This window comes from Arthrobacter flavus, from assembly GCF_039526005.1.
GTDB lineage: Bacteria > Actinomycetota > Actinomycetes > Actinomycetales > Micrococcaceae > Arthrobacter_D > Arthrobacter_D flavus.
Map to the genome: position 1 here is coordinate 272,509 of NZ_BAAAIJ010000047.1, position 57,671 is coordinate 330,179.

Here is a 57,671-nt window from a genome sequence, read left to right on the forward strand (position 1 = left end):
AACCGGCAGCCAGTCACCCTCGACCAGGTGTCCCCCAACATGGTGAACGCCCTCCTCGCCATTGAGGACGCCCGGTTCTACGACCACGGCGGCGTGGACCTGCAGGGCATCATGAGCGCCGTCGTCAGCAACGTCAGCAGCGACACCACCCGCGGCGCCTCCACCATCACCCAGCAGTACGTCAATAACGTGCTCATCGACGCGAGCCTGCAGAGCGGCGACGGATCGGTCACGTTCAGCGGCGGAAAAACCCTCGGCGACAAGCTCCGCGAGGCGAAACTCGCCATCGCCGTCGAGAAGGAACTCAGCAAGGACGAGATCCTTGAGGGCTACCTGAACATTGTGCCTTTTACCGGCACCACCTATGGCGTGCAGGCAGCGTCGAGGTACTTCTTCAACGTTGAGGCCGCTGATCTGAACATCCAGCAGGCGGCCCTCCTGGCAGGCGTGGTCAATGGGCCCACCTTCTACAGCCCGGAGCTTAACCCGGAGCGTTCCCTGGAGCGCCGCAACCTGGTGCTGGGCGCCATGCTGTCGAACAACCACATCACCCAGGAGGAGTACGACGCCGCCGTCGCCACCGATCTTGGCCTGGCCGTCACCCCAACGCTCAGCGGCTGCGTGGGCGCCGAGCAGGCACCATACTTCTGTGACTACGTCACCCATCTGATCCTGAACGATCCCGCCTACGGAGAAACTCTCGAGGCACGCCAGGACACCCTGTACCGCGCGGGCCTGACCATCACGACGACGCTCGATCCTGCTGCGCAGACTGCTGCCCAGACGGCCATCCAGGAAACTGCAGGCCGCGACTCGACCGATCCCTCGGTAGGACACTCGATGGTCAGCATCGAACCAGGCACCGGCAACATCCTGGTGATGGCTCAGAACACCAGGTACATGCCTGGCACCGAACCAGGCGATTCGGTATTGAACTTCAACGTGGACCTGTATGAGGGTGGCGACCCGGCCAAGCCCTTGGGCGGCGTTGGCGGGTTCCAGCCCGGATCGACCTTCAAGCCATTCGCAGTCGGAGGCTGGCTGGAAGACGGTCGCGCCCTGAACACAGTGGTCAACGGCAGCAAGAAGGCCTACCCCGTGGGGGACCGATGGGAGGCCAGCTGCCTCCAGAATGGTTACTGGGAGAACCCCGGGCCTGAGCCGTACGAGCCACAGAACTACGGCGACATCAACTACGGCAACTACTCGGTCCTTGACGGGCTGGCACAGTCGTACAACACCATCACCATGGAGACGGCCAATCAGATCGACCTCTGCTCACCCTTCCAGATCGCCGCAGACCTGGGTGTGCACGACGGTAAGAGCTCTGAGGGCGAGTACACGCCGCTGCAGGTCCTACCATCGGCTTTGATCGGTGGCGGCAGTGAGGTCTCCCCCATGTCCATGGCGACTGCCTACGCTGCGCTGGGAGCTGAGGGGCTGACCTGTGAACCACGGGCGCTGACCGAAGTGGTGGCTGTAGACGGCACCAGCTTCCCCGTTCCAGAGCAAACCTGCGAGCAGGCTATTCCCGAGGAACTGGCGCGTGGCATCAACTACGCCACCGAGGCAGTGATGGAACGTGGATCAGGTCAGCTTCTTGAGTACGGCGACGTCCCCATGGCTGGGAAAACCGGAACGAATGATGACCGGTCCCAGACCTGGTTCATGGGCTACAACTCAGGCATGGCTACCGCGAGCTGGCTCGGGAACTGGAAAGCTAACAGCGTCTCACTGTCTGACCTGCAGATTGGTGGACAGATCTACGAGGAAATTGACGGAGCTTTCGTGGCGGCTCCTTCCTGGGAGCGCTTCATGCAGCAGATCCCCGGTCTCTACCCAGCCGAAGAGTTCGTCGACCCCCCTCAGCGGATGCTCAACGCGCAGCGCCCCACCACCCAGACCCAGCCCGGCAACGGCAACCAGACCGGGAGGCCCGGGAACAACCAGGGCGATCCAGGGAACAGCGGCCCGCCCGCTGATGCCCCGCCGGGAGACAGCCCAGAGGACCCAGACAACAACGAAGACGAGGACTAACTTTTGGGTTCATCGAAGCTGCTCGACGCCACGACTATCGCGTTGGGAGGAACGGCAGCGCTCGCTGTCGCTGGCCTCGGCTATGCCTCGCTGGTGGAACGAAACCTGTTTCAGCTGCGCGAGGAGAGCCTGCCGATCCTTCCGCCGGGTAGCCGCCCGCTGAGAATCCTGCACCTCTCGGACATCCACATGGCGCCCCGGCAAGCCGCGAAGACCCAGTGGCTGCAGGGGCTGGCCCGCCTGGAACCAGATCTGGTGGTGAACACCGGCGACAACCTCAGCCACCCCAAGGGTGTCGAACCATTGCTGGAGGCCCTCGGCCCGTTGATGCAGATTCCCGGCGTGTTTGTCCCCGGGTCCAACGACTACTTTGCGCCAGTGTTGAACAACCCGCTGCGATATTTTTCTGGACCGTCAAAGCACCGCACCGGACGAGAGCCAAAGTCCCTGCCCTGGGCGGAGATGTTCAGGGGCTTCGGGAACGCGGGCTGGATTGACCTGTCCAACCGGTCCCAGTCGGTGGCCATGGGCAACCTCCGGCTCGACTTCACCGGGGTGGATGATCCCCACATCGACCGCGACAGCTACGCTGGCTACCCGGCGGGCAGCAGCACCTCCTCCGACGCACGACACCTGAAGATTGCCGTCGCTCATGCCCCCTACCAGCGGGTGCTGGACTACTTCACCGCCGGCGGCGCGGACCTGATGGTGGCCGGCCATACCCATGGCGGTCAGGTCTGCATTCCCGGCTACGGCGCCCTGGTCACCAACTGCGACCTCCCCACCTGGCGGGCCCGCGGCCTGACCGACTGGGAGCACGAGGGACGCAGCATACCGCTCAACGTGTCAGCGGGAATCGGGACGTCGCGGTTCGCGCCGGTCCGCTTCGCCTGCCGACCCGAGGCAGTGCTGCTCACTCTCACCGCGCGGTAGTCTGAGCCCGCTGACGCAGCGGCAACACTCTGACATAGGATAGTTGCTACGGGACACGAAATGTCCCTTCCGGGTAGATCCGCCTCCGAAGTGTCAGAGACAGAAGTATGCAGACTCAAACCACCCTGTGGGAATCGCTGAGCCGACTCTACCCACACATCAAGCCCATCCTGCCGCGGCTGATCCTGGGCCTCGTCTGCGCGCTCGGCGCGAGTCTCATGGCCCTGGCTATCCCCCAGGTCTTCCGCGTGCTGATCAACGATGCGCTCGCCGTCGGGGGCGCGACGTCGACCGTCTGGATTGCCGCTGGTGTGGTCCTGCTCCTCGGCGTCCTCGAAGCAACTTTCGTTGCATTGCGTCGTCAGTTCGTCATCGCTCCGGCGACGACCGTCGAAACCAATATGCGGACCTCGTTCTATCGCCATTTGCAGGATCTCACCGTCGCCTTCCACGACCGTTGGGGCAGCGGCCAGCTGCTTTCCCGCGCCATGACGGACCTGAACCTGATGCGCCGGTGGATGGCATTCGGTCTGATCATGCTGGTGGTGACGTCGCTGACCGTGGTCATCGGCGTCGTGATCATGTTTCTCACGTCCTGGGTGCTGGCCCTGATCTTCCTGGCAGCGGCGCTGCCCATCATGATCTACGGCTTCCGGTTCCGCACCTCCTACAGCAAGGTTTCGCGGAAGAGTCAGGACCAGGCGGGGGACCTCGCCACGACTGTCGAGGAATCCGTACACGGCATCCGGGTCCTGAAAGCGTTTGGCCGCAGCAGGGAGGCCCTCGAGGGATTCAACCTGCAGGCCGAGGAACTACGGCAAACCGAGATCTATAAGGCACGCTCGCTGGCCAACTTCTCGTTGATCGTCACCCTGCTGCCCGAGCTGGCGTTGGGTGCGTCACTGGTGGTTGGCGTGTTGTTCGCCGCCAACGGCGACCTGTCGATCGGCGCCCTGGTGGCCTTTTTCGCCACCGCCGCCGTGGTGGCTACCCCGGTCGAGTTCATCGGCCCGCTGCTCGCCATGACCTTCACCGCCAAAACGGCCATTGACCGCCACTACGAGGTCATGGAGTCCGTCAACACCATTACCGATCCCGAGGAGCCGGTCCGGCTGGCCGATCCGCGCGGCGACGTGACCTTCACCGATGTGCACTTCCGCTACCCCGACGCCGAGGAGGGCACCCCCGATGTGCTCAACGGCATCAACCTCACCCTGCGGGCCGGGGAGACGATGGCGCTGGTAGGCGTCACCGGGTGCGGCAAGAGCACCCTGCTGCAGCTGGTCCCCCGCCTCTATGAGGTGACCGGTGGATCCATCGCCATCGACGGCACGGATCTGCGGAGCATCTCTATCGCCGATCTGCGCACTCATGTGTCGGTCGCCTTCGAGGACACGACCCTGTTCTCCAACTCGGTCCGAGAGAATGTCCTGATGGGCGCGGAGCCCCGGGACGACAAACACGCCGACGAGATCCTTGAAGGGGCGCTTGAGGTCGCTCAGGCGCACTTCGCGTACTCGCTGCCTGACGGAGTCGATACCCTGATCGGGGAGGAGGGACTGAGCCTCTCCGGCGGCCAGCGGCAACGGATTGCCCTGGCCCGGTCCATTGCGTCGAAACCCCGGGTGCTGGTGCTCGACGACCCGCTCTCGGCCCTGGATGTCCGCACCGAGGAACTGGTGGAGGAAGGCTTGCGCAAGGTTCTCCTTCACACCACCACCCTGATTGTCGCCCACCGGCCGTCGACAGTTGCCCTTGCGGACCGGGTGGCCCTGCTGGAGGACGGCCGGGTGACCGACGTCGGTACCCATACCGAACTGCTGGCCAGGAACACGCATTACCGCTACGTGATCGCAAGCCTGCCAGACGGGCCGACCGATCTGGACGCGGAGCTCGAAGACCTGGAGAACGACGACGAGGGAGCGCTCACGTGAGCACATCACCACAGCCGAACAAGGGATCGCGCGCCTCCGGAGAGACGTCGTCGGGCGTGACCAACGAGGACGACGTCCTCCTGTCCAAGGCCCAGAACAAGTCGGTTCGATCACGCTCCTTCCGCCTGTTGGGCTCCCTGATCCGCCCCAACCGGCGCCAGTTCATCTGGACCATTTCCCTGGTGGTCGGGTCGCAGGCCGCCCGGGTGGCTGGCCCGGCCATCATCGCGTTCGGCATTGACAACGCCCTGCCATCACTGCTCGACGGCGACCCGACGTACCTCTGGCTCGCCGGCCTTACCTACCTGATTGCGGCGGTCCTGACTGCGTTTTTGACGGCCGGGTATGTCCGGGCGACGGCGCTGCTGAGCCAGGCCATGCTGCTGGATCTGCGGTTGCGCGTCTTCAGGCACACCCAGCGGCTCAGTCTTGAATTCCATGAGAAGTACACCTCGGGGCGCATCATCTCCCGGCAAACCTCGGACCTTGAGGCGTTGCGCGAACTTCTCGACTCGGGCGTTAGCTCCCTCGCCTCCGGCGTCATGTACATGCTGTTCACCGCGATCACCATCTTCGTCCTGGACTGGCGGACGGGTCTGCTGATTCTCGTCGCCGCCGTGCCGATGTTCTTCCTGGCGCGCTGGTACCAGAAGCACTCCCAGATCGCGTTCCGTGCCTCCCGGGTGGTGTCTGCTCGGCTGATCGTCCACTTCATCGAAACCATGACCGGGATCCGTGCTGTCAAGGCTTTCCGACGCGAGGAAGCCAACGCCGCGAAATACGACGAGCTGGCCGAGGACTACCGCAAGGTCACCGTCCGCTCCATCAACCTCAACGGCGTCTTCCAGCCGGGTCTGGTGCTGATCGGCAACGTCACGGTTGCGGTGGTCCTGCTGGTCGGCGGGTTCCGGGTCCTCGACGGGACTCTGGCGGTCGGCGCCCTGCTCGCCCTGCTGCTCTACAGCAAGCGGTTCTTCCAGCCCGTCGACCAGATGGCGATGTTCTACAACTCGTTCCAGTCCGCGTCAGCAGCGCTGGAGAAGGTGTCGGGGCTGCTCGAGGAGGTGCCGACGGTGCGCCCTCCGAAGCACCCCGTGCCGCTGAAACACCCTCGGGGAGCGATCGAGTTCGACGGCGTGGAGTTCAGGTACGGCGACGGCCCACTCATCCTGCCCACCATGGACCTGAAGATCCCAGCCGGGCAGACCATCGCCCTCGTCGGTCAGACCGGTGCCGGCAAGTCCACCCTGGCGAAAGTGATCGCCCGGTTCTACGACGTGTCCTCGGGCAGCATCACCCTGGACGGCGTCGACATCAGGGAGGTCGACCCCCGTGACCTGCGGCGCGCCGTCGTCATGGTGACGCAGGAAGCATTCCTGTTCAGCGGCAGCGTGGCTGACAACATTGCCCTGGGCAAGCCGGAGGCCAGCCGCGAAGAAATCGAGCAGGCTGCCAGGTCGGTGGGCGCCGACACGTTCATCAGGTCCCTGCCCGAGGGCTACGACACCGATGTCAACAAACGTGGCGGCCGGGTCTCCTCCGGGCAGCGACAGCTGATCAGCTTCGCCCGCGCATTCCTGGCGAACCCGGCGGTGCTGATCCTGGACGAGGCCACCTCATCCCTGGATATCCCCAGCGAGCGGCTGGTGCAGGAGGGCCTGCAGAAGCTGCTCGGCAACCGGACGGCGTTGATCATTGCGCACCGGCTGTCCACGGTCGCGATCGCCGACCGGGTGCTTGTGGTGCACGACGGCGAGGTGGTGGAGGATGGCACCCCGGCGGAGCTGATCGGCGGCGACGGGCGCTTCGCGACCCTGCATGCCGCCTGGCAGGAGACACTCGTCTAGTTTTGCATCCCCGTGTGCTCGGGTATCCTTGAGAAGTTGCTCAGGGGGCCGTTTCTAGCACTCGCCGAGCAGCATCGGGGTGTGGCGCAGCTTGGTAGCGCGCGTCGTTCGGGACGACGAGGTCGCAGGTTCAATTCCTGTCACCCCGACCAGCAGAAAAGGCCTCGCGGCACTGTAAGAAGGCAGACAAGTAGCCACCCGCGGGGCCTTTTTCGTGCCCGCCCGGCACGGTTTCCCACCCACCAGACATGAACAGGAGCAAGGCTAGGCGAAGGTGAGGCCTGTCAGCCGCTCGTAGGCCTCAATGTAACGTCCCCGGGTCTTCTCGATGATCTCGGCGGGGAGTTCCGGCGGGGTGGAGGCCCTATCCCACCCGGACGCATCCGAGGTGAGCCAATCCCGGACAAACTGCTTGTCGAAGGACGGCTGCGCCTGTCCGGGGGCGTACAGGGCGGCATCCCAGAAACGTGACGAGTCGGGCGTCAGGACCTCATCGCCGAGGGTAATCTGCCCGTCGGTAGACAGCCCGAACTCCACCTTCGTGTCCGCCAGGATGATCCCCCTAGACCGGGCAATTTCCTCCGCCCGACCATAGATGGCCAGGGTCAGCCGACGCAGTTCTTCCGCCACGGTCGCACCCACGGTGGCGATGACGTCGTCGTACGCGATGTTCTCATCGTGATCCCCCACCGCGGCCTTCGCCGACGGCGTGAACACCGCTGGCTCAAGCCGGGACCCGTCCACCAGACCGGGCGGCAGGGGAAGCGAGCAGACCGTTCCCGACGAGCGGTATTCCAGCAGCCCGGACCCGGTGAGATACCCGCGGGCGATGCACTCCACCGGGAACATCTCCAGCTTCCGGCAGATCATCGCCCGTCCGGCGACCACGTCTGGCACTTCGGTCGACAGCACATGGTTGGGCACCTCGGCCAGCTGCTCAAACCACCACAGACTCAGCTGGGTCAGGACCCGGCCCTTGTCCGGGATCTCGGAGGCCAGCACGAAGTCATAGGCACTGATCCGGTCACTCGCAACCACCAGCACCCGGTCCTCGGGTCCGGTCAGGGGCGAGTACAGGTCACGTACCTTTCCCGAATAGCGGTGCTTCCACCCGGGTACGTCAATGAACGACGGCGCAAACGTCACGCTCAGGCCCCCGCAGGGGTGGCCGCCGACGCGGCGGACAGCGGCGACAACGGGGAGGCGACAGCGGGCGCCACCACCTCGCCGTGCGCGGCCTTCAACGCAATGTCCCGCCGGAACTGCCCGCCCTTGAGGTTCAGCTCGGCAATCCCACGGTAGGCCCTGTCGCGGGCGTCCGTCAGGTCATCTCCGAGCCCGACGACGGCGAGTACCCGGCCACCAGCCGAGACCACCTTGCCGTGCTTCAGGGCGGTTCCGGCGTGCAGCACCTGGACGCCGTCGATCGCTTCGGCCCGCTTCAGACCGCGGACGCGGTCGCCCGTGCGTGGAGCATCCGGGTAGCGCTCCGAGGCGAGGACCACTGCCACTGCCGACTGAGGAGACCAATTGAGACTTTCGAGCTGGTCCAGTCCGCCCTTGGCGGCAGCCATGAGCACCCCGCCCAGCGGGGTCTTCAACCGGGCCAGCACGGCCTGTGTCTCGGGGTCACCAAACCGGGCATTGAATTCGATGACACGAAGGCCACGGGTGGTCAGGGCCAACCCAACGTAGAGCACACCGACGAACGGTGTGCCGCGATGGGCCATCTCGTCGATGGTGGGCTGCGCCACCCGGTCGATGACCTCGTCGACCAGTCCCGCCGGCGCCCAGTCCAGGGGCGAATACGCTCCCATGCCGCCGGTATTCGGTCCCTGGTCGCCGTCGTGAATGCGTTTGAAATCCTGGGCCGGGGCGAGCGGAAGCACGTTGCGGCCGTCGGAGAGTACGAAGAGGGACACCTCGGGTCCATCAAGGAATTCCTCGATGACCACCGTGCCGCCAGCATCGAAGCAGGCCTGGGCATGATCCAGCGCCTCGGTCCGGTCGGTAGTCACCACGACGCCCTTGCCAGCGGCCAGACCGTCATCCTTGACTACATAGGGTGCGCCGAAGATGTCAAGCGCCTCAGCGGCCTGCCCGGCGTCTGACGCAACCCGTGCCATGCCGGTGGGCACGTTGGCCGCGGCCATGATCTGTTTGGCGAAGGCTTTGGACGCCTCAAGCTGGGCGGCCTCCCGGGACGGACCGAAGACGGGGATACCCTGAGCCTGTAGCGCGTCAGCTACTCCAGCGGCCAGCGGCGCCTCCGGGCCGATCACCACAAGGTCCGAGTCCAGAGACCGGGCCAGGGCCGTCACGGCGCCTGGGTCAGCGGCGTCGACGTCATGGGTGGGGACGATACTGCCGATCCCCGCGTTGCCGGGGGCGGCATGCACCTCGTGGACGAACGGGTCGGATAGCAGTGCACGGACAAGGGCGTGTTCGCGGCCGCCGGGGCCTATCACTAGAACCTTCACAGTAGTTCAGCGTACTGTCTCGGCCGGATCCTCGCGAAGCTGTGACGGGGCAATCGGCCCTGTGACGACCCATACTCACGGCGCACCACTCCGAATAAGGTGCATGAAAGCTTTACGACGCCCCGGGCGCAAGGAATCCATGCTGGCAGCACTAGCCGGGATCGTCAGTGCTGGCCTGGTGCTGGGCGTGGCGGAACTGCTGGGTTCCTTCCTGACCGCCCGCGCCGCACCCCTGATCGCCCTCGGCTCCACCTTCATCGACTTCACTCCCGCGTGGTTGAAAGACTTCGCGATCGCCACCTTCGGCACCAATGACAAGGTGGCACTTTTCGTCGGCATGGGCGTCACCATCGTTCTCCTTGCCGCCGTCCTCGGTGTGGTCGCCTACCGGAAATGGGTGCTCGGTGTAGCCGGTGTGGTCCTGATGGGCGCCGTCATTGTCGCCGCTGTGGTGTCGCGAGCTGGCGCCACCCTGCTCGACGCTGTCCCCACGGTGGTTGGCACCGCCGTCGGTCTCCTGGCCTTGCGCTACCTGATCCGTGCGCTGCATCAGGCCCCCGGCCGCTCCGATGCCACCCAGGACGCGGCCAGCACCAATACCCCTGCCACCGGCACCAGCCGCCGCACCAACACCCCCGTCACCGGCACCAGCCGCCGCACCTTCTTCGCCGCCGCAGGCATCACCGCAGTCATCGCGGGTGCCGCGGCCGCCGGAGGGCGCGCCATTGCTGGCGCCCGCAACACGGTCACCATGGCCCGCGAGGCCCTCACGTTCCCCACCCCTGCCAGCGCCGCGCCGGCCATCCCCGCCGGTGTGGAGGCCGGAGTCGACGGCGTCGTCCCCTGGCTGACCCCAAACCAGGACTTCTACCGGATCGACACCGCCCTGAGCGTGCCGCAGGTCGACCTGGAAACCTGGGAGCTGCGCGTGCACGGGATGGTCGAAGAGGAATTCACCCTCACGTTCCAGGATTTGCTCGACGCCGACCTGATCGAACGCCACATCAGCCTCACCTGCGTGTCCAACCCGGTCGGCGGAAACCTGGCGGGCAACGCCAAGTGGCTCGGCTACCCGCTTCGCGACCTGCTGGCCCGCGCCAGGCCCACGGGCGGCGCCGACATGGTGCTGTCCACCAGCACCGACGGCTTCAGCGCCTCCACTCCCCTGCCGATCCTGCAGGATGACCGCGACGCGATACTCGCCATCTCGATGAACGGTGAGCCACTACCGCTGGAGCATGGCTTCCCCGTCCGAATGGTAGTGCCCGGCCTGTACGGCTATGTGTCGGCCACCAAGTGGGTAGTCGACCTTGAGGTCACCCGATTCGCCGACAAGACCGCCTACTGGACCGACCGCGGCTGGTCCGAACAGGGGCCCATCAAGACCATGGCCCGCGTCGAGGTCCCCCGCTCCTTCGCCCAGGTACCGGCCGGTACCTCGATGATCGGCGGCACGGCCTGGGCCCAGCACCGCGGCATCACCAAGGTGGAAGTCCAGATTGACGGCGGCGACTGGGAAGAAGCCACCCTCGCCGCTGAAGCCTCGGTGGACACCTGGCGGCAGTGGTCCCATGAGATCAGCGTCGAAGCGGGCTCCCACACCGTCCGCGCCCGCGCCTACGACCCCGACGGCGTTCAGACCGAGGAACGCGCCGACACGGTACCCGACGGCGCCTCAGGCTGGCAGTCAGTGCAGTTCACCGCCGAATAGTCAGCCACCAACCTTGTGCCCACCGGATGTCCGTTCCTCCGGTGGGCACAAGCTCCACCTCGACAGCCGATAAGCGATACTTGTCTCATGCCTCAGACTTTCTCCTCCGCCGATGCCGTCGAACTCGCAGTCCTGGAACGCAACGGCTTCATCGAGTCACGCCACCTGGGATCGGCAGTGATCCTGGCCGCTGACGGCACTGTGGTCACCGAGCTCGGTGACATCAACGCCCCCATTTTCCCCCGCTCCACACTGAAGCCCTTTCAGGCGCTTGCTGCGATGCAGTCAGGGGTGCCGCTGCGTGGCCCACAGGTGGCACTGGCTGCGGCCAGTCATGTGGGATCGCACGAGCACATGGACGTGGTCCGCACCATGCTCAGCGCGGCGGGAGTCTCGGAGGAGCACCTCCAGTGCCCGGCCGACTGGCCCCAGGACGAGGAAGCCCGCAACTGGCTGATCCGCACGGAAAAGGGCAAGCAGCGCATCGCGTTCAACTGCTCCGGTAAACACGCCGCTTTCCTGTGGGCCTGCACCGAGAACAACTGGGACCACTCCACCTACCTTGACCCGTCCCACCCGCTGCAGGAACGCGTCGCCGCGGTCATCGAGGAGTACACGGAGGAGAAGGTCTCCCACTGGGGTATCGACGGTTGCGGGGCGCCCCTCGCCGCCGTCTCACTGACGGGGCTCGCCCGCGGTATCGGCAAGTTCTCCAAGGCACCCTCGGACAAGAACGCTGACGCCCGCGCCGCCACCATTGCCACCGCAATGCTCGACTACCCCTGGGCCGTCCACGGCCGGGGCCGCGAAAACTCGGTGGTGATGGAGGATCTCGGCATCATCTCCAAGAACGGCGCCGAAGGCGTCCTCGTCATGGGCACCGACACCGGAGTCTCCCTCGCCCTGAAGGTACTCGACGGCAATATTCGCGCCACCACCCTGGTGGGCCTGACCCTCCTGGCTGCCACCGGCGCCGTCGACGCCGACAAGGTGAGCGCAGTCCTGTCCAAGGTGGTCCCCCCGGTGATGGGCGGCAGTGCAGCGGTCGGCAAGCTCCGGCTCGCCGCACCGGTCTTGGCTCTCCTGGACTAGGGCCCATGGCACGACGACGGATCCCCGCTCCGGCGGGCAAGCCAGCCCTCGACGCCGTTCGGTCCGGTTCGGCCACCCGCCCCGAGACGGCGACCGCCGTGCGGTACACACTCGAGGAACTGGCTGACCGGGCCCCGGGCAACAGCGTTGAGGTGCGGGTGCCGCCGTTTGGTGTGGCCCAGTGCATCGCCGGGCCTCGTCACACCCGGGGTACCCCGCCGAATGTAGTGGAGACCGACGCCGCCACCTGGCTGGCACTGGTGACCGGGAGCCTGGCCTGGGCTGATGCGGTCGGCGCCGGGAAGGTTGCCGCTTCGGGGCAACGGGCCGATCTAAGCGATTGGCTTCCCCTGTTCCCCACCGGCGCTCCTCCGGCGCCATGACAGCACACCATTCACTTCGCCGAGCCTCTTTCATCGCTGACGGTGTGCGGTCCTCGGTGGCGGCCGTCCGGCGGCAGCCACCCGCCGCGGTGGTCATCGCGGCGCTGATCACCACCGTTTACACGGTCTACTCAGTGGCGCAGTGGAACCGGCTGGCTACCCCATCCTGGGACCTCGGCATCTTCACCCAGCTGGCCAAGGCCTATGCCGGCTTTGACGCGCCAATCGTGTCAATCAAGGGCGACGGCTTCAATCTCCTGGGTGACCACTTCCATCCGCTGTTGATCATTCTCGGGCCCGCCTACGCGGCTTTTCCATCCGCACTGACCCTTCTTATCCTGCAGAACATTCTGATCGGACTCTCGGTCCTCGTGATCGCCCGGCTAGGTATCCGGCGGCTCGGCACGGTAGTGGGCAGCTGCCTCGGCCTGGCCTACGGCCTGTCGTGGGGTCTTCAGACAGCGGTGGCAGCACAGTTCCACGAGATTGCGCTCGCCATCCTGCTTCTTGCGCTGGCTCTTGAGTCGATCATCACCGGACGGCTGCGCACCGCCGTGGCCTGGGCTGGCCTGCTGGTTTTTGTTAAAGAGGACCTGGGACTGACGGTTGCCGCGATCGGGTTGGTCATCGCGTGGCGATATCGGGACCGGATCGGGCTGTGGCTGGCGGCATGGGGCGTCGGCTGGCTCCTGCTCTCCGTGGCGGTCATCCTGCCGCTGCTGAACACGGGAGGCCAGTACGACTATTCAGACCGGATCGACGTTCGCGGGATGATCGCTGACCCGATTGGCGCACTGGTCACCATTTTCTCTGCCGGGGCAAAATACGAAACGGTGTGGCTGCTGCTGCTGGCAGGCGGCTTCCTGTTCGTGAGGTCGCCGCTGGCGCTGATCATGGTACCCACCCTGGCCTGGCGTTTCGTCTCGGGAAACGATGTCTACTGGGGCCCTGAGTGGCATTACAGCGCCGTCCTGATGCCCATCCTGTTTGCCGCGCTGATCGACGCCATCGAAACCTCTCGCCGGTCGGGGCGGCGGTGGCTGCGCTCGGCTGACGCCGCCGTCGTCCCCGCGGTGACCGTCGTCGCCCTGTTCTTGCTGCCGACCCAGCCCCTGGGTGATCTGGCCGATCCGGAGACCTTCCGGCAGTCCGAACGGTGGGAGACAGCGCATCAGCTCATGGCCCAGATTCCCGACGGCGCGGCCGTGGAGACCGGTGTGGTGCTGATGCCGTACCTGGTCCCAGACACCGAGGTGTTCTGGCTGGGCAACGATAATCCCGCGCCGGAATACCTGATTGTCGACGACCAGGACTGGAGTTGGGGTCCCACTCACCCGGAGGACGGGGTGGCGCATGCTGAGGAAACCTATCCCGGGGAATCCTACGAACTCATCTTCCAGCAGAACGGGTACCAATTGGTCAGGCGGATCGGCTAAACGCCGGTAGCCTTAAAGCATGAGTTCAGAGCTACCCTCGCCTCGCGACGACAACGAACCTACGGTTACAGCCCACGCCGCAGCAGGATCCCCCGCTGCGCCCCCGGAGCAGGCACCCGCCCGCCGGGAAGTGACGGTGCGCCGCGCTCCACGCTTTGCGCCCTTCATGGGCCTTGGCGTACTGGTGGGTGTGGTGATCGCAGCGATCGTCGCCTATGCGGGCCCCGGCGACCCCACCCTGACCCGCGAATCCATCTTCGGATTCTTCATCATGGTGTTCGCAATCCCCGGCCTGTTGCTCGGCGCGCTGCTGGTGCTCGTGCTCGATCGGATCAGCATCCGACGCTCCAAGCGGGCAGTCGCCCAACGTACGTACGACGACGACCAGCACCCCGAGTAACAGGTGGAGCCGCCGACCGCAACGCGTGAGAGAATGATGCAATGGTTCGCGGTGACGGAAATCTTTCCCATGACCTTCTTCCAGGCGAGAAGGGGCCCCAGGATGCCTGCGGCGTATTCGGTGTCTGGGCTCCCGGCGAGGAGGTAGCCAAGCTCGCCTACTACGGCCTGTACGCCCTGCAGCACCGCGGCCAGGAGTCCGCGGGTATCGCCACCAGCAACGGTGAGCGGATCAGTGTCTATAAGGACATGGGCCTGGTCTCCCAGGTCTTCGACGAGACCACCCTCAACACCCTCGAAGGCCATATCGCTGTGGGCCACTGCCGGTATTCGACCACCGGCTCCTCCAACTGGGCCAACGCGCAGCCGACCCTCGGCGCCACCGCCGTCGGCACCGTTGCCCTCGCCCACAACGGCAACCTGACCAACTCAGCCGACCTTTACCAGATGGTCCTCGCGCGCCATGGCAAGCCCCGCAGCGGCGAAATGGCTCAGGGCAACACCTCTGACACGGCGCTGGTGACCACCCTCCTGGCTGGCGACGACGGCCGCTCCCTTGAGGAAACCGCCCTCGAACTGCTCCCCAAAATCAGCGGCGCGTTCTGCTTCGTCTTCATGGATGAAGGCACCCTCTACGCGGCCCGGGACCCCCACGGCGTCCGTCCCCTGGTCCTTGGTCGGCTGGAACGCGGTTGGGTGGTCGCCTCCGAGCAGGCCGCCCTTGCCACCGTGGGCGCCAGCTTCATCAGGGAAATCGAGCCCGGCGAATTCATCGCCATCGACGAGGACGGCGTCCGGACCCGCAAGTTCGCCGCGCCCACCAAGGCTGGCTGCGTCTTTGAGTACGTTTACCTGGCCCGGCCTGATGCTGCCATCGCTGGCCGCTCGGTGTACGAGGCCCGCGTGGAAATGGGTCGGCAGCTCGCCCGCGAGAACTCAGCCGAGGCCGACGTCGTCATCCCCGTCCCCGAATCGGGCACCCCTGCCGCGGTGGGGTTCGCCGAGCAGTCGGGTATTCCGTTCGCTCACGGGTTCGTGAAGAACTCCTACGTGGGCCGCACTTTCATCCAACCCAGCCAGACCCTCCGCCAGCTCGGCATCCGCCTGAAGCTCAACGCGCTGGAGTCAGTCATCCGGGGCAAGCGGATCATCGTGGTGGACGATTCCATTGTGCGCGGCAACACCCAGCGGGCAGTGGTCCGCATGCTCCGTGAAGCTGGCGCGGCGTCGGTGCACGTCAAAATTTCCTCCCCACCGGTCCGTTGGCCGTGCTTCTACGGCATCGACTTCGCGTCGCGGGCCGAGCTCATCGCCAATGGCGCAGCAGTGGAACAGATCAGCAACTCGATCGGCGCTGACAGCCTGGCCTACATTTCCGAAGACGGAATGATCGCCGCCACCGAGCAACCCCGCGAACGGCTGTGTACCGCCTGCTTCACCGGCGACTATCCAATCGCGCTCCCGGCTGAGGAACGCCGGGGCAAGAATCTCCTGGAACGGGTCGATCCCGCCGACGATCCTGGCTCCAACGGCTGCGATCCAGGGCCAGACAGTGAGCTCGAGGCAGTGTTGACCGACGAAGACAAGAAAGAACGGGTATGACCTCCAACTCCCCCATCACCTATGCCAGCGCCGGAGTTGACGTCGAAGCTGGCGACCGCGCCGTTGAACTGATGAAGGACGCCGTCCGGGCCACCCACGGGCCCCAGGTCATCGGAGGGGTGGGCGGATTCGCCGGACTCTACGACGTGTCCCGGCTCCTGACCTACCGCAAGCCCCTGCTGGCAACGTCGACCGACGGCGTCGGCACCAAGGTGGCCATCGCGCAGGCGATGGATATCCACGACACCATCGGGTTTGATCTGGTGGGCATGGTGGTCGACGACATTGTGGTGGTTGGCGCCGAGCCCCTCTTCATGACCGACTACATTGCGTGCGGCAAGGTGGTGCCCGAGCGCATCGCCGACATCGTCCGGGGGATCGCCGCCGCCTGCTCGGTGGCGGGCACCGCCCTGGTGGGTGGCGAGACCGCTGAACATCCCGGGCTGCTTGGAGAACATGAGTACGACGTCGCCGGCGCCGCGACCGGCGTGGTCGAGGCGGATTCGCTGCTCGGTCCAGACCGGGTGCGTGCTGGCGATGTCGTCATCGGGATGGCGTCCTCGGGCCTGCACTCCAACGGCTACTCGCTGGTCCGGCGGATCATCAACCAGGCTGGCTGGGCGCTGGACCGCCAGGTCAGCGAACTGGGGCGCACCCTCGGCGAAGAACTTCTGGAGCCCACCCGCGTCTACGCCGCGGATTGCCTGGACCTGGCGCGTTTCTTGCCCGTTGCCGACGCCGCCGGCGTGCACGGCTTCAGCCACGTCACCGGCGGCGGTCTGGCCGCCAACCTGGCCCGGGTACTGCCGCATGGCCTGGAGGCAACGGTGGACCGCTCCACCTGGGAACTGCCCGCCATCTTCAAGCTGGTCGCCGAACTCGGCGCCGTGCCATTGCCGGATCTCGAACGCACCTTGAACCTCGGTGTGGGAATGGTCGCGGTGGTGTCCGCGCCGGCAGCCGACGCAGCTATTGCCCGGTTGACCGAGCGCGGCGTCCCCGCCTGGGTGATGGGCCAGGTCGCAGCGGCCTCCAATGAGTCCACTGACGGACCGGATTATGTGCAGGGCGCCAAGGGCGTCGACGGTGGATCAGTGCGCCTGGTCAACCAGTACGCCTAGGCCGGGCCGGTTTCCTTTCCCGCGCAAAAAAGTGGGGTACCCGCAGAATCGCCGTTGCACGACGGCTATTTTGCGGGTACCCCACTTTTTTGTGCTGACTCAACCAGTGCGGCGGGATCCGCCGTCGTCCTCGTCGTCGTCCAGATCTGCATACTTGTCTTCGTAAGCCGAGTAGTCCGGTTCAACCGGCTCCATCGGATCCGTAGAACGTTTGGAGGCTCGCTCGCCTGGGCCTGTGAGCTCTCGCTGCAGTGCCGTGTAATCAGTCGCGGGGCTGAAATACTTCATGTCCCGAGCCTGCTTGGTAGCTTTTGCCTTTTGACGGCCGCGCCCCATGGCGTGACCCCCTTTTGCGTCGATCCGGAGGTGGTCACTGGGGCCCTATCGGCCCAAGGCTGCAGCGAGGCCCCGGAGTATTTGGTCAATTTGTCGTAACTATAGATTACATGCTTTCCCAGCCTCCGCGTGCGCACTCCCTGCCACCCAAAGATCGCCCATCTTCGTCAGTACACTTGGTTCCACCGGTTCCCGCCTACTGCGACCAAAACTTGGCTAAAGTCGTAGCAGAGGAGCCTGCAGTGAGGGCGGACGCACAAGAACGTAGAAGGCAGGGCGGAACATCATGAGCGATCAGGAGCGCACCCCGCGGGACTCCGAATCCGATCCGGCAAAGGACGGCACTGAGGAGCACCAATCCGAGCCAATCCACGTCGCTGAACCGCAGCTGGTCGATCCGGATACCGTGCAGCTCAGCGACGCCGAGGTGTCCCCCGAGACGGTCGAGCCGGAATTGTCAGTCTCCGCCGACGACGTTCAGCTGGTTGAGCCCTCTCTCAACCCGGCGCGGATCAGCGAAGACACCGCACGCGCTGCATCGCTGGAGGAGATCGCCGCCGAAGCCCGCCGGGTCGAGCAGGAGGCCCTTGATGCGGGCCTACTCGTCGCCGGCACAGTCCCCACGGCAGACCCGACCACGAAGGCCGCTCCCGCCGGGACAGCTCCCGCCGGCGGAGCGGCGGGCGACACTACCGCTGGGGACACGGATTCCGCAGACGTCAGCGCTGACGGCAGTACCGGCGGTCGTTCTGACGCCGCCGACGAGACACCTGACGCGGAACCAGGCGACGTACCCAGGGACACTGACGCGCCCGTGACCACCGAAGATTCCGAAGACGATCCAGGCGATGCAGACGATGCAGACGCCGTCGAGAATGCGGACGAAGTGGTTGCCCTAGAGAGCACGGACACCACCAGGGCACTGCCGAGCTTCGCCGCCGACGGAGACGCCCCGGAGTGGGCCCCCGCAGTCACTGATGCGCAGCGGTGGGACCGCCTCTTTGAAACCACCGGCCCCGAACCTCACGCCAGTGCAGCAACCGGAATTGACTCAGACGCTGAGCCAGGAGCGGACACCGAGATACCCAGCCCGGCCCCAGCGTCGGAAGCCGCGACCACCGACCCGGCAGACCTTCCCGCGGGAATGAGGGCAGCGCCGCGGACCAGCCCCGGCACTCCAGAAGGGCCGACCGGCCCGCAGGGCAGCTACCCCGAGCAGCCGTCCGAGCCCCCTGCTGAACCTACCGGAGGCCCCTATGGGCTGCCCCCGGCCGGCACACGGCGTCGCGACAGTCGCCAGGTGGCCAGCAGCGGCAAGGACAAGCGGGGGCTCCTGATCGGCGGTGTGCTCCTGGGGCTGCTGGCCCTGGGGCTCCTGATCTGGGGCCTGGTCTCGCTCATCACCGGCCTGACGGCGTCGCCGGAGCGAGAACCCCTGGGCAACGGCACGCCGGGCGCTGACGGGATCATCGCCGAGAACGTCATGCCGCTGGACCTCGAAGAGGGCCAGTGTCTACGGGACTTCGTGGACATCAACAGCGCCTCAACGGTGGTGACCTGCTCAACACCCCACAATGCGCAGCTCTTGGCCAGCGACCTCTACGCGGACGACGCCGAGTTCCCCGGCGACGAGGCGCTGGCTCTGCGCGCGCAGGAGGTATGCGACGGCGTCGACCTCGACGAGACCGCCGCAGCCCGCTACGAGAACCTCGAGCTCCTGCGCGTCACCCCACGCGAAGGTGCCTGGTCCGACGGGGACCGCCGGGTCGACTGCCTCGTGACCAGCGATGAGGGCAACGTCATTAGCGATACCCTGATCAACAACTAGCTCGTCTCAAACACCTCGGCAGCGACGCTGAGGCCATCAGCGTCAACCACCCGGTCCACCAGAACCGTATCCCCGTCGTTGATGGTTCCCGCCAGGATGCCTCGCGCCAGGCGGTCCCCTATTTCGCGCTGCACCAACCGGCGCAGTGGCCGGGCGCCATACGCAGGGTCAAACCCGGTGAGGGCCAGCCACTCTCGGGCTGCGTCGGTGACCGTCAGGTTCAGCCGTCGCTCGTGGAGCCGGGAGGCGAGCGACTGCACCTGCAGGTCGACGATCCGCGACAGCTCCTCGAGCGTGAGGGCGTCGAAGAGAACCACATCGTCCAGCCGGTTCAGGAACTCGGGTTTGAAACTTGCGTTCACCACCGACATCACCGCGTCGCGCTTCGCAGAGTCCGCCATCGACGGGTCCACCAGGAATTGGGAGCCCAGATTGGACGTCAGCACCAGGATAACGTTACGGAAATCAACGGTGCGGCCCTGCCCATCGGTGAGGCGGCCGTCGTCGAGCACCTGCAGCAGGATGTCGAAGACTTCCGGGTGCGCTTTTTCCACCTCGTCGAGCAACAGCACGCTGTAGGGGCGGCGGCGGACGGCTTCCGTGAGCTGACCGCCCTCCTCGTAACCCACATAGCCCGGAGGGGCTCCGACGAGTCGGGAGACCGAATGCTTTTCGGAGTACTCGGACATGTCGATCCGCACCATGGCGTGCTCATCGTCGAACAGGAAGTCGGCGAGCGCTTTCGCCAACTCGGTCTTCCCCACCCCGGTAGGCCCCAGGAAGAGGAACGACCCGGTGGGCCGGTCGGGATCTGAAATCCCGGCACGGGCGCGGCGGACAGCGTCCGACACCGTCGTCACTGCCTTGGACTGCCCGATCAGCCGCGAGCCAATGACCTGCTCCATGTGCAGAAGTTTCTGGCTTTCGCCCTGGAGCATGCGTCCGGCCGGGATGCCCGTCCAGGCGGAGATCACCTCGGCAATGTCGGTGGCTGTGACGTCCTCCGCAACCATCGGCAACGGGGTGTCCTCAGGTTCGGCCTCCTGCGCGGCGTCGAGTTCCCGCTGCAGGGTAGGGATTTCGCCGTAAAGCAGCCGCGAGGCCTGCTCCAGGTCGCCGTCGCGCTGGGCCCGCTCGGCCTGCGACCGCAGATCCTCGAGGGCGGCCTTCAGGTCTCCCATCCGGTTGAGGCCCGCCTTCTCGGCTTCCCAGCGAGCGTTGAGTGCTGCGAGCCTTTCCTTCTGATCGGCCATATCGGCTCGCAAGGCGTGGAGCCGGTCCTGGGAGGCGTCGTCGCTTTCGCCCGCCAACGCCAGCTCTTCCATCGTCAGTCGGTCGACTGAACGGCGCAGCTGATCGATTTCCTCGGGCGCCGAGTCGATCTCCATGCGCAGCCGTGACGCCGCCTCGTCCACGAGGTCTATCGCCTTGTCCGGGAGGCGTCGACCTGAGATATAGCGGTTGGACAGGGTGGCTGCGGCCACGAGGGCCGAATCGGCGATGGTCACCTTATGGTGCGCCTCGTAGCGTTCCTTGAGGCCGCGAAGAATACCGATGGTGTCCTCCACACTTGGTTCACCAACGTAGACCTGCTGGAACCGCCGTTCCAGGGCGGCGTCCTTTTCGACGTTCTTGCGGTACTCATCGAGGGTGGTGGCACCGATGAGTCGCAGCTCGCCGCGAGCCAGCATTGGCTTCAACATGTTCCCGGCGTCCATTGACCCTTCAGAAGCGCCAGCACCGACCACCGTGTGGAGTTCGTCGATGAACGTGACCACCTGGCCGTTGGCGGACTTGATTTCCTCGAGGACTGCTTTCAGCCTCTCCTCAAATTCACCCCGGTATTTGGCCCCCGCGATCATGGAGCCAAGGTCGAGGCTGATCAGGGTCTTGTCCCGCAAGGATTCGGGGACGTCGCCGGCAACGATCCGCTGGGCAAGGCCTTCGACCACTGCCGTCTTTCCCACCCCCGGCTCACCGATCAGCACGGGGTTGTTCTTGGTGCGGCGGGACAGTACCTGGATGACTCGGCGGATCTCGCTATCCCGGCCGATCACCGGGTCAAGTTTCCCCGACCGGGCGATCTCCGTCAGGTCGACGCCGAATTTCTCCAGCGCCTGGAAGGTATTCTCCGGCTCCGGGGTGGTCACCCGCCGGTCACCGCGAATACCCGGCAGAGCAGCCGCAAGGGCCGCACGTGAAGCACTTGCGTTGTTCAGGATGGTGGCGGTTGAGCCGGTCCCGGCGGCAATCCCCAGGAGCAGGTGCTCGGTGGAGATGAAGCTGTCGCCCAGCGTCTCGGCCTCCTGCTGGGCGGCTTTGATAGCTTGCAGGGTGTCGCGGGAGAACTGCGGCTGCGCCGTTGACGTACCCGACGACGACGGGAGCGCCTTGATCGCGGTGCTCGCCCGGGTGCTGACGGCGTCAGGGTCGGACCCGGCGGCCTTCAGCAAAGCAACAGCAACGCCGTCGCGCTGGTCCATCAGCGCTTTCAGCAGATGCGCGGGCTCGACCTGAGGATTGCCTGCGGTCGAAGCATTCATGGCAGCGGCGGACAGCGCTTCCTGGCTTTTGGTGGTGAACTTCGCGTCCATGTCTCAACCTTTCAAACAGCAATAACCTTAGAGTTGAGTGTACCCCGCTCAACTTAGCGCCGACCCGTGAAAGCTGCTGGTTCGCTGACAGCAGACAGTTCCTGCACCGCCCCCCAGTAGAACACCGCCACGTGTTGGCGGGTAGGGCCCTTAGCCCTAGGTACGCCTGAATCAAGAGTTCGGTTGCAGATCCATCACGAAGCACTGATTCGCTGGTAATTTTTAACCCACAACTTGGGGGGAGAAGACCAGGTTGGTAGCGTTGACAGGCCCGTCGCACCTTCACCCTCGCAAAAACCTGCACAGTTCAGTTGTAGTCCGACGCGGCGTCGATCAACGATAAGGCAGATGATGAGTCAAGAGATCAAAGCACGGCCGGACTCCCCCGGCGAGCCGAGTCCAGAACCAACCCCAGCGCCACAAACCAGAGTCAACAAGACGGTCTTTATCGGCTCGGCCGTCGGCATTCTGGCAATCACCGCCTGGGCCATCGTCGCCCCTGGAAACGCCGAAGCCGTCATTGGCACCCTGGTCAGTTGGGTCTCAGTCAATATGGGCTGGTACTACTTCCTGGTCGTCACCCTCGTGGTCATTTTCGTTCTGGTGGCTGCGCTCACCCGGGTAGGTAAAGTCCGGCTGGGACCGGACCACTCCAAGCCCCAGTTCAGCATGTTCACCTGGGCTTCGATGCTGTTTGCCGCAGGCATCGGCATCGACCTGATGTTCTTCTCGGTGGCTGAGCCCCTTACCCAGTACCTTGCACCTCCCCAGGGCGCTGGCGAGACAGTTGAGGCCGCCCGGCAGGCGATGGTCTGGACTCTCTTCCACTACGGGATCACCGGCTGGGCACTGTATGCCCTGATGGGTCTGGCTCTTGGCTTCTTTGCCTACCGCCACAATCTGCCCCTGAGCATCCGTTCGGCGTTGTACCCCATCTTCGGCAAGAAGGTCGAGGGTCCCATCGGGCACACAGTGGATATCGCAGCACTTTTGGGCACCATCTTCGGCATCGCCACCTCCCTGGGCATCGGCGTCGTCCAGCTGAACTACGGGCTGACCCTCATGTTCGGTCTGCCGGAGAACCTCGCGGTGCAGATCGGCCTCATCGCCATCGCGGTCGTGATGGCAGTCGTCTCCACCGTGTCAGGTGTTGAAAAGGGCATCAGGCGCCTGTCCGAGCTGAACGTCCTGCTGGCCGGCGCCCTCATGCTCTTCATCCTGATCGCCGGGAAGACCAGTTTCCTGCTCGACGGGATCATCCAGAACACCGGCGACGTCCTCAGCCAGTTCCCCGGCATGACCATGGACACCTTCGCCTATGACCGGCCCGACGAATGGCTGAGCGGGTGGACACTGTTCTTCTGGGCCTGGTGGATCGCCTGGGCGCCCTTCGTGGGGCTCTTCCTGGCCCGCATCTCCCGCGGCCGCACGATCAGGCAGTTTGTCCTCGGCGTCATGATCGTGCCCTTCACCTTTATCCTGCTGTGGATCTCGATCTTCGGTAACAGCGCCCTCGACATTGTGATGGGCGGGAACACCGAGTTCGGTGAAGTGGGGATGAACAATCCGGAGCGGGCCTTCTATGGACTGCTGGAACAGTATCCAATGGCGCCGTTGATCATTGCGATTGCTACCTTCACGGGCCTGCTCTTCTACGTCACGAGTGCCGACTCCGGTGCACTGGTGATGGCCAATTTCACCTCCCATCTCAAGGACGCCAACTCCGACGGCCCCAAGTGGCTCAGGGTGTTCTGGGCGCTCGTGACCGGCGCCCTCACCCTCGCCATGCTGTCCGTCGGCGGTGTCCTGACTCTCCAAAATGCGACAGTGGTGATGGGGTTGCCCCTTTCAATCCTGCTGCTGTTCATCATGTACGGGCTGTACAAGGCCCTGAAGGTCGAAAGCTCCCGGATGGACAGCTACCGATCGTCCCTCCCCGGGATCATCTCCAGCAGATCCGGCAGTGAAGCACGCGGCGGACGCAGCTGGCGCCAGCGGCTCACCCATGTCCTGACCTACCCGGGCCGTAAACAGGCCCAGCGGTTCATCGACGAGGTGGCCCGCCCCGCTCTTCAGGAAGTCCACGACGAACTCGCCACCCAGGGCGCCGACGTGACGTTGACCTCCGGTAGCGCCGGGCCGGGTGGGGTTGGCCACGTGGACCTGACAGTCAACCTGGGCAGCGAACGCGCGTTCAAGTACCAGGTGTACCCCGTGCAGTACGACACGCCGTCGTACGCCTTAAAGAGCGCCTCCACCACCGACAAGTACTACCGGATAGAGGTCTTCTCCCTCGAAGGCAGCAACGGGTACGACCTCCTGGGCTACACCAAGGAACAGGTCATCACCGACGTGCTGGACCACTACGAGACACACCTCGAATTCCTGCACAGCAACCGTGCAACGCCCGGCAACACCGCAATCACCGACGACCACCTGGCCTCCGACAACTGGGAAGCCGACTTCACCAACACTGAGGAGCGCTCATGAGTACCGCAACACTGTTCATCGATGGCACCTGGGTAGCCGCTTCCGACGGCGGTACCCGGGAGATCCACTGCCCCGCTGACGGCACCCTCGTCGGCACGGTCTCCGAAGGGACCGCCGACGACGCCGTCGCCGCCATCGCCGCAGCACGCTCGGCATTCGACCGTGGCGAATGGGCTGCTGTGCCCGCACCCGAGCGCGGTGATTTCCTTCTGAAGGTTGCTGCCCGCCTGCAGGAGCGCAAGGCGGAGTTTGCGCGGGCCGAAACCCTGGACACGGGGAAGCGTCTGGTCGAAAGCGAGATCGACATGGATGACATCATTGGCTGCTTCACCTACTTCGGGAAGCTCGCCGGCCAGAACCAGGGCCGCCTGGTGGACCCTGGAAACGCTGCAGTGGTCAGTCGGATCGAATACGAGCCGGTAGGTGTCTGTGGCCTCATCTCACCCTGGAACTATCCGTTGCTGCAGTCCGCCTGGAAGATTGCCCCCGCGCTGGCGGCTGGCTGCACGTTCGTCCTGAAGCCCAGCGAGCTCACCCCCCACACCTGCATGCTCATGATGGACGTGCTGGATGAGCTCGGACTACCCAAGGGGGTGGCCAACCTGGTGCTCGGCGCCGGGGCCACCGTCGGGGCGCCGCTCTCCGAGCACGTCGACGTCGACCTGGTCTCCTTCACCGGCGGCCTCGAAACCGGGAAGAGGATTGCCGCCGCTGCATCGGCCACCGTGAAGAAGGTGGCTCTGGAACTGGGCGGCAAGAATCCCAACATCGTCTTTGCCGATGCCGACTTCGACGCCGCCCTGGACAACGCGCTGAACGCTGCGTTTGTGCACTCGGGACAGGTGTGCTCTGCCGGGGCCCGACTGATCGTCGAGGAATCCATCGCCGAACGCTTCACCGATGAACTGGTGCGGCGCGCACAGCTGATCCGGTTGGGGGGACCCTTCGATGAGGACGCCGAAACCGGCCCACTGATCTCGGCGGCGCACCGGGACAAGGTGACGGCCTATGTTCAGAAGGGAGTCGCTGAGGGCGCACGCCTGCGCTGCGGCGGCACCTGGGGCACCGGCGACCTGGAACAGGGTTTCTATTACACACCCACCGTGCTCGACCAGGTGGAACGGGGCATGTCGGTAGTGGTCGACGAGGCCTTCGGCCCGGTGGTCACCGTCGAGACGTTCACCGGGGAAGAGGAGGCAGTGGCGATCGGCAACGACACCCACTACGGTCTCGCCGGCGCGGTCTGGAGCCAGGACGCCGGGAAGTCCCAGCGGGTTGCCCGGCGGCTGCGCCACGGCACCATCTGGATCAACGACTTCCACCCCTACCTGCCGCAGGCCGAGTGGGGCGGGTTCGGGCAGTCAGGTGTGGGGCGCGAACTGGGGCCGACCGGCCTGTCCGAATACCAGGAGGCTAAGCACATTTACCACAACATTGATCCGCAGGTCACCGGCTGGTTTGCGGACCGTAAAGAGGAGCAGTAACCGTGTCTGATCCAATAACAGTGACTGACCAAATCGAGAAGACCGACTTCGACTACATCGTGGTCGGCGGCGGCTCCGCGGGCGCCGCCGTCGCAGCACGCCTCAGCGAGGACCCTGCTGTGGAGGTGGCCCTGGTTGAAGCCGGGCCAGACGACCGCGGCGTGGACCAGATCCTCCGCCTCGACCGGTGGATGGAACTGCTGGAATCCGGGTACGACTGGGACTACCCCATCGAACCGCAGGAGAACGGCAACTCCTTCATGCGCCATGCCCGCGCCAAGGTGATGGGCGGCTGCTCCAGCCATAACTCCTGTATCGCCTTCTGGGCGCCGCGGGAGGACATCGACGAGTGGGAAGCGAAGTTCGGCGCGGAGGGGTGGAACGCCGAGACCGCCTACGCGCTGTACCAGCGCCTGGAAACCAACGAGGACGCTGGCCCGGATGCTCCGCACCACGGCGATGCGGGCCCCGTGCACCTGATGAACATTCCGGCGTCGGACCCCTCGGGCAAAGCACTGCTTGATGCCTGTGAACAGGCGGGCATCCCGCGGGTCCACTTCAACACCGGGGCGACGGTGATCAATGGTGCCAGTTTTTTTCAGATCAACCGGCAGGCCGACGGCACCCGCGCTTCATCTTCGGTGTCGTATATTCACCCGATCATGGAACGGCCCAACTTCACCTTGCTGACCGGCCTGCGGGCGCGGGAACTGACGTTCGACGTGGACAATCGATGCACCGGTGTCGACGTCGTCGACTCCTCCTTTGGGCGGACCCATGCGCTCACCGCGCGGTCCGAGGTGATCCTGTCAGCGGGAGCCATCGATTCCCCGAAACTGCTGATGCTGTCGGGCATCGGCCCTGCCGAGCACCTGAGGACACATGGCATTGATGTCCGGGTGGACTCCCCCGGGGTGGGCGAGCACCTGCAGGACCACCCGGAGGGTGTCATCCAGTGGGAAGCCAAGCAGCCGATGCCTGAGACGTCCACCCAGTGGTGGGAAATTGGTATCTTCACCACCACTGAAGACGGACTGGACCGGCCCGACCTGATGTTCCATTACGGATCCGTGCCCTTCGACATGCATACGTTGCGGCAGGGGTACCCCACCACCGACAACGGGTTCTGCCTTACCCCCAACGTTACCCACGCGCGGTCACGCGGGACGGTGCGGCTGCGCAGCCGGGACTACCGTGACAAGCCGATGGTGGATCCGCGCTACTTCACTGACCCCCATGACATGCGGGTCATGATTGCGGGCATCCGGAAGGCCCGGGATATTGTCGCCCAGCCGGCCATGGCGGAATGGGCTGGCCGCGAGCTGTACCCCGGCCAGGACGTGCAGACGGATGAGGAGATTACCGACTACATCCGCCGGACCCACAACACGGTCTATCACCCGGCCGGCACGGTGCGGATGGGGGCGCCCACCGACGACCTTTCGCCGTTGGACCCCCAGCTGCGGGTGAAAGGGGTGACGGGTCTGCGCGTCGCTGACGCGTCAGTGATGCCCGAGCTGACCACCGTGAACCCGAACATCACCACCATGATGATCGGCGAACGGTGCGCGGATCTGATCAAGCAGACCCGGCCAGCTTAGGCGCTCCAGGGTTTTGTCCGGGCCGGGTTGCTACCCGGCCCGGACAAAACTCGACACCCGGTTCCGACCCGCTGCCTTGGCCGCGTACAGGGCGTCGTCGGCTTCCTTGAGCAGTTGCCCGCTACTGACAGCATGGTCGGAGGCGAACGTTGAGATCCCAGCGCTGATCGTCAACACCTGGCGCGGGTTGCCATAATGGGTGATAGCAAGCTCCTCGATGCCTGACCTGATCCGTTCGACAGCGGCTTCGGCTGCCTTTGCGTCCTGGTCAGGCAGAATCAGCAAAAACTCCTCGCCGCCATAGCGGTAGACACCGTCTGTGTCCCGGGCCAGAGCGGCAAGGGTTTTGGCCACTGATTTCAGGGCCTCATCGCCGGCTGGATGACCCTGCAGGTCGTTGAAGCTCTTGAAGTGGTCGACGTCGCAGAGGGCCAGAGAGTAACGCCCGCCGTAGCGCAGGCTGCGGTTATGCAACAGCTCAAGATCCTCGGTCAGTTTCAACCGGTTGTCCACGTTGGTGAGCGGATCCGTCCGCGCCTGTCGGGTCAGCTCCTGCCGGTACTTTCCAAGCTCCGAATGCAGGGCCGTGACCCGGCGCGCCACCAGCAGCCTCGTGCGCAGGGTAAACGGATCCAGGGGTTTGGTGACGTAGTCATCAGCACCAGCCTCCATCCCTGCGAGCACATCGTTCTGGGAACCGAACGAGGTCAGCAGGACTAGGTAGGTGTAGGTGTCCACCTCGGCACTGCGGATGGCCCTGCACAGCTCCAACCCGTTGAGTCCTGGCATCATCCAGTCCGTCACGACAACCTGGGGTTGGCAGTGCTGGAACAGTTCCCAGGCTGAGTCCCCGTCGGTGGCGGACAGGCATTCGTAGCCTGCCTGTTCCACCACAGCCTTCGCGACCATGAGCGAGCCCGGGTCATCGTCCACTACCAGGACCTTCACGGCGCTCCTATCACTGATTCGGCGAGCGCGACGTAGACCAGTTCAAGTTCCGCCTCCAGATCAGCCAGTCTTTCCGGGTGTACCACGGTTTCGTTTCTCGACGCGTCCTCGAGCTGCGCGCACAGCGCAGCGACGCCGTCGGCGCCAATGTTCGCTGCAGCGCCGCGAAGCTTGTGGGCAGCGTCCCCCAATCCAGTCCCCCGCGCCACCGCTTCGCGGAGCTCCGCCAGGTCGCCGGGTACAGCGCCGAGGAACGCGGCTGCCGCAGCGGGCAGCACTCCCCACCCATCATCGGCGCCGAGCCCACGGAGCATTTCCAGTCGGGCGGGGTCCACTACCTCCCGGGGTTCGGCGTGCGCGACGACGGTCTCGGGTGCGGGCGCTGCCACCAGGTGAGGGGCTGACTGCGGTGCGCCGCTCGGCGTAGTCTCTTCCGGGGTGCGGACCCACCGGAGCAAAGTGGTCCGGAGCTGGGCAAGGTCCACCGGCTTCGCGAGATAATCGTCCATCCCCGCTGCACGGCACCGTTCGCGGTCCTCGCTGAGCGCCCCTGCGGTCATGGCGATGATCGGCAGGTGCGGTCCGCCACGACCCCGGATGACCCGGGTGGCTTCGAACCCATCCATCACCGGCATATGGCAGTCCATCATCACTGCAGCGTAGGTCTCGTGGGAGGTGGCCTTGACCGCTTCGGCACCGTCGCCGACCAGATCCACCTGGTATCCCAGCTTCAGCAACATCGATTCTGCCACCAGTTGGTTGACCGCATTGTCCTCAACCACCAGGATGCGGGCATTGGGACCACCCTGGGCATCCTGAAGCTGGACGGTGCGGGAGTGAATAGTTTCCGGCACCGGGTCAGCGTCGGTGTGGGTCATCAGGTGCATCAGCCGGTCGTACAGCGCCGAGCTGCGAACCGGTTTGGTCAACCATTCAGACACCCCGGCAGCGACGAGCCGGTCGCGGTCGATATGCCCGAGGGAGGTGAGCAGGATCAACCGGGTGGCGGCCAGCTCGGGGTGGCTGCTGATTGCCTCAGCCAGTTCGATCCCATTGATACCCGGCATACACATGTCGAGGACCGCAATGTCGAAAGGTTCTCCTGCGTCGACTGCGGATAGGAGTCGCTCCAGCGCGACGTCACCGGTTTCAACAGTCACAGTGTCCATTCGCCAGGAGTCCAGCTGGGATTCCAGCACCAGCCGGTTGGTCGCATTGTCGTCGACCACCAACACCCGTAGATCATCAAGCAGGCTGGTTTCCGGTGCCGCAACACTTTTCGACCCGGCCAGTGGCAGGGTGAACCAGAAGGTGCTGCCAGCCCCCGGGGTGCTCGAAACTCCGATGGTCCCCCCCATTGCCTCGGTCAGGCGCCGGGAGATAGCCAGCCCCAAACCTGTTCCGCCGTATCTGCGGGTCGTCGAAGCATCAGCCTGCGCGAAGGACTCAAACAGTCTCTCGTGATCGGATTCATCCACCCCAATGCCCGTGTCCTGCACCTCGAACCGGATCATTGGTCGCCTGTCACCGGATGCGTCGTCTGGGTCCTCGCGATGCACCCGGATGGCGATCTCTCCGGCTGCCGTGAACTTCACCGCGTTCGAGAGCAAATTGAGCAGCACCTGCCGGATCCGGCCGGCGTCCCCAATCAGCTGAGCCGGCACCTCGGGGAGGCAGTAGGCGATCAGCTCCAGATTCTTCTGTCGCGCCCCCTCCGCGAGGAGGCCCGCGACCTCGTCAATGAGGGTTCGCGGGTCGAAGGACTCCATCTCCAGGTTGATCCGGCCGGCTTCAAGTTTCGAGAAGTCGAGGATGTCATTGATGAGCAGCAGCAACGACTCGCCGGCACCCTTAACCCCCTGGGCATACTGCCGCTGGGTCGAATCAAGCGGCGTATCAAGCAACAGCCCGGTCAGTCCGATCACCCCGTTCATCGGGGTCCGGATCTCATGGCTCATGGTGGCCAGAAACTCGGATTTCAGCCGGGTTGCCTCCAAGGCAGCCTCCCTCGCCTTGCGCAGGTCGGCTTCGGCTGCCCGCCGTTCGCTGATGTCCTGGGCGATGGTTGCCAGGCCTCGCATCACCCCCTCGGTGAACACCGGGGAGATAGTCATTGCGACCTGCACAATCGACCCGTCGCTGCGGAAACGCTCTGTCTCAAAGCTGAGCCCCTCACCCGTGGCTGCCACGAGCTCCTGCGCTTCGTCGTTCGCTGCCTGAGCCGAATCCGGGACGAAGAACCCCTTGTCCTGGCCAATGGTGTCCTCCGCCAGATAGCCGAAGATGCGTTCAGCACCGGGGTTCCAGCTGACGATCTTGCCGTCGGGGGTGCAGCCGAAGATCGCGTCCGACGACGACGTCACGATCGCACCGAGACCTTCCAGTTCCGCAGTGCGGGCCGCGACCTGGTCTGCCAGCCCCCTGGTCAGCGTCACATTCTCGACGACGATCAGTACCTGGCGGATGACCAGCAGCACCAGAGCGACAACCCCAATACCCAGCTGGACCGGGTACCTGCCGTCCACTGCCGTGTATCCCGCGACGACTATTGCCACAACAACCGGGGCGTAGGGGAGAAGTTCCAGGGCGACAGCGTAGCGGTGCCGGTCGCCGTCGGTCCGCGGTCGGCGGGGGACCAACGGTGCGACCGCGATCAACACGAAGGCAAGAATCCACCCGATCACCAGCGGGGACCCCGTCACACCCGAAACGCCCTCGAACGTCAATCGCACGTACACACTGTCCGTCACGGCGAGGACAAGCAGACCGCCGCCCATGCAGAACCAGCGCAGCCGGTCTCCCACCGGCCGTCGGATGCCCAGCACGAGCACCAGGGAAATGATGATCACATCGACCACCGGGTAGGAGGTGCCGGTGAGTTGCCCGATGAATGCCTGATCGGACGATCGATAAGCGGGTCCCAAAACCGTCGCCCAACTGATAAACAGCACAGTTGCGGCGATCACTCCGCCGTCAAGGAGGGTGTGGAGGCGGGACACGAGGGTTGCCGGCGGCCGGGGAAAGAGGAAGAGGGCTGCCGTCGCAGGTATGGCATAGCCGATGAAGCCGACGTCAGCCAGCGAGGGAAAGGGGTAGAGGTGATTTCTGGTCAGGCCCAGGTAGGTCCAGGCCACCATGCCCCCGAACCAGACCAGGGTTGCAACTGACAGGGACCACCAGGCTTTGGCGGATTCCCTGTCCCGTCGGGCACCGACGGCGCAGCTGACCGTGGCACCGAGGCTGAAAAAGAGTAGGCTCGCGTTTCCAATGTTCTGGGCCTGCGGTGAGCCGCTGTCCGCGGTGAGATAGCCGCCGATCCCCAGGATCAACGCCAGACCACCGCCAACAAGCCACCAGAGTCCATTCCGCCGGGGCGCGGACAAACCCTGCGGTGCAACTGCGAGAGTATTCACATGGATCCTTTCGGCGGCTCAGTAGCGACGTACCGAGCGCTCCCCCACCAGGTGATCCGTCACTGCGCCGTCGTGCCTCTATAACCTCCTGCTACTGTAACGTCCCGCGCTCCAGGAACAGGATCACGCCTCCAACATGTCACCGTTTCGATATTTATGGTGGGGGACCATGCCTGGCGCCTGCGGCACTAACCGCCGCGCCTCAGGGCTGACGCTTCATCGAGGCGACAATGCGGGTAGGCAATAATGACTCAATGGGGAATCTTCGACGGACAACATCAGTGGCGACCATCGCAGCGCTTGCGCTCGCCCTCACCGCCTGTACGGATACCGGCCCGACAGCCGAGGATGCTGCTGCCACCTTCGCCGAAGGGCTCAGTGCCCTTGATGTCACCGGTTCCACGTTCGCCACCGGTTCGGTCGCAGCGGTCAACGAGGAACTGGCCGCGATCACCGCCGCCCTCGACCCGCTAACACCGTCAGTGTCCGTCGGTGAGGTGCAGTCCGTTTCCGAAGACCAGGCCACCGCGCAGTTGAACCATGTGTGGGATGTGGATGAAAGTGCTGAGGACTGGACCTATTCCACCACCGTCGAGCTGTCGCGGACCGACGATATCTGGCAGGTGGCCTGGGACCCGGCTGTCGCAGTCGAAGGGCTGGCTGCCAGCGAGGTACTGGCGACCTCGTCCGTCCCGGCGGCCCGCGGTGACATCCTCGGCGCCGACGGCGAGGTGCTCGTCACTGATCGTCCGGTCCTCCGCATCGGCATCGACAAAACCCAGCTCGAGGAAGATCAGCTCGCAGGATCCGCGCAGGGGCTGGCCGACCTCGTCGGAGTAAACCCGGCGGACTTCACCACCCAGGTGGAGGGTGCGGGCCAGGAGGCTTTCGTGGAGGCAATTGTCCTGCGCGATGACGCCTCACGCACCGTCACGGATGACGAGCTGGCCGCCGTTCCAGGGGCCCTGGCCCTCCCCGACGAACTAGCCCTCGCACCCACCCGGACCTTCGCCAGGGAGCTGCTCGGGTCGGTGGGCCAGGCCAGCGCGGAAATGATTGAACAGTCCGACGGCGATCTGGAAGCCGGGGACTTGACTGGGTTGTCCGGCCTGCAGCTGCAGCACAATGACCAGCTGGCCGGCTCCCCCGGCCTGACGATTACGGCGACCCCCGCTGAGCCGGCCGACGGCGCCGAAGCCCGGCCCCTCTTCGAGAAGGATCCGGTGGCTGGCGAGCCCCTGGGGATTACCGTCGACCAGACGCTCCAGTCCCTCGCCGAGACAGTGCTTGAGGAGGAACCGTCGGCGTCGTCGATTGTCGCTGTCCGCCCGTCAACGGGAGACATTCTGACCGTGGCCAACGGCCCTGGCAGTGCCGGCCTGCAGACCGCACTGTTGGGTCAGTATGCCCCTGGATCGACCTTCAAGGTTGCCACCTCGCTGGCCCTGCTCCGCGAGGGGTTCACCCCCGAATCTCCCACCCAGTGCACTGAGGAGCTGGTCGTCGACGGCCGGTCGTTCAACAACGCCAGCACGTACCCTGCGGCGTTCCTGGGTGAGATTCCGCTGTTGCAGACCTTCGCCCAATCCTGCAACACCGGGTTCATCGCCACCCGCGACGCCGTTTCACAGGCAGAACTGGCTAGTGCCGCTGCAGATCTCGGCGTCGGGGTTGAAGCGTCGATCGGCATTCCAGCCTTCTTCGGTTCGGTGCCCGAAGCTGCCGATGGCACGGCGCACGCTGCGTCGATGATCGGTCAGGGGGAGGTCCTGGTGTCGCCCCTGGCCCTCGCCGTCATGACCGCTAGTGTCGGCGCCGGTGAACGTGTCACCCCGACCCTGCTCGCCGCCGATGCGGCCAGCGAGCCGGCCGGGAATACAGCCACCAAGAGTGCCGGCGACTCCGACCCATCGCCGTCTCCGGCTGGTACTCCGAGCGCGCTCACCGTCGACGAGGCTGGAACGCTGCGGACCCTGATGGCCGCCGTCGTGGCCGAAGGTGGCGCAACGGTGCTTGCCGATGTGCCAGGGGAACCAGTACTGGCAAAGACCGGCACCGCGGAGTTCGGCGATGAGGACCCACCGCGGACCCACGCCTGGATTGTGGCGTTGCAGGGCGACTTGGCGGTCGCGGTGTTTGTGGAGGAAGGCGACCTGGGCTCGACGTCCGGCGGCCCGCTGATGGACGCTTTCCTGCGCGGCGCCGCGGGCTAGCGCAGCTGAGGGACCCGGGTGCCGCGCGTCTCGACGATTTCCTTGCCGAGCGGTGTCAGGGACACCGGGATCATCTTGAGGTTCGCAATGCCGAGGGGAATGCCAATGATGCTCAGGAACATCGGGATTGCCGTCAGGACATGCCCGATGGCCAGCCAGATCCCCGCGACGACAATCCAGATGACGTTGCCGAGCGTCGACAGCGTTGATGCTCGGCCGCCCCGGTCCACGATGGTGCGCCCGAAGGGCCAGATGGCGTAGGCGGCGATCCTGAAGGAGGCGATGCCGAAGGGGATGGTCACAATCAGCAGACAGCAGATCACGCCGGCGAGGACGTATCCCAAGGCGAGCCAGATGCCGCCGAAAATCAGCCAGATGACGTTCAGAATTGCGTTCATGGTGTCAATCTTCCTTCATTGTGCACGTTGGGTCCACGGGCGGCCCTCCCCGACACCAACAGTGCCCCTCCCCGAACGGGGAAGGGCACTGTTCTATGTCGACGGTTCAGCGACTACCAGCCAGGGCTGTCAGCTAGTTGCTGCGGCGATCGTTTGATGCGGGTGCAGTGGCACGGCGCGGCCCCGACGGACGACGTCCGGCACCGGTCGACGGAGTGTGGTTGCGCTGGTTGCCGGACTCCTGCTTGGCCCCTGGCGTGCTGGAGCGGTGAGCGGATTTGCCCTGCGGAGCGACGTCGGCTGCCCTGGCGCCGCTGGCAGGGCGACGGGTGCGGTTACCGCCACCGTTTCCTGACCCGGCCGGACGGTCGTCGTCACGACGGCGTGCGCCGCCGGTGGTCGCGCCAGCCGAAGAGCCGGTCTGGCCACCGAAGCGGGCCCCACGCGGCTGATCCTGCCGGCGGTCCGACCGGTTGCCCGGCTCGGCTGCAACGCGTCCGCGTCCACCGCGTCCGCCGCGGCCACCAGTTGACGGTGCCGCGGTGCCGCGGCGCTTGCGCTGGGCGTTGGCCCCGGTGGAGGTGCCACCACCACGCTGCGCTTCACGCGAGGCAACCAGTGATGCGCGGGTGCGCGGATCGATCTTCTCGGCGACATCACCGATCAGCTTGCCGACCAGCTGTGAGGTGGCCTTCACATTCTCAAAGGCAACGTCGACGCCCGCGGCGCGCATCAGTTTCTGCACCTCGGACTTCTGCTCCGGCAGGGTGATCGTCACGACGGTGCCGGACGAGCCGGCACGGGCGGTACGGCCCGAGCGGTGCAGGTAGGCCTTGTGCTCGGTGGGTGGATCCACGTGGACCACGAGTTCGACGTCGTCCACGTGCACGCCGCGGGCGGCGACGTCGGTGGCGACGAGGACACGCACATCGCCGGAGGAGAACTCGGCGAGGTTCCGGTCACGGGCGTTCTGCGACAGGTTGCCGTGCAGATCGACGGCCGGGATGCCCGCATCGGTCAGGGTCTTAGCCAGCTTGCGTGCGTGGTGCTTGGTGCGCATGAAGAGCAGGCGGCGTCCGCTGCCCGAAGCGAGCTGAACGATCAGCTGCTTCTTCTGGGTCTGGTCGCCAACCAGCAGCACGTGGTGCTCCATGGTGGTCACCGAGGCCTGGGGGTCATCGACCGAGTGCGTCAGTGGGTTGGTCAGGTACCGCTGGACGAGCTTGTCCACGCCGTTGTCCAGGGTGGCGGAGAACAGCAGTCGCTGGCCTTCCTTGGGGGTGGTGTCCAGGAGCTTCTTCACGACGGGAAGGAAGCCGAGGTCGGCCATGTGGTCGGCCTCGTCCAGGACGGTGATCTCGACGGCGTCGAGGGTGATGAGCTTCTGGCGCATCAGGTCCTCAAGCCGGCCTGGGCAGGCGATGACGATGTCGACGCCGGCGCGGAGCGCCTTCTCCTGGCGGGCCTGGGAGACACCGCCGTAGATGACAGTGGTGTTCAGGCCGAGCACGGTGGCCAGCGGCTCAATGGTGGCGTTGATCTGAGTCGCGAGCTCGCGGGTCGGTGCGAGGACCAGAGCCAGCGGGCGTCCGGGCTTCCGCCGGTACGCGGCTTCCTGCTCGGCCAGCCGCGCCACCATGGGCAGCGCGAAGGCCAAGGTCTTGCCCGAGCCAGTGCGGCCACGGCCCAGCACGTCGCGGCCAGCCAGGGTGTCCGGCAGCGTTTTGACCTGGATGGGGAACGGTTCGGTGATTCCCTGGGCAGTAAGGGTTTGGACCAGTGCCTTGGGCACACCGAGGGCAGCAAAAGTAGTCATGTAGGTACACGAACTTTCTTCTCATCTTCCCCACGAATCGGTTGACGCGAGGGGGTTCGCCGAAGAAAAGTCAGACAGTGTCAACCGCGCTCACAATGCTGGGAGCTCAAATGCGGGACAAAAGAATGCGTTCATCGACGCAAGCTGCGCTGGATTTTCGGCAAAGTTGGAGTGTTCCCAACCAAGCCGACACGCAGACAAGTACCCCAACCCTATCAGCGAAAACTGTCCTGAACTTGCGTTGAGCACGTTTTGGCCGTGGACTGTGGGTGGAAGTGACTGACACCACAGCTACTCGGGAGACCCCATGACACACTCCGCTGAGACAGTGCTCGCCGACGCTCACGGCATCCAGGATGATCTGGTGCGCCTACGTCACCGTCTTCACCAGGAGCCGGAGATCGGTTTGCAGCTGCCCCGCACCCAGAAGAAGGTACTCGAGGCTCTCGACGGCCTGCCTTACGAAATCACCCTGGGCAAAGACACCACCTCGGTGACCGCTGTGCTCCGGGGTCGGGGTGCCTACTCATCAGCCGACAAGCCGGTGGTGCTCCTGCGCGGAGACATGGATGCGCTACCCGTGCAGGAACAGACCGGTGTCGAGTACACCTCCACTATTGACGGGGCCATGCACGCGTGCGGGCATGACCTGCACACCGCCATGCTGGCCGGGGCCGCCGCCCTGCTGGCGGACCGGCGGGACCGGCTGGCCGGCGACGTCGTCCTCATGTTCCAGCCCGGAGAGGAAGGCTTCGACGGTGCCGGGGTGATGATCCGGGAGGGCGTGCTGGAGGCGGCAGGTCGGACTCCCGACGCCGCGTACGGGTTGCACGTCATGTCGGCGCTCGCACCCAATGGACTGCTGTCGACCCGCCCCGGCACGCTGATGTCGGCTTCGGATGGGCTCTCGGTGACCGTGCACGGGGCCGGCGGGCACGGCTCCGCCCCGCATCTGGCGAAGGATCCCATCACTGCCGCAGCGGAGATGGTGACCGCCCTGCAGGTGATGATTACCCGGCAGTTCAACATGTTCGACCCGGTGGTGGTGACCGTTGGGGTGCTCAGGGCAGGCACCAAACGCAATGTGATCCCCGAGTCGGCGGTGTTTGAGGCGACGGTCAGGACCTTCTCGGACGCGAACCGGGAGAAGATGCAGCAGGTGGTCCCACGGCTCCTGGAAGGGATCGCCGCCGCGCACGGCCTGGAGGTGAGCGTCAACTACTCGACCGAATATCCGTTGACCGTCACTGACAACGACGAAACGGTGCGAGCCGAATCGGTGATTGAAGACCTGTTCGGTTCGCAACGGTACAGCCGGATGGCTCAGCCGTTGAGCGGATCGGAAGACTTTTCACGGATCCTGGCAGCGGTTCCGGGCAGTTTCGTCTTCCTGTCCGCGGCGACGCCCGGTTCGGATCCGCTGCAGAGCGCCTACAACCATTCTCCATACGCGACGTTCGACGACAACGTACTGGGCGATGGTGCAGCCCTCTACACGCAGCTGGCGCTGGCACGGATCGCCGAGCTGGCCGCCGTCGTGCACTAGATAGGTCGTGCGCTAGCTGATGAGGCGGCTGACGACCAGGTAGATCAGGGCTCCGGCACCGAGCACCCGACGGAAGGGGCTATCACCCTGCGCCAGCTCCAGGTACGCCCAGGTGAACAGGAAGGCTGCGCTGAAGAAGGCCAGGACAGCTGACACGCCGGGGTCGGGAGTCAGTGCGGCGGCCACCATCAGCACGAGCCATCCGATGATGGGGATGTTGGGGAACTGGCCGATAACCAGATTCCCGTCGCGGTCGGAGAAGAAACGCCGCAACCCACGTGCGGTGCCACCCTGGGGCTCTGGTGTCATCACTCAAGTCTACGGACGGAGGCGAGGTGCGCTGCCACTGCTCCTCACCTAGGGTGGAAACATCGACTAGAGGAGCACTTCATGAAAAAAATCCTACTTGTACTGACCAGCGTTTCCGAGCTTGGCGACACCGGCGAGAAGACCGGCTACAACGTGGCCGAGGCTGCCCACCCCTGGAAGGTTTTCAAGGATTCGGGTCACTTCGTTGACTTCGCCTCCATCAAGGGTGGCGTCCCTCCCCGCGACGAGGTCGACACGTCCGACCCCATCCAGGTGGCCTTCACCGAGGACGAGACCACCAAGGCTGGCCTGTACAACACAGCACGGGTCGACGTCGTCGATCCTTCGCAGTACGACGCCGTCTACCTGGTCGGCGGACACGGCACCATGTGGGACTTCCCGGACAGCGAGGGTCTGCAGAAGCTGGTTGCCAGCGTGTACAACGCTGGCGGAGTGGTCGGCGCCGTGTGCCACGGCCCCGCCGGCCTGCTGAACGTTGAGTTGGAAAATGGCCTGCGCCTGGTCGAAGGCAAGCGCGTTGCGGCGTTCACCAACGACGAGGAAGTCGCCGCCGACAAGGACAAGATTGTTCCGTTCTTCCTGGCTGACCGCCTGGAGGAACAGGGCGCCACCCACGTTTCGGCAGGTGTCTTCGAAGAGAAGGTCATCGTCGACGAGCGCCTGGTGACCGGCCAGAACCCGGCCTCCGCCGGTGGGGTTGCCAAGGAGATGGAGAAGCTCCTCGCGGAGGTCATCCACCAGGAAAAGGCCGAAGAACAGGACGAGTCCGAAGCGCTGCGGGCCGAGAAGGACGCTGAAAAGGCGGCAGCGGCCGCGGCAGCCGAGTCGGACCACTAGGCTCCCCCCGAGACACCTCTCCGGGACGCGCCCGCAAAGATTGATGGAACACCCCGCTTCGGCAGGTCCATTCCACTGATTTCTGCGGGCGCGTTTCGTTCGCTTGGATACCCTTAGAACAATGAGCACCGACCCAGCAGCCCCCACACCGCCAGCCGAGCAGCACCTGTCCCAGCCAGTTTCCTTCGTCCGCAGAGGATCGCGGCTGCAGGGCCGGCGCCGCCAGGCGTGGGCGGAACTCGACGACTTTGTGATCGACGTTCCGCGCAACACCATGGCCGACACGTCGGTTGACCCCGAGTACCAGTTCGACGCTGCAGCCGAGTTCGACCGTGACGCGCCCCTCGTCGTCGAAGTCGGTTCGGGCCTCGGCGAAGCAATCACCCACGCCGCCGAGCTGCAGCCAGACTTCAACTTCCTGGCACTGGAAGTGTACAAACCGGGTCTCGCCCAGACCCTCCTGCGCATCGAGCAGAAGGGTCTCACCAATGTTCGTATCGCGCAGGCCAATGCGGCAGAAGCCCTCGCCACCATGCTGCCGGAGGGATCCGTCAGCGAACTCTGGGTGTTCTTCCCCGATCCCTGGCATAAAACCCGCCATCGTAAGCGCCGCCTGGTCAAAGCGGACTTCGCCGAGGTCGCGGCACGAGTACTCGCACCGGGCGGTCTCTGGCGACTGGCAACCGATTGGTCCGACTACGCCGTCCAGATGCGCGACGTCCTGGACGCGTCAGATGGTTTCACCAACGTGCACGACGGCGAACGCACTGGTGCGGACAGCCCCCTCACCCAGGTGTGGGACAGCGGGGTGGAACTGGTGGTCGGGGGCGCCCCGGTCCGGGAAGGGAAAGACCCTGTCAGCACCGGAAACACCGGCGTCAACGAGGGAATCGATACCCGCGGAGGGTGGGCTCCCCGCTTTGACGGCCGGACCCTCACCAGCTTCGAGAACAAGGCCCACGAGGCCGGCCGGATGATCTTTGATCTGACCTATCGCAAGATCTAGGCGTACTGGTTTGCCCATCTTCTCCGAGCACGCACGCCCGAAACGCGGCGTGCCGCCGATGACACGCCGTAAGGACCCGCAGAAGCGGGGGAAACTTGCACACGGTGCGCGCCGGTGACCCCTCACGAGGCATGGGAGGGTCACCCCAAAGGCAGCCGCGCCTATAACCGGATGCTCTGGGCCCTGTTCTTCGCCGGAGTCGCCACATTCTCCCAGCTGTACTCGGTGCAGAGCGTCCTGACCAGCATCGCCAGTGACTTCTCCATCTCGGCGGCGCAGGCGGCGCTCACGGTGTCGGCTGCGACCATCGGGCTCGCCCTGGCGGTCATCCCCTGGTCCTGGGTGGCTGATCGGGCGGGCCGGAAGCGGACCATGACCTGGGCGATCAGCGCCGCCGTCGCTTTCGGACTCCTGGTACCCCTGGCCCCCACCTTTGAGCTGATGTTGGTACTGCGGTTTCTGGAGGGCGCGGCGCTCGGCGGTATCCCCGCCATCGCCCTCGTCTACCTCAACGAGGAGGTGCAGCGGCTACACGCCGCCGTCGCTGCGGGGACGTATGTTGCGGGAACCACCATCGGCGGACTGTCCGGACGCCTGGTGGCGGGCCCGGCGGCTGACCTGTTCGATTGGCGCGCCGGTGTACTGGCGGCAAGCCTCATGGCAGCGCTGTCCGCCGTGGCCTTCGTGTGGTTGGCCCCCGCGCCGCGACGGTTCACCCCAGTGGCCAGGGGGATCGGGCCTAAGCTGTCCGAACGGATCCTCCACAATCTCAGGTCGCCGAGGCAACTCGGCCTCTATGCCCAGGGATTCCTGCTGATGGGCGGGTTCGTCGCGGTATATAACTACCTTGGCTTCCGGCTTGAGCTCCCTCCCTTCGGCCTCCCCGTCGCGGTGATCAGTCTGCTGTTCCTCGCCTACCTGGCCGGAACCGTCACCTCCAGGGTGGCAGGAACCCTGGCGGTCCGGTTCGGTCGGCTTCGGGTGATGTTGGCCGGGATCCCGGTGATCGTGATCGGCCTGCTGATCACGCTCACCGATTCCCTACCCCTGGTCATCGTGGGCCTGATCGTCTTCACCGGCGGCTTTTTCACCGTCCACTCCGTGGCGGCCGGCTGGACCCCCCGGCTCACCGACGTCGGGCGCGCCCAGGCATCCAGCCTCTACAACTTCTTCTACTACGCCGGATCCAGCCTGATTGGCTGGATTGGGGGTTTCTTCTTCGGCGGCTTTGGCTGGACCGGCGTTGTGTTCTTTGCCAGCGCTCTGGCGATAGTCGCCGGCCTCCTCGCGGTGTCGACCCTCCGCGGCGCACCAAACCAGTAGCCCTCCAGTTCACCTCACCTGCCCTCTTGCGCACAGACTGGTTTGCATGACAAACTAGTCTGCATAATCTAGTGAGCCTGTAGTACAAGCAAAAGGGGAACCAAATGATTACTCAAGCACCCGACGGTGATCAGCCGCTCGATCTCCACAACGCTCTCCGCGTGGTGAAAAGCGCCGAAGAAACTGCCCGTCGTGAACTCCGCGGCAACGAAGCCCTGCTGTATCTGGTCTGGGGGCTTTCCTGGCTTCTGGGTTTCGGGACCCTGCACGGCTCGCGGTTCGGGTGGCTACCGCTCGACTATGAGCCCGCGCTAGCCATCTTCGGCGTCTTCCTGCTCATCGCCATCGTGATCACGATTGTCGCTACCGGCCGTTACAGCCGTGGGATCCGGGGTCACAGCGCATTCCTCGGCGCCATGTACGGGGTTGCCTGGGCGCTGGGGTTCCTCGTCATGGGCACGTTAAGCGGAATCATCGCCAACGTCGTCGACGACTTCTGGGTCCGCGGCATGCTGATCAACGGCATCGCGATTCTCATTGTGGGACTGCTGTACATCACCGGCGGAACCACCTTCAACGATAAGACCCAGTCCCTGATGGGCGTCTGGTTCCTGGTCATCAACATGGTGGCGCTGCTGAGTGGGTCCGAGCACTACCTCACCGTGTTCTTCATCTTCGGTTCCGGTGGGTTCCTGGCGGGCGCCCTGGTGGAAACCCTCCGCCGTCGTCAGCAAAGGCAGCTGACCCATGCCTGAGCTGGACCCCATCATCCATGCCGAGGCCCGCCTGAGGGCCATCACCACTCTCAACGAAGTAGGGGAACGGGACCGCATTGCCTTCACCAAGCTGCGCAAGATCCTGGATATGACAGCAGGAAATCTGTCGACCCACCTGCGCAAGCTCGAGGAGGCGGGCTACGTACAGATCACCAAGACCATTGAGGGGCGCACTCCCGCCACGTATGTCGCTATCACTGTCAAGGGCAAGTCGGCCTTTGCCGATTACCGCAAGGCACTGCAGGACCTCCTCGCGGGGCTTTCCTGATCCATTGAAAGGAGCTGTCATGAGTACTTCTGCCCTACCTCCCACCCCACAAGTGCTGGCATCCGCGTCACAGGTGACTAAGCGCTTTGGCGGAGTCACCGCACTGGATGACATCACGCTGGACATTCGTTCGGGCGAAGCTGTGGGCCTACTTGGACCGAATGGTGCCGGGAAATCGACTTTGATCAGCCTGCTGTGCGGGCTTCGCCGGGTCGACGTCGGCAAGGTTCGCATCTTTGGGCAAGACCCCCTGAACCCGGCGTCCCGGCTCCGACTTGGCACCACGCCGCAGGCCACCTCAGTACCACAGACGCTCAAGGTCCACGAGACGGTCGACTTTGTCGCGGCGCATTATCCCAACCCGATTCCCACTGCCGAGCTCCTGGCGGACTTTGGTCTCAGCGACTCCGCTGGCAGACAGTGCGGTGCACTATCGGGTGGTCAACAACGCCGACTTCTCGTTGCCCTCGCCTTGGTGGGCCGCCCGCAACTGGTCATCCTCGACGAGCCCACCACTGGGCTCGACGTCGAAGCCCGGGACAGCCTGTGGCGCTTGCTGCGTGCTTACCGAAGCTCTGGCGGGACCCTGCTGATCACCAGCCATTACCTCGAAGAGATCGAGGCCCTTGCCAGCAGGGTGGTCGTGATCGACCAGGGGTCGGTGATCGCCGACGGCTCTGTGGATGACATCCGCGGTGAGGTGGCCCTCAGCAGGGTCTCCTTCCGCACCTCGCTGCCGCCGTCGTCGTTCATGCAGCTCGCTCACACCGTAGGCGTGGAAACACGCGACGACGGCCGCCTGACCATCATCACTTCCGACGGTGACGTGACGGTCAGGGCATTGGTTCTGGAGCACCTCGACGTCGCTTCTATCGAGGTGCGCGCTGCGAGTCTCGAAGAAGCATTCAGGGCGCTGACCGGAGATCATGGGATGAAAGTCCCCGAGGCCCACCCGGCCCGCACTTTCGGCAGGGATCAGTCATGACAATTTCAGCCGGGCGTTCACCTGCGCCGACACAAGCCACACTGATCAGGGCCTACACCAAGGCCCAGGTGCTGGAACAACTCCGGATTCCTGTCGCGGTGATTTCCTCAACCATTTTCCCAGCCCTGGCCCTGTTGTTCTTTGTCATTCCGCAGCAAGCCACCGTCCAGGATCCGATCGCTTCCCTGACTGCTGTGGCCCAGTTGGCGCTCTTCGGCGTGATGAGTGCCTTTCTGTTCAATTATGGGATCGGGGTCGCTGAAGATCGGGCAAACCCGTGGAGTTCCTACCTCAGAACGCTTCCGGCGGGACCACTTTCGTCGACGCTCGCGCGGGCGCTGACGGCCATGCTGTTCGCTTTCATCGCCCTGATTCCGGTATTGATCCTCGGAGCGACACTGACTGCGGCTCCTGATGCCTTCATGTCTGGCACACTGTCCTGGTGGCGGATTCCGGTGTCGATTGCGGTCTGGTTGCTGTGCGGTTTGCCTTTCCTGGCCCTGGGTCTGTTCATCGGGTATTTGTGCACATCGAAGGTGGCGATCGCCGTTACCCAGGTGGTTTTCTTCCCGCTGGCATTCGCCGGGGGCATGCTGCTTCCACCGTTCCTGTTTCCCGACTGGCTCAACACGTTCTCACTATTCCTGCCCTCGCGCGCCGCCCGGGACATCTCGGTGCAGGTCTTCACCGGCGAATCAATCGAGCTGCTGTCGCTGGTGACCATCATCGTTTGGACGCTGCTCCTTGGAACTCTGGCGCTGTGGGCCAATCGACGGGACCAGGGCCGCCGGTTCCGGTAGACCGATCCCACCGCGGAAGGACCTGTGCCAGCTAGTGAGGAATATCTACAAAGAAGCACCGCTGCAGCCTCCGTGACAAGGCCTAGGGTCGTGGCGACCGACGACTGGAGTAAGCCCTCGCTGCCTAACCAGAGCGTCACGACCTAGGCGACCAGTAACACTGCAATCAGACGAAGCAGTCCCTCGTCACGCCGTCTGGGAGCGGGACGAACCAAACGACTGTCAGATAAACTGTTAGCCTGCTCCATTCCGCCCTGTCCCGTGGTTTTCGCCGTTGTGTTCACACAGCATAGGGCCAAATAGATTGCTACCCACCAGCTCACAGAGCACGAGCAGTGTTGCGATTGATCACCACACGGGTCGGTCTTCACAATTACGGCGGGGCGACCTTGTGAAGAACATACACCCCTGGCCCTCGAACCCCACGGCGTGCGCTGGTATCGAACCCATGATTCCTTTTCTGAAAGAATGTGTGATGACTATCCACTTATCAGCGGCGGACACCAGCGTAGTAATTGACGCCTCCGGACCCGGCGTCCCGACCATCCTGCACTGGGGCCCGTCCCTGGGCCACTTGAACGAGCAGCGACTCTCAGCACTTGCGGCATCCTTGGTGCCGCAACGCGTCTCCGGGGGCCTCGATGTCCCAGCTCAGCTGTCGGTCATTCCGCAGGAAGCGTTTGGCTGGCAAGGAACTCCAGGTTTCACGGGCCACCGCCAGGGAGCGAATATCTTTCCCGCGTTCCGCCTTGTTTCGCTTGAGCAGACGGAGACTGCTGGCGGGCAGGAGGTGGTGTTCACCGCTGACGATGAGGTTGCCTGTCTTCGCGCTACCGGGTCGATCAGTCTTACCGCCGGGGGTGTTCTGCGTCAACAGCTGTCGGTGACGAACACTGGTGACTCCGACTACGAGGTACGGTCGCTGCTGGCATCCGTCCCGTTGCCTGATTCAGCGGTCGAGGTGCTGGATACGACGGGGCGACATCTGCGCGAGCGGAGCCCCCAGCGCCACCTGTTCACCCAGGGAAGCTATCGCAGGGAAAGCCGGCGCGGTCGACCCGGCGCTGACGCCAGCGTGGTGCTGGCCGCCGGCACCCAGTCCTTCGGATTCGAGACCGGGCTGGTGCACGCCATACATCTGGCCTGGAGCGGGAATCATCAGCTCAGCGCCGAGAAGACTCCGACCGGGCAGGCTTTCCTCAGCGCCGGGGAGCTGCTTCTCCCGGAAGAGATTGTCCTCGCGCCGGGACAGACGTACACAGCCCCGCTAATGATGGCCTCCTGGGGGCATGGCCTCAACCAACTGTCCGCCCGCTTCCATGACGAGGTACGTTCCCGACCGGCCCACCCCTCATCCCGCCGCCCCGTCACGCTCAACACCTGGGAGGCCGTGTACTTCAACCACGACCTCAACCGGCTTACCCGCCTTGCCGACAAGGCAGCCGCCCTGGGCGTGGAACGGTTCGTTCTGGATGACGGCTGGTTCGCTGGCCGCCGCGATGACACCTCCAGCCTGGGCGACTGGTTCGTTGATCCCGAGGTCTGGCCCGACGGCCTCACCCCGCTCATCGATCATGTCCGGGGCCTCGGCATGGAATTCGGCCTTTGGTTCGAACCGGAGATGATCAACCTCGACTCCAAGCTCGCTGTGGACCACCCCGACTGGATCGTCCAGGCCGAGGGGAGGCTTCCCGTCCCGGGCCGCCAGCAGCAGGTCCTGAACCTCGCAAACCCGGCCGCCTACGACTACATTCTGGACTGCATTGACGCGATCCTGGGTTCCCACGACATTTCTTACATCAAGTGGGACCACAACCGTGACCTGCTCGACGCCGCAGACGCTTCCACCGGTCACGCGGTGATCCATCACAACGTCGCTGCCGTGTACCGGTTGATGCGCACGCTCAAGGACCGCCATCCCGGGCTGGAGATCGAGAGTTGTGCCTCCGGTGGAGCCCGCGTGGACCTCGGAATACTCGACCAAACCGACCGGATCTGGACCAGCGACTGCATCGATCCCCTCGAGCGGTTGACCATTCAGAAGTACACCGGCCTTCTGGTGCCTCCCGAACTGATGGGAATGCATATCAGCGGGCCGACGTCCCATTCCACTGGTCGAACCCATACCCTGCCCTTCCGGGCAGCGACAGCGATCTTCGGTCATTACGGCATCGAATGGGATATCTCCGCACTCACCGAGACCGAGACAGCGGACCTCAAGGAGTGGATCGACCTCCACGTCCAGTGGCGGGACATCCTCCACACCGGAATCGTCGTTCACGCGGACCTGCCGGATCCGGCGATGGACCTGCGCGGAACGGTCGCGTCCGACCAGTCCGCGGCACTGTTCGCCTACTCACTCACTGCCTCCAGCGCGTCCTACCCGCCGGGGAAACTCACCTTCCCCGGCCTTGATCCGGGCCGCTCCTATACGCTGCGGCTCGCCAGCCCCTACACGTCCCTTCCGGGCAACGGCCAGTCACCCCTGGCCTGGGCCGAGGCAGCTCTGACCGGCACGCCATTGGCGTTGACCGGGACCAGCCTCGCCCATGTCGGTATCCAGGCGCCCGTCCTGTTCCCCGAGCAGTCCATCCTGATCGAACTTCATGCAACCGGAAGCCTTAGCGCAGCTGATTGAACGAGGCGGGCGCTCCACCCGGGTGAAGCCTGGGATCAAACCTGGGATGACAGTCAAGCGATGCGGGCAGCTCCTGCGCCGGGCAGGACGCTGAAGATGACCGGCGCACGGAAACGGGCAGCGGAGAAGGCGTCCTCGACGGCCGCCCGGACGGCGGGGACGTCGTCGACGGCTACGAGCGCGATGGCCGCGCCGCCGAAGCCGCCGCCGGTCATGCGCGCACCCAGTGCGCCGGCGTCGAGAGCCGCGTCAACGGCCGTGTCCAGTTCGGCACAGGAAATCTCGAAGTCGTCCCGCATCGAGGCATGACTGGCCACCAGCAGCGGGCCGAGCGCAGCGGGTCCCTCGCGGGTGAGGAGCCGGACGGCGTCCTGAACCCGCGCATTTTCCGTCACGACGTGACGCACCCGGCGGAACGTCTCTTCGTCCAGGACACCGGCAGCTTCGGCCAGGTCTTGCACCGAGACATCCCGGAGGGCAGGAACGCCCATCAGCTTGGCGCCGAGTTCGCAGGAACGGCGACGCGCCGCGTACCCGCCGGTGGAATGCGAGTGGCTGACGCGGGTGTCGATAACCAGCAGTTCTAGCCCGGCGGCCTCAAGATCGAGGGGGACGAGCTGGGACTCTCCGGAGCGGCAGTCGAGGAAGACGGCATACCCGGCCTCGCCCAGCAGCGACGCCGACTGGTCCATGATGCCCGTCGGCGCTCCCACCATCCGGTTCTCCGCCAGCTGTCCAATAGCAGCAAGCTCCTCGTGGGAGGCCCCCGCCTGAGCGAGCTCGTTTGCCGCGACGGCGACTGAACACTCGAGCGCGGCGGAGGATGAAAGCCCAGCCCCCACAGGGACGGAGGAGTCGACCAGCAGATCCATGCCGGGGCAGCGATAGCCCGACTGCTCAAAGGCCCAGAGGACACCGAGCGGATACGCAGCCCAGCCCTCGACGCCGCCTTCGGCCAAGTCGTCGAGGTCGGCCGTGACAGGATCGTCATCGGGGGCGAAGGTGGACGCGACCCGCACCCACCGGTCCCCGCGGACAGCGGCCGCCACCGTCGTCGAGTGCTGGATGGCGAAGGGCAGGACGAAGCCCTCGTTGTAGTCGGTATGTTCGCCAATGACGTTGACGCGGCCGGGCGCTGACCACAGACCATCGGGTTCGGTACCGAACCGGTCGGCGAAGGCCGCCGCGAGATCGTGTGGGGTGGAGCTCATGGGTGGTCCTTCCGGGCGGGGACGCCAGAGACGTTCTCGGTGGGCGTGGCGCGGCGGAGTGCGTCCGCGACGCTTTCGGGCGTGGTGTCGTTGATGAAGGCGCCCATCGCGGCTTCCGAACCAGCGAGGAACTTCAATTTGTCGGCGGCCCGACGGGGGGAGGTCAGCTGGAGGTGAAGGTAGCTCGCGGGACGTAGCTCGTCATCAATCGGAGCCTGCTGCCACGCCGCGATGTACGGCGTCGGGGTGGGGTAGGGGGCGTCGAGCCTGCCCAGGAGCTCCAGGTAGACGGTGGTGAGTTCGTTCCGCTCCTCGTCGGACAGGCCCGCAAGATCGGCGACCTGCCGGTGGGGTACCAGGTGTACCTCGACGGGCCAGCGTGCCGCGAAGGGCACGAAGGCGCTGAAGTGTTTCCCCTCGATGACCATACGGTCCCCGGAGCTGCGCTCGGCGGCCAGGGCATGGCCCATGAGGGTCTGCCGCCCGCCTGAGGCGTCGAAAAACGCTGCTGCCCGCGCCGCGAGGGTGGCGGCCCGGGGCGGGATGAACGGGTAGGCGTAGATCTGGCCGTGCGGGTGCAGCAGTGTCACGCCGATATCGGCGCCGCGGTTCTCGAAGCAGAAGACCTGTTTGATTCCAGGCATCGCGGACAGCGCCTCGGTGCGGTGCGCCCATGCGTCGATGACCGTTCTGGCACGCTCGGGGCTGAGTGAGCCGAAGGATCCTTCATGCGCGGAGTCAAAGGCTACGACCTCGCACCGTCCTGACGCTGTCGCCGTCGTGCCCCAGCCTGGTGTCTCCGGAAGCGCGCCCAGATCGGGGCCAAACGAGGAGAAACGGTTCTCGAACACGACGACCTCGTAATCCGTGGCTGGGATCTCCGAGAGATTCGCAGGCGTCGTCGGGCATAGCGGGCACTGATCAGCGGGCGGCAGGTGCGTGCGCGACTGGCGGTGGGCGGCGACGGCGACCCACTCGCCCGACAGCGCGTCGAAACGCGCGGTGCCTGCCGGTCCGCGCGGTGGCAGCCCCCGCGTGTCGCGGCTAGCTGCTGGGTCGCGGTGCCGCGCCGCGCTGTCCTCGTGCGCGTCGAAGTAGATCAGCTCGCGCCCATCGGACAGGCGGGTAGGGGTGATAGAGGTCATGGGCGCTCTTCCAGCTGAGGATCGAACAGGTGGGGGTCGGGAACAGGTTCGCGGAGGATGCGGGTAAGGGCCCCGTACTCGCTGTCGGGTTGCCGGTCCGTGACCAGGGCCGCAGCGGTGTCCAGCGCCGCCACCCCGGCGAGGCTGACGACGCCGATCTTGGTGGCGTCGGCGAGCACGATGAGCCTGCCGCAGGTGCGTGCGAATGCCCTGTTCGTGTCTGCCTCGGCGAGGTTCGGGGTGGTGATGCCGGCGGCTGCGTCCACGCCGTGTGCTCCCATAAAGCACAGGTCCGCGCGCAGGGATGCGATGGTGTTCGTGGCGAGGGGGCCGACGAGCGCCTTCGACGGAGTGAGCTGACCGCCCGACAGCAGGACCTGGGGCGCGCCGTCGTCAGAGGTCGCACCGTGGAGGCGGTGCAGTTCGTCCGCCAGGGGCAGGGAGTTCGTGATCACGGTGAGGCCCGGCACGCGAAGGAGGAGCGGTGCCAGGGCAAAGGTGGTGGTGCCGCCTGTGATGGAGACCGTCATGCCGGGCTTGAGGAGGGAAACCGCAATGGCCGCGATGCGCTGCTTCGCCTCCTTGCCCCGCATCCGGTTGGCCTCGAATCCGGGCTCCACCGCGCTGATGGTGCCGGGACGCACGGCGCCACCGTGCACACGCACGAGGGCTCCGCGCGTTTCGAGGGCATCGATGTCCCGGCGGATGGTCATCTCCGAGACTCCGAGAGCCAGAGCGAGTTTACTGACCCGTACCGCAGGCCGGCGAGTGAGCCTGTCGAGGATCGCTGCATGGCGCTCTGCTGCGAACATGATCCTCCTACCGGGTGTATGGGCGCGGCGACACTGCGTAGCACCGGATCACGCCACTGCAAAAAAAGCGAACGGGCTCGCTCGGAAACGAACAAAATCTATCATGGAGGGACACTGGAGGGGAAGAGGTCCCTCACACAATCTTCTGCTGGAAGTCTCGGAGCCCTCAGGTTCCGAGACTCACTTGACCCTGGGCGGGCGATGCTGGCTTCCCAGGGAACGCCTAGCTGAAGGCTGACGCTGGCAGGTCCTTCTCGCCGTCCACCATGGCCGCGACGATCCGCTCCGCCACAGCTTCCGGGTCCTTCCCCTGTGGAAGGCGAGGCGCGGAGCCTGCTATCGCGCGGTCTACCAGGCCCGTCTCGGTGTGCGGCGGCCGAACATCGATCACCCGAATGCCCTGCCGCCGGGTCTCCAGCGTCAACGCTTTGCCGAACGCGCTGAGCGCCGCCTTGCTGGCAGAATAGGCGGCCATTCCGGCAGTGGGGCTCTCGGCCACGACGGCGCTGACCTGAATCACCACCGAATCCCTTTGCAGCTGCGGCAACACCGCACGGATCAGCCTGATGTAGGCCATCAGGTTCACGAGAAGTAGCTCATCCAGGGTTTCATCGTCGAGCTCCGATACCGGGCCGAAGGCCACCACACCGGCCGCGTAGACCAAGCCGTCAAGATCCCCGCAAGCATCAGCTATTTCAGCTGGCGCACCGGGATGCGTCAGATCGGCGGGGATGGTTTTGACTACCGCGTCCCCGAGTTCTTCGGCCAGGTTGACGAGCTTCTCAGCGGACCGCCCGGAAAGTGTTACCCGGGCCCCAGCGGTCACGAGTTGCCGCGCCACGGCTCCGCCGAGCACCCCAGTTGCGCCGATGACCAAGAAATGGTTACCACTGATTGTTGTCATGCCGCCGATTCTACCCACGCCGCCCGGCTTGGGACCTAGTCGCGGGGATGGCGGTTCTTCAGTCGGTCCAGTTCCCGTTCGGTCGCCGAGCTGGCTTCGAGTTCCTCGAAGGCCTCTTCCACTCGCCGGGAGTTGGGGTCCGTCCAGGAGAGCTCGTCGTGGGCGGCAGCCCGCGCCTGGACGCGCCGCGCTTCCAGCTCGGCCTGTCGAGCTGCGGCTTCGGCTCCCGCCGCTGCCTGCCCGGACCCGGTAAGTGCGTCCTGCATGCCAAGTTCAGCTTGGGCCGCACCGTGTCGGGCCTTCAGCGTCTGGTAGCGGATGCCGTTGTCTTCCACCCGGGTTTCGAGCCGCTGGAGGTTGGAGTCGAGCTGGCGTACCTGGGTATCGAGTTCGTCCCGCTGGCGGGTGAGGGTTTCCAGGCGTTTGGTGACGGCGAGGCTGCGCCGCAGTGCCGCCCGGGCGGCGTCGTCGTCGCCCGCGTTGACCGCGCTGGCCGCCCGGCGCTCCAGTTGGTCGAGCTCCGCGCGCGCTTCGCCCGCAAGTAGTTCAAGACGGTGACGGTTGGCGGCCAGGTCGGCAACGCTGCGGCGGGCTTGATCCACTAGATCGAGCTGCTGGCGGTGCGCTTGTTCAACCGTCTGAATGGGGTCGGTGGGCTTTTCCTTGGCAGCGGTCCGGTTGGCCCGGACGATGCGGGAAATGCGGCGGCCAATTGACATGGTGGTGGTTCCCTCAGCCTCTACTGGATCTGGTCAGGGGTGCCGTAGGACTTGCTCCACGCCTGCAGCACATTGATTTCGCGGGTGAGGTGGGTGCTGGCCCGCTGAATTTCGTTGGCGCCAGTGGGTTGTCCCGCCTGCATCAGCGACCGGCGGAGGTCAGCGGAGAGAGTGCCGTAGGACTGGACCTGTTCCCCGATCCGCCCGGCCAAATCCCGTTTAAGCTGCCGGTCGGGTTCGCGCTCGGCCATGCGCAGCTGGTTCTCGAGTGCCTGCTCGGCACGGAATAGGTCCTCGGCGACGATGGGAAGCTCACCGATCGGGCCGCCGCTCCCGGCTGCAGCATCGAGGGCCCGCCGGGTTGCCTGACCGGAACGCCGCAGGTCCAGGCGTAAACGCGCGATCCGGCGGACGCCGTCGTCGACCGCGTAGGAACGGGCGGTGAGTACCCCGGTGGAGAAGCTGCGTTGCACGGCGCCGGAGCGGCGGAGCCGCCGGACGATCAACCACGTGGCCAACGCGAATCCCAAGCCGATGACCAGCAGCGTCACCCCGCCGAAGATGAGCAGCTGCATGATCGTGTCACCGAAGTCACCGGCGTCGGAGAACTGTTGAGGCATACTCCCAGTCTGCACCGTAACGGCAAGGGTTTCCAGCGGGGCACCAGATGTTCGGCTGGGCATCACGGGCGCCACACGACCATCGCCTGACTCCGCGGCCGGGGGCGCTGACCGCGGGAGAGGGTGACGACGTCGCCTGCGAGGCCGGCGGCAAACACGCGGCTTGAGTCAGGCTGACGACGGCGGGACGCCAGTTCGTCGGTCAACTCCTGAACCCGGTACTGGAGCGCGGCGACCTGATTCTCGAGTTGCAGGATCCGGCGGATGCCTTCCAGAGACACCCCCTCCTGGGAGAGTCGCTGCACCTCGCGGAGGGTGGTCACGTCCCGCTGCGAGTAGCGGCGGGCGCGGCCGGGAGCGCGGCTGGGTGTCACCAGCCCAAGCCGGTCATACTGCCGGAGGGTTTGCGGGTGCATGTCCGCCAGCTCCGCGGCAACGGAGATCACGTAAATGGGCAAGGTTGCGTCAACTGCCATCGTGACCTCCTTTCGATGCCGCGTGGGCTTTAGAGTTTCGCTTTGGCGGCGAGACCCGCGCGCGGGTTGGCGTCGCCGGTTGCGGCAGCAAACGCCTCAACGGCCGCTTCGGCGTCCTTGTTCAGTTTCTGCGGGACGACGACGTCGATGGTCACCAGCAGGTCACCGGTCGCTTTGGCGGTGCGGACCCCTCGTCCCTTGACACGCAGGGTGCGTCCGGATGGCGTGCCGGCAGGAACTTTGACCTTGACCGTCTCACCGGTGAGCGTGGGGACGTCGATCTGCGCGCCCAATGCAGCCTCCGGAAAAGACACCGGCACATGGACGCGGATGTTGTCGCCGTCGCGCTGGAAAAACGGATGCGGTTTGACGCTAACGCTGACCATCAGGTCGCCGTTCCCCGCCGCGCCAGCCTGGCCTTTGCCGCGGACGCGAACCTTCTGTCCGTCCTTGATGCCGGCGGGCACCCGAACATCGATGACTTCACCGGAGGGCTCACGCAATCCGATGGTGGTGCCGTTGATGGAACCGGCAAAAGAGATGCTGGTGGTTGCCGTCCGGTCGGCGCCTTTCCGAGGGGTCGGCTGGTATCCGCCGAAGCCGCCTCCCCCGCCCTGACCGAACAGGTCGGCGAACTCGGGCGGCAGGTTGCCGTAGCTGGCGCCTCCGCCACCGCCAGGCCGTTGGCGTCCGGGCCTGGGCTGTCCGGCACCCTGGCCGAAGAGATTGCCGAAGATATCTTCGAAGCCCGCACCGCCGGCTCCCCCACCGGGGCCACCGGCGGTAAAGCGTGCGCCACCGCCCATGGCACGAATGGCATCATACTGCTGGCGATCCTCGGAGTCCGACAGCACGGAATAGGCCTCGGAGATGTCCTTGAACATCTTGTCCGACCCCCCGGTTGCCTGATTCTGGTCCGGGTGGTGTTTGCGGGCCAGCTTCCGGTACGACTTCTTGATGTCTGCAGCTGTTGCGTCTTTGGGGACACCCAGAATTTTGTAGAAATCCTTGTCGACCCAATCCTGACTAGCCAATTGGCGTCCCCTTTCATATATGAATTCAAAGCATAGGTGAGTAGTCATGGAGCCGGAGCAGTGTCCGACCTGGCGGCTTTAATATTTCAAGCGAGCTCTGCGAGCGAAGAAATTTCGTTGCCGCCGGTCGGGCACTGCTCCGGCTTGCCAAACGCTACTCAGGTACTGCGACGATAACTTGGGCTGCCCGCAGGACGCGGTCGCCCTTCTTGTAGCCTGCCCGCAGGATCTGGCTGACGCTGTCGGACTGCACGTCGGCACTGGGCTGCTGGATCAGAGCCTCGTGGACGTTCGGGTCGAACTCCACTCCGGTCTCGTCGATCCGGCTCAAGCCGTAGGTCTTCAGCGCGTTCTCCAGTTTGGTGGAGATCGCAGCGAAGGGTCCATCGGCCAGGTCGCCGTGCTGGCGGGCGGCGTCGATATCGTCAAGGACAGGCATCAGCGAGTTCAACACTCCGATGACTGCCATGTCCCTGGCCACGTCCCGGTCACGCTCGACGCGCTTCCGGTAGTTGACGTACTCGGCGGAGAGGCGTTGCAGGTCGTTACGCAGCTCGGCTTCCACAGCTGAGGCCGATCCGGCGGCGGGTTCAGTTAACCCCTCGCCGTCGATCCCGTTAAGGATTGCTTCGGCCTGGGCCAGAGCATCGCTGCCATCGGCTGCCTGCTCTCCGGCGTCGGCTTCCTCAACGGGATCCTGAACGGAGTCCGGGGTCACAGGCTGGTCGGTGTGACCAGCCTGTGCGCCGTCGTCGTCCTGCTGCTGCTGCTGCCCACGGACCTTACCTGTCTCGGGATCGATCTTCCGGTTGTCGCGGAAGCTGACCGGTTCGGACTGGTGCTCTTCTTCGTTTCCGTGGTGCGGCATGACTACTTCTTTTCGGTGTTGTCGTCTTCGTCGACTACCTCGGCGTCGACGATGTCCTCGTCGTTCGAGGACGAGTCAGCGTCAGGCGCCGTTCCGTCCTGAGGTGCGTCGGCGCCTGGCGCGGCGGCGTCCTGCTGTGCCGCTGCGTAGATTGCCTCGCCAAGCTTGGTCTGTGACGCCTGAAGCTTCTCAAACGCCGTCTTGACCGTGTCAGCCGAACCGGCTTCCTCTGGGTTGGCTTCGAGTGCCTTCTTCAGTTCGTCGACGTCGGCCTGGACCTCGGTCTTGACGTCCTCGGGCAGCTTGTCCGAGTTGTCGGCGATCAGCTTGTCGACCGAGTAGGCCAACTGCTCGGCACCGTTGCGGGTGTCGGCTGCTTCACGGCGTTCCTTGTCCTCGGCTGCGTGCTCCTCGGCTTCGCGGACCATCCGGTCGATGTCCTCCTTCGACAGCGCGGTGCCGCCGGTGATGGTCATCGACTGCTCGGCGCCGGTGCCCTTGTCCTTGGCGGACACGTGGACGATGCCGTTGGCGTCGAGGTCGAAGGTGACCTCGACCTGTGGCACGCCGCGGGGCGCTGGAGCGATTCCGGTCAGTTCGAAGGTACCCAGTGGCTTGTTGTCCCGGGTGAACTCGCGCTCGCCCTGGAAGACCTGGATAGCAACCGACGGCTGGTTGTCGTCAGCGGTGGTGAAGGTTTCGCTGCGCTTGGTGGGGATGGCCGTGTTGCGCTCGATCAGCTTGGTCATCATGCCGCCCTTGGTCTCGATCCCGAGGGACAGAGGGGTGACGTCGATGAGCAGTACGTCCTTACGCTCGCCCTTCAGCACGCCTGCCTGGAGTGCGGCGCCGACGGCGACGACCTCATCAGGGTTGACGCCCTTGTTGGGCTCCTTGCCACCGGCAAGTGACTTCACCAGTTCAACGACGGCTGGCATGCGGGTTGAGCCACCGACGAGCACGATGTGGTCGATGTCGGCAACCTTGATGCCTGCTTCAGCGATGACGTCGTTGAAGGGCTTCTTGGTGCGGTCCAGCAGGTCCTTGGTGAGGTCCTGGAACTTGGCACGGGAGAGGTGCTCGTCCAGGTGGACCGGGCCATCCGGGGTGACGGAGAGGTACTGGAGGGAGATGTTGGTGGAGCTGGCCGAGGAGAGTTCCTTCTTGGCCTGCTCTGCCGCTTCCTTCAGGCGCTGCAGGGCAATCTTGTCCTTGGACAGGTCGACGCCCTTGGCCTTGGCCTGCGACAGCAGGTAGTCAACGACGCGCTGATCCCAGTCGTCGCCGCCGAGGCGGTTGTCACCGGAGGTGGAGCGCACCTGAATGGTGGAGAAGTCGTCTTCATCCTTGCCAACTTCGAGCAGGGAGACGTCGAAGGTGCCGCCACCCAGGTCGAAGACCAGGATGAGCTCATCTTCCTTGCCCTTGTCCAGGCCGTACGCCAGTGCTGCAGCGGTTGGCTCGTTGACAATACGCAGGACGTTCAGGCCTGCGATCTCGCCGGCTTCCTTGGTGGCCTGACGCTCGGCGTCGTTGAAGTAGGCGGGGACGGTGACGACGGCGTCGGTCACCTTTTCGCCCAAGTAGCTTTCGGCGTCGGTCTTCAGCTTCTGAAGGATGCGCGCCGAGATTTCCTGGGGCGTGTAGTTCTTGTCGTCGACCTTGACGTTCCAGTCGGTGCCCATATGGCGCTTGACGGAAGCAATAGTGCGGTCGATGTTGTTGACGGCCTGGCGCTTGGCGATTTCGCCAACCAGCACTTCCCCGCCCTTGGAGAACGCAACGATCGAGGGCGTAGTCCGTGCGCCTTCAGCGTTGGCGATAACGGTGGGCTCGCCACCTTCGAGTACGGAAACCACTGAGTTGGTGGTTCCGAGGTCAATACCTACTGCACGTGACATGCGTATTTCCTTTCAACAGCCCGTAATTAGGGGAATCACCCAGCTCGTAGCTTGGCGAGTATTCGCCTAAAGCCGGATCTTGAGTGTTCTTCACTCAACTGTACTCCGGGTCGGTGGAGAGTCAAATCTAAGTTGAGTGAAGGTGGCTCAACTTTGCTACGAAGGTGCATGGAGTTGCCGAATTCCGCGGCAGTGGAGGGCGTCAAGGCTTGTTCAGCCGTGAGAGAACGTCCGGCTGGCCCGCTCCCCCGCTCGTTGCCGAAGAGTGACACCTGGCTGGTTGACGACTGCTGGGCTCGCTGGGTCTCACAGCTTGGCGGGGTGTTCAGAGGGTGTTCAGAGGGTGTTCAGGTGCTAGTGCTGTGGTCCTGAAAAATAGTTGAAAAAGATTTTCGGGTGACCTTGAATCGGCCCCTATTTTGTCAGTGGGCGATGATGGAATAAGGATATGAAAGGCAGTCACGCTTCTGCTCCCGAATCGGGATTCTTCCCCGAATCCGGCCTCGAGTCCGGCCCCGGTTCCGGCCCGGAATCCAGCCGTGGTTCGAGTCCGGATTCCGCTTTCGAGAGCGGGCCCGCGAGCACTGGTTCGGGGAGTGCGGGTGGGTATGGCCCCGCCGGTCCGCTGGGCAGGGAAGCGACCTGGACCGCTCCGACGGCTCCTACGGCTTCGACGGCTTCTGAGGCCGCTTCGACCGGTCCGGGTGTTCCGGTGCCGTTGACTGGCCAGATATCAGTCGCGGCGATGGTGACGCTGGACGCTCGGCAGACCGTGAACCTGCTCCAGACGCTCTCAACGTTGCGGTCCTGGGTCGACGCGCAGGAAGCGAAGGCGGTCACCCATCTTCATGACCTGATCGCCGAGGAACACGCGTGGATCGAAGACCTGGACCGTATTCATGCCCTGACCGCATCGGAGATCGGCCCGGCCCTGCATCTGCCGGAGCGCACGGCTGGTTCACTGCTCGACCATAGTGAGCTGCTGGTCCGCGATTACCGGGCTACCCTGACCGCGTTGGAAGATGGCAGGTTATCGCGCCCACACGCGTGGGCGGTGCTCGGGGAAGCCATCAGCATCCCGGACACCGTCCCGGCGGTGAGGGCCGGGTTCGAAGCCCACCTCATCGGGCTGGCGTGCAAGACCACGGTGGCGAAGTTCACCCGCCAGGCCCAACGGCTACGCGAAGCCTTCCACCCCGAGTCAATCACCCTGCGGCACCAGAAAGCCGTCCAGGACCGACGCGTGTATCTGGACCCGGTCCAGGACGGGATGGCCTGGCTCCAAGCCTTCCTCCCGACCGAACAGGCCGCAGGGATTTTCCACCGGGTCGATACCGCGGCCCGGGCGTTGCAAGGCCCCGACGAGGCCCGGACTC

At 65.0% G+C, this 57,671-nt stretch carries 45 protein-coding genes and 1 tRNA gene (2 of these 46 only partly in view); 27 read left to right on the forward strand and 19 right to left on the reverse strand.

The window, feature by feature from the left end:
• The 5 genes from ABD059_RS11365 to ABD059_RS11385 all read left to right on the forward strand — a co-directional run.
• Window positions 1-2,037, forward strand: the 3' portion of a protein-coding gene (locus ABD059_RS11365) for a transglycosylase domain-containing protein (protein WP_343880070.1). It extends 258 nt beyond the left edge of the window; the window shows 2,037 of its 2,295 coding nt (coding positions 259-2,295); its start codon lies beyond the left edge, outside the window; it ends in the stop codon at window positions 2,035-2,037.
• 3 nt (window positions 2,038-2,040) lie between these two features.
• Window positions 2,041-2,970, forward strand: coding sequence for a metallophosphoesterase (locus tag ABD059_RS11370; protein ID WP_343880072.1), 930 nt, complete (start codon window positions 2,041-2,043; stop codon window positions 2,968-2,970).
• 107 nt (window positions 2,971-3,077) lie between these two features.
• Window positions 3,078-4,904 carry an ABC transporter ATP-binding protein gene (locus ABD059_RS11375; RefSeq protein ID WP_343880074.1) on the forward strand — a complete coding sequence of 609 codons (1,827 nt, stop codon included), beginning with the start codon at window positions 3,078-3,080 and terminating at the stop codon, window positions 4,902-4,904.
• Window positions 4,901-6,751: an ABC transporter ATP-binding protein gene (locus ABD059_RS11380; protein ID WP_377959547.1), complete on the forward strand. Its 1,851-nt coding sequence runs from the start codon at window positions 4,901-4,903 to the stop codon at window positions 6,749-6,751. The genes ABD059_RS11375 and ABD059_RS11380 overlap by 4 nt, the downstream gene beginning before the upstream one ends.
• Window positions 6,752-6,826: 75 nt before the next feature.
• Window positions 6,827-6,903: transfer RNA gene (locus tag ABD059_RS11385), tRNA-Pro, on the forward strand.
• A 112-nt stretch (window positions 6,904-7,015) separates the two neighbouring features.
• Here the strand turns inward: ABD059_RS11385 and ABD059_RS11390 are convergent.
• Both ABD059_RS11390 and purD read right to left on the reverse strand, forming a co-directional pair.
• A complete protein-coding gene (locus tag ABD059_RS11390) occupies window positions 7,016-7,897 on the reverse strand; it encodes a phosphoribosylaminoimidazolesuccinocarboxamide synthase (protein WP_343880076.1) in 882 nt (293 codons plus the stop codon).
• Between the two features lie 2 nt (window positions 7,898-7,899).
• Window positions 7,900-9,231: a phosphoribosylamine--glycine ligase gene (gene purD / locus ABD059_RS11395; protein ID WP_343880078.1), complete on the reverse strand. Its 1,332-nt coding sequence runs from the start codon at window positions 9,229-9,231 to the stop codon at window positions 7,900-7,902.
• A 103-nt stretch (window positions 9,232-9,334) separates the two neighbouring features.
• Between purD and ABD059_RS11400 the strand changes: the two genes are divergently transcribed.
• The 7 genes from ABD059_RS11400 (at window position 9,335) to purM (ending at window position 16,975) form a co-directional block, all read left to right on the forward strand.
• Window positions 9,335-10,942, forward strand: a complete 1,608-nt coding sequence (locus ABD059_RS11400; protein ID WP_343880080.1) for a molybdopterin-dependent oxidoreductase — start codon at window positions 9,335-9,337, stop codon at window positions 10,940-10,942.
• Between the two features lie 87 nt (window positions 10,943-11,029).
• Window positions 11,030-12,034, forward strand: a complete 1,005-nt coding sequence (locus tag ABD059_RS11405; RefSeq protein WP_343880082.1) for an asparaginase — start codon at window positions 11,030-11,032, stop codon at window positions 12,032-12,034.
• Between the two features lie 5 nt (window positions 12,035-12,039).
• Window positions 12,040-12,417 (forward strand): sterol carrier family protein, encoded by a 378-nt coding sequence (locus ABD059_RS11410; RefSeq protein WP_343880084.1) that lies wholly within the window; start codon window positions 12,040-12,042, stop codon window positions 12,415-12,417.
• The gene (locus ABD059_RS11415) at window positions 12,414-13,853 is read left to right on the forward strand and encodes a DUF2079 domain-containing protein (protein ID WP_343880086.1); all 1,440 of its coding nucleotides are present in this window, start codon (window positions 12,414-12,416) and stop codon (window positions 13,851-13,853) included. The genes ABD059_RS11410 and ABD059_RS11415 overlap by 4 nt, the downstream gene beginning before the upstream one ends.
• Window positions 13,854-13,872: 19 nt before the next feature.
• On the forward strand, window positions 13,873-14,253 hold the full coding sequence (locus tag ABD059_RS11420; protein WP_343880088.1) for a hypothetical protein: 381 nt from the start codon (window positions 13,873-13,875) through the stop codon (window positions 14,251-14,253).
• Between the two features lie 41 nt (window positions 14,254-14,294).
• Window positions 14,295-15,854, forward strand: a complete 1,560-nt coding sequence (purF, locus tag ABD059_RS11425) for an amidophosphoribosyltransferase (RefSeq protein WP_343880090.1) — start codon at window positions 14,295-14,297, stop codon at window positions 15,852-15,854.
• Window positions 15,851-16,975: a phosphoribosylformylglycinamidine cyclo-ligase gene (purM, locus tag ABD059_RS11430; RefSeq protein ID WP_343880092.1), complete on the forward strand. Its 1,125-nt coding sequence runs from the start codon at window positions 15,851-15,853 to the stop codon at window positions 16,973-16,975. Before purF ends, purM begins: the two co-directional genes overlap by 4 nt.
• A 99-nt stretch (window positions 16,976-17,074) precedes the next feature.
• Here the strand turns inward: purM and ABD059_RS11435 are convergent, their stop codons facing one another.
• Window positions 17,075-17,311: a DUF3073 domain-containing protein gene (locus ABD059_RS11435; protein WP_343880094.1), complete on the reverse strand. Its 237-nt coding sequence runs from the start codon at window positions 17,309-17,311 to the stop codon at window positions 17,075-17,077.
• A 286-nt stretch (window positions 17,312-17,597) separates the two neighbouring features.
• On the opposite strand from ABD059_RS11435, the gene ABD059_RS11440 reads away from it, so the two are divergent.
• On the forward strand, window positions 17,598-19,139 hold the full coding sequence (locus ABD059_RS11440) for a prolipoprotein diacylglyceryl transferase (protein WP_343880095.1): 1,542 nt from the start codon (window positions 17,598-17,600) through the stop codon (window positions 19,137-19,139).
• Here ABD059_RS11440 and clpB read toward each other — a convergent pair.
• Window positions 19,136-21,733, reverse strand: coding sequence for an ATP-dependent chaperone ClpB (gene clpB, locus ABD059_RS11445; RefSeq protein ID WP_343880097.1), 2,598 nt, complete (start codon window positions 21,731-21,733; stop codon window positions 19,136-19,138). The genes ABD059_RS11440 and clpB overlap by 4 nt on opposite strands.
• Window positions 21,734-22,081: 348 nt before the next feature.
• Between clpB and betT the strand changes: the two genes are divergently transcribed.
• The 3 genes from betT to ABD059_RS11460 are packed head-to-tail and all read left to right on the forward strand — an operon-like array spanning window position 22,082 to window position 27,308.
• Complete coding sequence (betT, locus tag ABD059_RS11450; RefSeq protein WP_343880099.1) at window positions 22,082-24,223, forward strand: choline BCCT transporter BetT; 2,142 nt, start codon at window positions 22,082-22,084, stop codon at window positions 24,221-24,223.
• Window positions 24,220-25,707, forward strand: a complete 1,488-nt coding sequence (locus ABD059_RS11455; protein ID WP_343880101.1) for an aldehyde dehydrogenase family protein — start codon at window positions 24,220-24,222, stop codon at window positions 25,705-25,707. The genes betT and ABD059_RS11455 overlap by 4 nt, the downstream gene beginning before the upstream one ends.
• Window positions 25,708-25,709: 2 nt before the next feature.
• On the forward strand, window positions 25,710-27,308 hold the full coding sequence (locus ABD059_RS11460) for a GMC family oxidoreductase (protein ID WP_343880103.1): 1,599 nt from the start codon (window positions 25,710-25,712) through the stop codon (window positions 27,306-27,308).
• Between the two features lie 30 nt (window positions 27,309-27,338).
• Here the strand turns inward: ABD059_RS11460 and ABD059_RS11465 are convergent, their stop codons facing one another.
• A complete protein-coding gene (locus ABD059_RS11465; RefSeq protein WP_343880105.1) occupies window positions 27,339-28,256 on the reverse strand; it encodes a GGDEF domain-containing response regulator in 918 nt (305 codons plus the stop codon).
• Window positions 28,253-31,669, reverse strand: a complete 3,417-nt coding sequence (locus ABD059_RS11470; protein ID WP_343880107.1) for a hybrid sensor histidine kinase/response regulator — start codon at window positions 31,667-31,669, stop codon at window positions 28,253-28,255. The genes ABD059_RS11465 and ABD059_RS11470 overlap by 4 nt, the downstream gene beginning before the upstream one ends.
• Before the next feature lie 254 nt (window positions 31,670-31,923).
• Here ABD059_RS11470 and ABD059_RS11475 point away from each other — a divergent pair, with 254 nt between their 5' ends.
• Window positions 31,924-33,882: a penicillin-binding transpeptidase domain-containing protein gene (locus ABD059_RS11475; RefSeq protein WP_343880109.1), complete on the forward strand. Its 1,959-nt coding sequence runs from the start codon at window positions 31,924-31,926 to the stop codon at window positions 33,880-33,882.
• Here ABD059_RS11475 and ABD059_RS11480 read toward each other — a convergent pair.
• Window positions 33,879-34,280: a YccF domain-containing protein gene (locus ABD059_RS11480; RefSeq protein WP_343880111.1), complete on the reverse strand. Its 402-nt coding sequence runs from the start codon at window positions 34,278-34,280 to the stop codon at window positions 33,879-33,881. The two genes, ABD059_RS11475 and ABD059_RS11480, sit on opposite strands and share 4 nt — an antisense overlap.
• Before the next feature lie 133 nt (window positions 34,281-34,413).
• On the reverse strand, window positions 34,414-36,096 hold the full coding sequence (locus tag ABD059_RS11485; protein WP_343880113.1) for a DEAD/DEAH box helicase: 1,683 nt from the start codon (window positions 36,094-36,096) through the stop codon (window positions 34,414-34,416).
• Between the two features lie 307 nt (window positions 36,097-36,403).
• On the opposite strand from ABD059_RS11485, the gene ABD059_RS11490 reads away from it, so the two are divergent.
• Entirely contained in the window at window positions 36,404-37,642 is a 1,239-nt protein-coding gene (locus ABD059_RS11490; RefSeq protein ID WP_343880115.1) for a M20 metallopeptidase family protein, read from the forward strand.
• Between the two features lie 12 nt (window positions 37,643-37,654).
• Here the strand turns inward: ABD059_RS11490 and ABD059_RS11495 are convergent, their stop codons facing one another.
• Complete coding sequence (locus ABD059_RS11495; protein WP_343880117.1) at window positions 37,655-37,951, reverse strand: hypothetical protein; 297 nt, start codon at window positions 37,949-37,951, stop codon at window positions 37,655-37,657.
• Window positions 37,952-38,032: 81 nt separating this feature from the next.
• On the opposite strand from ABD059_RS11495, the gene ABD059_RS11500 reads away from it, so the two are divergent.
• From ABD059_RS11500 to ABD059_RS11535, 8 genes are all read left to right on the forward strand, one after another.
• Window positions 38,033-38,809 (forward strand): type 1 glutamine amidotransferase domain-containing protein, encoded by a 777-nt coding sequence (locus ABD059_RS11500; protein WP_343880119.1) that lies wholly within the window; start codon window positions 38,033-38,035, stop codon window positions 38,807-38,809.
• A 121-nt stretch (window positions 38,810-38,930) separates the two neighbouring features.
• A complete protein-coding gene (gene trmB / locus ABD059_RS11505) occupies window positions 38,931-39,815 on the forward strand; it encodes a tRNA (guanosine(46)-N7)-methyltransferase TrmB (RefSeq protein ID WP_343880121.1) in 885 nt (294 codons plus the stop codon).
• Window positions 39,816-39,986: 171 nt separating this feature from the next.
• Complete coding sequence (locus ABD059_RS11510; RefSeq protein WP_343880565.1) at window positions 39,987-41,138, forward strand: MFS transporter; 1,152 nt, start codon at window positions 39,987-39,989, stop codon at window positions 41,136-41,138.
• Window positions 41,139-41,242: 104 nt separating this feature from the next.
• Complete coding sequence (locus ABD059_RS11515; protein WP_343880123.1) at window positions 41,243-41,893, forward strand: hypothetical protein; 651 nt, start codon at window positions 41,243-41,245, stop codon at window positions 41,891-41,893.
• Window positions 41,886-42,182: a transcriptional regulator gene (locus tag ABD059_RS11520; protein ID WP_343880125.1), complete on the forward strand. Its 297-nt coding sequence runs from the start codon at window positions 41,886-41,888 to the stop codon at window positions 42,180-42,182. The genes ABD059_RS11515 and ABD059_RS11520 overlap by 8 nt, the downstream gene beginning before the upstream one ends.
• A gap of 19 nt (window positions 42,183-42,201) precedes the next feature.
• Window positions 42,202-43,167: an ABC transporter ATP-binding protein gene (locus tag ABD059_RS11525; protein WP_343880127.1), complete on the forward strand. Its 966-nt coding sequence runs from the start codon at window positions 42,202-42,204 to the stop codon at window positions 43,165-43,167.
• Entirely contained in the window at window positions 43,164-43,967 is an 804-nt protein-coding gene (locus ABD059_RS11530) for an ABC transporter permease (RefSeq protein ID WP_343880129.1), read from the forward strand. The genes ABD059_RS11525 and ABD059_RS11530 overlap by 4 nt, the downstream gene beginning before the upstream one ends.
• A 475-nt stretch (window positions 43,968-44,442) precedes the next feature.
• Window positions 44,443-46,605: an alpha-galactosidase gene (locus ABD059_RS11535; protein ID WP_343880131.1), complete on the forward strand. Its 2,163-nt coding sequence runs from the start codon at window positions 44,443-44,445 to the stop codon at window positions 46,603-46,605.
• A 53-nt stretch (window positions 46,606-46,658) separates the two neighbouring features.
• Here the strand turns inward: ABD059_RS11535 and galK are convergent, their stop codons facing one another.
• The 10 genes from galK to dnaK form a co-directional block, all read right to left on the reverse strand.
• Window positions 46,659-47,816, reverse strand: coding sequence for a galactokinase (gene galK, locus ABD059_RS11540; RefSeq protein ID WP_343880133.1), 1,158 nt, complete (start codon window positions 47,814-47,816; stop codon window positions 46,659-46,661).
• Window positions 47,813-48,961, reverse strand: a complete 1,149-nt coding sequence (gene galT, locus ABD059_RS11545) for a galactose-1-phosphate uridylyltransferase (RefSeq protein WP_343880135.1) — start codon at window positions 48,959-48,961, stop codon at window positions 47,813-47,815. The genes galK and galT overlap by 4 nt, the downstream gene beginning before the upstream one ends.
• Window positions 48,958-49,773: a DeoR/GlpR family DNA-binding transcription regulator gene (locus ABD059_RS11550; RefSeq protein WP_343880137.1), complete on the reverse strand. Its 816-nt coding sequence runs from the start codon at window positions 49,771-49,773 to the stop codon at window positions 48,958-48,960. Before ABD059_RS11550 ends, galT begins: the two co-directional genes overlap by 4 nt.
• Before the next feature lie 223 nt (window positions 49,774-49,996).
• Window positions 49,997-50,677, reverse strand: coding sequence for an SDR family NAD(P)-dependent oxidoreductase (locus tag ABD059_RS11555; protein ID WP_343880139.1), 681 nt, complete (start codon window positions 50,675-50,677; stop codon window positions 49,997-49,999).
• A gap of 35 nt (window positions 50,678-50,712) precedes the next feature.
• Complete coding sequence (locus ABD059_RS11560) at window positions 50,713-51,396, reverse strand: PspA/IM30 family protein (protein ID WP_343880141.1); 684 nt, start codon at window positions 51,394-51,396, stop codon at window positions 50,713-50,715.
• A gap of 20 nt (window positions 51,397-51,416) precedes the next feature.
• A complete protein-coding gene (locus tag ABD059_RS11565) occupies window positions 51,417-52,016 on the reverse strand; it encodes a hypothetical protein (protein ID WP_343880143.1) in 600 nt (199 codons plus the stop codon).
• A gap of 62 nt (window positions 52,017-52,078) precedes the next feature.
• The gene (locus ABD059_RS11570; RefSeq protein WP_343880145.1) at window positions 52,079-52,492 is read right to left on the reverse strand and encodes a heat shock protein transcriptional repressor HspR; all 414 of its coding nucleotides are present in this window, start codon (window positions 52,490-52,492) and stop codon (window positions 52,079-52,081) included.
• A gap of 29 nt (window positions 52,493-52,521) precedes the next feature.
• Complete coding sequence (locus ABD059_RS11575) at window positions 52,522-53,526, reverse strand: DnaJ C-terminal domain-containing protein (RefSeq protein ID WP_343880147.1); 1,005 nt, start codon at window positions 53,524-53,526, stop codon at window positions 52,522-52,524.
• A gap of 154 nt (window positions 53,527-53,680) precedes the next feature.
• On the reverse strand, window positions 53,681-54,394 hold the full coding sequence (locus ABD059_RS11580; protein ID WP_343880150.1) for a nucleotide exchange factor GrpE: 714 nt from the start codon (window positions 54,392-54,394) through the stop codon (window positions 53,681-53,683).
• 2 nt (window positions 54,395-54,396) lie between these two features.
• Window positions 54,397-56,295 carry a molecular chaperone DnaK gene (gene dnaK, locus ABD059_RS11585; protein WP_343880152.1) on the reverse strand — a complete coding sequence of 633 codons (1,899 nt, stop codon included), beginning with the start codon at window positions 56,293-56,295 and terminating at the stop codon, window positions 54,397-54,399.
• A 448-nt stretch (window positions 56,296-56,743) separates the two neighbouring features.
• Here dnaK and ABD059_RS11590 point away from each other — a divergent pair, with 448 nt between their 5' ends.
• Window positions 56,744-57,671, forward strand: the 5' portion of a protein-coding gene (locus ABD059_RS11590; RefSeq protein WP_343880154.1) for an HNH endonuclease. Its footprint extends 683 nt past the window's final position; the window shows 928 of its 1,611 coding nt (coding positions 1-928); its start codon is at window positions 56,744-56,746; its stop codon lies beyond the right edge, outside the window.

Excerpts from the sequence above, each read along its gene's own strand:
- ABD059_RS11435 (WP_343880094.1), bottom strand. The coding sequence starts at position 17,311 with ATGGGGCGCGGCCGTCAAAAGGCAAAAGCTACCAAGCAGGCTCGGGAC.
- ABD059_RS11400 (WP_343880080.1), top strand. The coding sequence starts at position 9,335 with ATGAAAGCTTTACGACGCCCCGGGCGCAAGGAATCCATGCTGGCAGCA.
- ABD059_RS11510 (WP_343880565.1), top strand. The coding sequence starts at position 39,987 with ATGCTCTGGGCCCTGTTCTTCGCCGGAGTCGCCACATTCTCCCAGCTG.
- ABD059_RS11530 (WP_343880129.1), top strand. The coding sequence starts at position 43,164 with ATGACAATTTCAGCCGGGCGTTCACCTGCGCCGACACAAGCCACACTG.
- ABD059_RS11580 (WP_343880150.1), bottom strand. The coding sequence starts at position 54,394 with ATGCCGCACCACGGAAACGAAGAAGAGCACCAGTCCGAACCGGTCAGC.
- trmB (WP_343880121.1), top strand. The coding sequence starts at position 38,931 with ATGAGCACCGACCCAGCAGCCCCCACACCGCCAGCCGAGCAGCACCTG.
- ABD059_RS11490 (WP_343880115.1), top strand. The coding sequence starts at position 36,404 with ATGACACACTCCGCTGAGACAGTGCTCGCCGACGCTCACGGCATCCAG.
- ABD059_RS11455 (WP_343880101.1), top strand. The coding sequence starts at position 24,220 with ATGAGTACCGCAACACTGTTCATCGATGGCACCTGGGTAGCCGCTTCC.
- ABD059_RS11535 (WP_343880131.1), top strand. The coding sequence starts at position 44,443 with ATGACTATCCACTTATCAGCGGCGGACACCAGCGTAGTAATTGACGCC.
- ABD059_RS11495 (WP_343880117.1), bottom strand. The coding sequence starts at position 37,951 with ATGACACCAGAGCCCCAGGGTGGCACCGCACGTGGGTTGCGGCGTTTC.
- ABD059_RS11565 (WP_343880143.1), bottom strand. The coding sequence starts at position 52,016 with ATGCCTCAACAGTTCTCCGACGCCGGTGACTTCGGTGACACGATCATG.
- galK (WP_343880133.1), bottom strand. The coding sequence starts at position 47,816 with ATGAGCTCCACCCCACACGATCTCGCGGCGGCCTTCGCCGACCGGTTC.
- ABD059_RS11515 (WP_343880123.1), top strand. The coding sequence starts at position 41,243 with ATGATTACTCAAGCACCCGACGGTGATCAGCCGCTCGATCTCCACAAC.
- clpB (WP_343880097.1), bottom strand. The coding sequence starts at position 21,733 with ATGGACGCGAAGTTCACCACCAAAAGCCAGGAAGCGCTGTCCGCCGCT.
- ABD059_RS11420 (WP_343880088.1), top strand. The coding sequence starts at position 13,873 with ATGAGTTCAGAGCTACCCTCGCCTCGCGACGACAACGAACCTACGGTT.
- dnaK (WP_343880152.1), bottom strand. The coding sequence starts at position 56,295 with ATGTCACGTGCAGTAGGTATTGACCTCGGAACCACCAACTCAGTGGTT.
- ABD059_RS11405 (WP_343880082.1), top strand. The coding sequence starts at position 11,030 with ATGCCTCAGACTTTCTCCTCCGCCGATGCCGTCGAACTCGCAGTCCTG.
- ABD059_RS11520 (WP_343880125.1), top strand. The coding sequence starts at position 41,886 with ATGCCTGAGCTGGACCCCATCATCCATGCCGAGGCCCGCCTGAGGGCC.
- purM (WP_343880092.1), top strand. The coding sequence starts at position 15,851 with ATGACCTCCAACTCCCCCATCACCTATGCCAGCGCCGGAGTTGACGTC.
- ABD059_RS11555 (WP_343880139.1), bottom strand. The coding sequence starts at position 50,677 with ATGACAACAATCAGTGGTAACCATTTCTTGGTCATCGGCGCAACTGGG.
- betT (WP_343880099.1), top strand. The coding sequence starts at position 22,082 with ATGATGAGTCAAGAGATCAAAGCACGGCCGGACTCCCCCGGCGAGCCG.
- galT (WP_343880135.1), bottom strand. The coding sequence starts at position 48,961 with ATGACCTCTATCACCCCTACCCGCCTGTCCGATGGGCGCGAGCTGATC.
- ABD059_RS11570 (WP_343880145.1), bottom strand. The coding sequence starts at position 52,492 with ATGGCAGTTGACGCAACCTTGCCCATTTACGTGATCTCCGTTGCCGCG.
- ABD059_RS11525 (WP_343880127.1), top strand. The coding sequence starts at position 42,202 with ATGAGTACTTCTGCCCTACCTCCCACCCCACAAGTGCTGGCATCCGCG.
- ABD059_RS11550 (WP_343880137.1), bottom strand. The coding sequence starts at position 49,773 with ATGTTCGCAGCAGAGCGCCATGCAGCGATCCTCGACAGGCTCACTCGC.
- ABD059_RS11410 (WP_343880084.1), top strand. The coding sequence starts at position 12,040 with ATGGCACGACGACGGATCCCCGCTCCGGCGGGCAAGCCAGCCCTCGAC.
- ABD059_RS11560 (WP_343880141.1), bottom strand. The coding sequence starts at position 51,396 with ATGTCAATTGGCCGCCGCATTTCCCGCATCGTCCGGGCCAACCGGACC.
- ABD059_RS11500 (WP_343880119.1), top strand. The coding sequence starts at position 38,033 with ATGAAAAAAATCCTACTTGTACTGACCAGCGTTTCCGAGCTTGGCGAC.
- ABD059_RS11475 (WP_343880109.1), top strand. The coding sequence starts at position 31,924 with ATGGGGAATCTTCGACGGACAACATCAGTGGCGACCATCGCAGCGCTT.
- ABD059_RS11480 (WP_343880111.1), bottom strand. The coding sequence starts at position 34,280 with ATGAACGCAATTCTGAACGTCATCTGGCTGATTTTCGGCGGCATCTGG.
- ABD059_RS11440 (WP_343880095.1), top strand. The coding sequence starts at position 17,598 with ATGAGCGATCAGGAGCGCACCCCGCGGGACTCCGAATCCGATCCGGCA.
- purF (WP_343880090.1), top strand. The coding sequence starts at position 14,295 with ATGGTTCGCGGTGACGGAAATCTTTCCCATGACCTTCTTCCAGGCGAG.
- ABD059_RS11375 (WP_343880074.1), top strand. The coding sequence starts at position 3,078 with ATGCAGACTCAAACCACCCTGTGGGAATCGCTGAGCCGACTCTACCCA.
- ABD059_RS11485 (WP_343880113.1), bottom strand. The coding sequence starts at position 36,096 with ATGACTACTTTTGCTGCCCTCGGTGTGCCCAAGGCACTGGTCCAAACC.
- ABD059_RS11415 (WP_343880086.1), top strand. The coding sequence starts at position 12,414 with ATGACAGCACACCATTCACTTCGCCGAGCCTCTTTCATCGCTGACGGT.